The following is a 57671-nucleotide window of genomic DNA, read 5'->3' on the forward strand; positions in this document are numbered from 1 at the left end:
CGGCCGGTCGGTGCGCGAGTGGTTCACCGTCGACTGGCACCAGGAGGTGGTTCGCAAGTGGGCGGCGGCCGGGGTGCGGATGGAGGACGAGCGGGACGAGTCCGTTCCGCGCCACCTGGAGGGCCTGTCGATCGTGGTGACGGGAACGCTGCAGAACTACTCGCGCGACGAGGCGAAGGAAGCCATCATGGCGCGCGGCGGCCGGGCGGCGGGCTCGGTGTCGAAGAAGACCGCGTTCGTCGTCGTCGGTGATTCGCCCGGGTCGAAGTACGACAAGGCCGTGCAGCTGAAGATCCCGGTACTGGACGACGAGGGCTTCACCGTGCTGTTGCAGGAGGGCCCGGAGGCGGCCCGCAAGGTCGCCGAGATCGGCGGGGAGCCGGCCTGATGAGCGATCTTCTCGTACGGCCCGCCCGCCCCGAGGAGTACGAGCGGATCGGAGAGCTGCGGGTGCGCGCCTACATCGAAGGCGGCGTCATCGAGCCCGATCTGCCGTACGTGCAGCATCTGCGCGAGGTGGCCGAGCAGGCGAAGACGGCCGACGTCCTGGTGGCGACGGACGCCGAGGACAAGGTGGTGGGCACCGTGGTGGTGGCTCAGCCGCCGTCGCCGGAAGCGGAGATCGCCAAGCCGGGCGAGCTCGAGTTCCGCATGCTGGCCACCGACCCGGAGGCGAAAGGCCGGGGTGTCGGCCAGACGCTGGTCGACGCCGTGCTGGAGCAGGCCAGGGAGCGCGGCCTGAAGCGGGTGGTCCTCTCCGTGGCCGACCACAACGACCGGGCCATCCGGCTGTACCAGCGGCTGGGTTTCCGGCGGTTGCCGGAGCGCGACTGGAGCCCGCTGCCCGGTGTCGATCTGATCGGTTACGTGCTCGACATGACAGCTGAAGCGGCCGCGGGCGGCTCGCATGGGCAGTGACGGCCGTCGGCCGGAGAGCACTGCTGGGGCCGACCCGTCCGCTGGGGTCGCCGCCCAGGTCACCGTGCGCGTGGCCAGGCCGGAGGAGTACCGGCGCGCCGGCGAGCTGGTCTTCGAGGCGTACGACGCCGACGGGCATGTGGCCGCCGATCCGGATCCGGAGTTCGGCGCCGAGCTGCGCGATGCCGCGACTCGCGCCGAACACGGCGACCTTCTGGTGGCCGAGGGCCCCGGCGGGCGACTGCTCGGGACGGTCACGGTGGTGCTACCCGGCAGCCCGCTCGCCGAAGTGGCCCAGCCAGGGGAGGCGGAGCTGCGCATGCTGGCCACGGATCGAGCTGCGCGAGGCCGTGGGGTGGGTACGGCGTTGCTGGAAGCCGCCATCGCGCGTGCTCGCGCGGCGAACGCCCGCCGGATCGTGCTGTCCACGCTGCCCACGATGACCGCAGCGCATCGGATGTATGCCCGGCGCGGGTTCGTCCGGGCCCCGCACCGCGACTGGGAGCCGGCGCCGGACTATCCGCTGCTGGTGTTCGAGCTGGAGTTGTAGCTCCGTCGCTCGTCTGAAACGAGTTCTCCGGTTCGGCACGGCCGACGGTGGCGGGATGACGTTGCGGCCGGTGCCACCCGGCCGGGAGCGAACCCGGCACGCGCGGGATTGCTGTCCGGCGCTTGGGGGGGGGGGGGGGGGGTTCCCGGGCCGGCACCGGGCGCGCCGGGGTGGTCGGGGTGAGGTCGCCCGCGCCGCAGGGGCTACGTGGGCCACGCACCATTTGTCCGGCCACGGTCGCCAGGTTCCTTCGTGGGCCGCGGCCGCGCGATGCCCGCGCGCTGCGGCTGTGTCCCCGGTGGGCGGCTGTGGGCGCTGGGTGTCGTGTGTTTTCGTTCTGTGGCGGCTGCTGGATCCTGTGGCGGCTGCTGGATCGTGGGCGCTGGGAATGGTCGCGGTCACTGGAGCCCTTCGTGGGCCGCGGCTGCGTGATGCCCGCGCGCTGCGTGCCGTGTGTCCGCTGGACGGCTGCGGTGCTGGGTGTCGCGCGCTCTCTGTACGGCCTCGTTTTCTAGGCGTTTGCGCGTTCTCCGTCTTGCGTCGGCCGCCCGGTGTCGTGCGCTTTCGTACCGCGGCGGCCGCCAAGACTCGTGTGCTGTGTCCGGCCGCGGTCGCCGGATGGCTCCGTCCGGCCGCGGCCACTCGGTGCCGCGTGCCGCTCCTTTGTCAAACCCAGGCTGCGGCAGCTACCTGCCGTGCGCCTTGTCGTCGCCCTGGCCGCTACGACTTGGGCCGGTCGCATGCGGGAAGTCAGCAAGCACGTCCAGGGCCGCCCTGGTCGGGTTGCCGGCGTAGCGGCTGGGGAACACGTCCCGGGTGCGCCATCCGACCTGGCGGAGCACACGCTGCCGGTCGACATGTGCCGCCGGTCCGTCGGGGTGGACTCCGCAGATCAGCCCGACCGCATCGGCATCGTCGCCGAGGCAGATGTCGACCGTCCACCGGCCGACGGGATACCCGGTGCTGACCGTGGCGCCCGCGGCCGCCAGCTCGGCGGCGACGTCCTCCGCCCACTGGGGCACCGACGACGAGCGCGGTGGGGTGGGAGGGTGCTCGGCGTAGTCGAGGAAGTCCGCGATCAGCCCTGGTTCGCCCGCTTCGAGCGCGGTCACGACGTGCAGCTTCTGTCGCGCTCGGGTCAACAGCACGTTGAACAGGTTCTTGTCGGCCGCGAATCGCTGTCGTGATGGCGCGTCGTCTCGATGCACCCCGAGCGAGACGACCACGGTGTTCGCCTCGCTGCCCTGGAAGGAGTGCACCGTGCCGCATCGCAGCCGGTAGTCGATGATCTGGTCTGCGCTGTAGGCGGCGAGCAGTTCGGCTTCGATCCGGTCTGCCTGTGCGCGGAACGGTGTGATGACAGCCAGATCCCGCACCCCTTCGTCCAGCAGCTTGGCCACCAGCTCGACGGTCGCTTGCAGCTCGGCCTCGCTGATGCCGTCCACGGCGGGGCCACCGGAGACGTGATGAACGTCGATGGCGTCGACACCGTGATTGCGCGGATGCCGCGTGGCGGTGGAGACCCGGCCACGGTAGAAGCGCTCGCTGGAGAAACCGATCAGGTGCGGCACGCTGCGGTAATGCTCGTGCAGCATGGTCACCGGGGTGGCACCGGCAGCAAGATCGAATGCGCTGTTGCGCCGCACGTCGAGCCGGTCGGCGATGCCGCCGAGCCCGTGCTCGTCGATCACCGCGGTGACGTCGCGGTCGGCCACGAACGAGACGAACCGCAGCTGCTGGGGATCACCGGCGATCACCGCGCGGCGTCCGCGCGCCAGCACACCGGCGGCCCGGATTTGGTCGATGTGCGACGCCTCGTCCAGGATGACCAAGTCGAACATGCCCGCGTGCTGCGGCAAGAGGTCCTCGATGTCGGTGACCGTGCCGATCCACAGCGGCAATGCCCGCAACAGTGCCTCGGTGTCGATGTCCGCCAGCATCTGGCGTCGGCGGTTCCGGCCGGCCCGCAAGGCCGTGCCGAGCGCGGCCATGGCACGAACCGCGTCCCGGTCGCGCCGGCTTTTCGCGGTTGCGGCTTTGCGCAAGGCTTCCCCGCGTGCCGTGCGGGCGGACTCCTCGGCTCGCGCCAGACGCTCCCACAGCTGGTCGAGGTTGCACCCGCCCTGTGCTGACAAGCGGCCGGCGGCGCTCAGGTCCTTGGCCACCGGCAGCAGCAGCGCGATCTCGTCCACAGGCAGCGAGGAGCGGGCCATGTCGCGCAGGCGCCGTCCGGCGCGGCGGGCCCGCCAGCGGGCGAACCACCCACCGGCGGTGGATCGGGCCCGCTGCACCAGTTCTTCGGCTTGGCCAAGGTCACGGCCAGGTTCCAGCAGGCCGGGGGCGTCGTTGAGCACCGCCGCATCCGTCACCGCGGCGCGTGCCGCGGCCGCCTCCAGCTCCAGCTGCTCGGTGATCTCCCGCAGCAGCGCACGAACGGTGCGATCGGCAAGGTCGGCGGACGATTCGGCCGCGCGCACCTCCTCGGCCGGACTCCCGCTTTCCGCGCCCGAAGTGAGGTCGTCGATCAGTTGCCCGCGCTTGTCGGCATCGCCGAACAGGACCGGGCTCGGCCCCGGCTGCCTGGACAACAGCGTGTTGAGGACTTCGGCTGCGTGAACCGTTTGTGTCGCCATGAGCACGGTCCGGCCGTGGGCAACCGCGTCGAGCGCGATGGCCACCAGGGTGTGGCTCTTACCGCAGCCGGGTGCGCCTGACACCACGCTGATCGGGTCTCGCCGTGCTCGCAGCAGCGCCGTCCGCTGATCCGGGTCGAGCGGCAGCACGGACGAAACGTGCTCCTGCCGCTCCGCGGAGCCGTCGTGCTCGGCGACCTCGGCTGTCCCAGCGCCGTAGAGGTAGCGCAGCGAGCTCTCCGCAAGCCCCGGTCGCCGAGCCCACGAACGAAGGTGGTCGGCCACCGCAGGTGCGGAAGCGGCTTGCGTAGTGAACAACGCCGTTGCGGCCACGACCACAGTCTCGTCAGAGGCGGTGGGTTCGCCTTCGATGCGAGCGTCTGGGAAGCCGGCACTCGCCGCTGCCTCAGCCAGCCACGACCTGGCCTGCTCGTCGTTGCCGTCGAAAACCGGAGGCAGCGTCGATTCCAAACGTTCCGCAGCCGCCGAGTCCGCGATGGCTCCGGTCAGCTCGATGTCGCCAGCCGGCTGGATGCGGTACCCCCGCAGCGTGCGCTGCAACCTGACCGGCTGTGTCACCAGCGGCAGGCGAGCTCGCTTGCCATCCTCTCTGGCGAAGTGCACGATTCCCCACGCTCGGCGCAGGATCCGTTCGTCGCGGTGCAGGGCATCCAGGGCGGCGAGCCGGTCGGACTTGCCCCCTCTGGGCAGCTGTGCGTCCCACTCCGGCAAGAAGGTCAGCTGCGCGCTGCCGGGGACGAGCTCGTCGGACTGCCTGCGGGCAGGCGCGAGATCGGCGAGCGCGGAGAACACCCGGCCCATGAACTCGTCGTCCACGCTCCCACCGGCGCCACCCGGCGTGGCCGATCCGGGGTCCCAGGTCATGGCAGCAACCTACCGGCCGGGCGGGTTTGCACGCCCTACGGACTTCCACTCGGTTGCAACCGACCCGCGTCTTCGTCACTCCAACGTCCACCGAGCACCTGAGGTGATGTGCATCACATTCACGCAGCCGGTACAGCGACGCGCCGGTGAAGAGTGTCGAGAACTGGGAACTTTGCGATTTGCCCGGCTGACAATCGCACACGGAAGCAGTCCGATCATTGTGGAGTTCGCGCAAGGCAGGCTACCCGCCTCCGAGCCGACGAGCTCGGGCTACGCGATCCGAGGGCGAGAGAGCTACCCGTCCAGCACGACGGCCACGATCCCCGCGAGATGAGCCAGCCGGGCGACCTCGGCAGCGCGGAACGACGGCCCGCCCGGCCTGCCGAGCAGCAGCGCCCGGTCCGGCTTGCCGAGCGGGGTCGCGGCCAGCTCGGTGCCCAGCTCCCGCCACGGCGTGGGGATCCACTCGTCCTCCGCGTCGAGCACGGTCGCCCGCTCCAGCGGCAACCACGGCAGCGAAGCCAGCTCGCTCTCCGGGGCGGCGGTCGAGGCCGCCAGCCGCTGCACGCCCTCCGGCGTCTCGGCGAGCACGAGGGCCCAGCCAGCGCGGAAGATGCGCGGCACCCCGTCGGCGAGCTTGTCGAGGCCGTGGCGGGGGTCGCCGGCGATCTCCTCGACCAGCTCGAGCTCGCGGTGGGTGTTCAGCCCGCCCGCATACGGCCGCACGGCGTCGACTTCGACTCCCTCGACGCTTTCCGCCGCCGTGATCAGCACGTCCGGCAGGCTCCCGTTGGGCAGCTCGACGACCAGGTCGTCGACGGCCACCCCGTCGCCGCGCTCGACCACGTCGACACTGAGAATGTCGGCGTTGATCGCGCCCAGTGCGGACGCCACCGCGCCGAGGGAACCGGGGTTGTCCGGCAGTTGCACTCGAATCAGGAATGACACGGGTACCTCTTGCTATCGTGGCGGCCATCGCATCGCTACCCGCGCGGGCCGCCGTGGCTCGCGGCAAACGTGAGCGCGCGAAGGCGTCGTCTCGGCGTCCGTGTTCTGACGGTAGCGAATTCACCTCGCCGAACAGAACCCGGTATCGGCTGCTGGACCCGGTTGCCACCCCGCCGCCCCCGTCACCCGGCCGACGTCGGTCGTGGCCAGGGCCATAGACTCGACCTCGACCATCCGCCCGAGGACCATCGACCGGGGGTTGAGCGCGTGTCCACCATTTCCCGCGACGAAGTCGCACACCTGGCCAAGCTGGCCCGGTTGGCCGTCACCGAGGAGGAGCTGGACCTGTTCGCCGGCCAGCTGGACGTCATCCTGGACGCGGTCGCCAAGGTCAGCGAAGTGGCCACCGACGACGTGCCGCCGACCTCGCACGCCGTGCCGCTGACGAACGTGTTCCGCGAGGACGAGGTGCGGCCCGGGTTGACGCAGGACGAGGCGCTGTCGGGGGCCCCTGCGGCCGAGGACGGGCGCTTCCGGGTGCCGCGGATCCTGGGGGAGGAACAGTGACCGAGGTGACCAGGATGACCGCGGCCGAGCTGGCCGCGAAGATCCACGCCGGCGAGTTGAGTGCGGTCGAGGTGACGCAGGCGCACCTGGACCGCATCGCCAAGGTGGACGACCAGGTGCGGGCGTTCCTGCACGTCGACGCCGAAGGCGCGCTGGAGACCGCCCGCAAGGTGGACGAGGACATCGCCGCTGGGCGGCCCCCGGCCTCGCCGCTGGCCGGTGTTCCGCTGGCCCTCAAGGACGTGCTCACCACCAAGGGCGTGCCGACCACGTGCGGGTCGAAGACGCTCGAGGGATGGATCCCGCCGTACGACTCGACGGTGCGCCGCAAGCTGCGCGAGGCGGACGTCGTGGTGCTGGGCAAGACCAACATGGACGAGTTCGCCATGGGTTCGTCCACCGAGAACTCGGCGTTCGGCCCGACCCACAACCCGTGGGACACCACGCGCGTGCCGGGCGGTTCCGGCGGCGGCTCGGCCGCGTCGCTGGCCGCGTTCGAAGCGCCGCTGGCCATCGGTACCGACACCGGCGGGTCGATCCGCCAGCCCGCGGCGGTCACCGGCACGGTCGGCGTCAAGCCGACCTACGGCTCGGTGTCCCGCTACGGCCTGGTCGCCTTCTCCAGCAGTCTGGACCAGGCCGGGCCGTGCGCCCGCACGGTGCTGGACGCCGCGCTGCTGCACGAGATCATCGCCGGGCACGACCCGCTCGACTCCACGTCCATCGACGCCCCGGTGCCGCCCGTGGTGGCGGCCGCCAAGCAGGGCTTGGACGGCGACCTGTCCGGCGTGCGTGTCGGCGTGGTGAAGGAGTTCCAGGGTGAGGGCTACCAGCCCGGCGTGCTGCGCTCGTTCGAGGCCGCGGTGCAGCAACTGCGTGATCTCGGTGCGGAGATCGTGGAGGTCTCCTGCCCGCACTTCGTCTACGCGCTGCCCGCCTACTACCTGATCAATCCGAGCGAGTGCTCGTCCAACCTGGCCCGTTTCGACGCCATGCGCTACGGCCTGCGCGTCGGCGACGACGGCACCCGCAGCGCGGAAGAAGTCATGGCGCTGTCCCGCGAGGCGGGATTCGGCGCCGAGGTCAAGCGCCGCATCATGATCGGCACCTACGCGCTGTCCGCCGGGTACTACGACGCCTACTACGGCTCGGCGCAGAAGGTGCGCACGCTGATCATCCGCGACTTCGAGTCGGCCTACGAGAAGGTGGACGTGCTGGTGTCGCCGACGACGCCCACCACCGCGTTCAAGCTGGGCGAGCGGGTCGACGACCCGATGGCCATGTACCGGGCCGACCTGTGCACCATCCCGGCGAACCTCGCAGGCAACGCGGCGCTGAGCGTGCCGAGCGGCCTGTCCGACGACGACGGCCTGCCGGTCGGCCTGCAGGTGATGGCGCCCGCGTTGGCCGACGACCGGATGTACCGGGTCGCCGCCGCCTACGAGAAGGCGCGCGACGCCGCCACCGGCCGTGGAGTTCTCGACCAGATTCCGGAGCTGTGATGACCGCTGCGACTCTGCTGCCCTACGACGAGGTGCTGGAGCGGTTCGACCCGGTGCTCGGGCTCGAGGTGCACGTCGAACTGAACACCAGGACCAAGATGTTCTGCGGCTGCGTCAACGAGTTCGGGGGCGAGCCGAACACCCACGTGTGCCCGACGTGCCTCGGCCTGCCCGGTGCGCTGCCGGTGGTCAACGGCAAAGCGGTCGAGTCGGCGATCCGCATCGGCCTGGCGCTGAACTGCACGATCGCCGAGTGGTGCCGGTTCGCGCGGAAGAACTACTTCTACCCGGACATGCCGAAGAACTTCCAGACGTCCCAGTACGACGAGCCGATCGCCTACGACGGCTACCTGGACGTCATGCTGGACGACGGCGAGGTGTTCCGGGTCGGCATCGAGCGTGCCCACATGGAGGAGGACACCGGCAAGTCGGTGCACGTGGGCGGCGCTACCGGCCGGATCCACGGCGCCGAGCACTCGCTGCTGGACTACAACCGTGCGGGCGTGCCGCTGATCGAGATCGTCACCAAGCCGATCGAGGGCGCCGGGGCGAGGGCGCCCGAGGTGGCCCGTGCGTACGTCACCGCCCTGCGTGAGCTGATGCTTGCCCTGGGCGTCTCGGACGTGCGCATGGACCAGGGCTCCATGCGTTGCGACGCGAACGTGTCGCTGCGGCCGAAGGGGCAGCAGGAGTTCGGCACGCGCACCGAGACGAAGAACGTCAACTCGTTGCGCAGCGTCGAGCGTGCGGTGCGCTACGAGATGCAGCGCCAGGCGGCGGTGCTCGCCGGGGGCGGCACGGTCGTGCAGGAGACCCGGCACTTCCAGGAGGCGGACGGCACGACGTCGCCCGGCCGCCCGAAGGAGACGTCGGAGGACTACCGCTACTTCCCGGAGCCGGACCTGGTGCCGGTCGCGCCGAGCCGGGAATGGGTCGAGGAGTTGCGCAAGACGCTGCCGGAGCCGCCGTGGAAGCGCCGCAAGCGCATCCAGGAGGAGTGGCAGCTGACCGACGAGGAGCTGCGCGACCTGTTCAACACCGGCGCGGTGGACCTGGTCGCGGCCACCGTGGACGCGGGAGCCCCGGTCGACGAGGCGCGCAGCTGGTGGGTGCAGTTCCTCACCCAGCAGGCCAACGCCCGTGGCGTCGAGCTCGCCGACCTGGCCATCACGCCCAAGCAGGTGGCGAGGGTGATCGAGCTGATCGCCGAGGGCAAGCTGACCAACAAGCTGGGCCGCCAGGTCGTCGAGGCGGTGCTGGACGGCGAGGGCGAACCGGACGAGGTGATCGAGGCCCGCGGGCTGAAGGTCGTCTCCGACGACGCCGAGCTGAGCAGGATCGTGGACGAGGCGCTGGCCGCCCAGCCCGACGTGGTGGAGAAGATCCGCGGCGGCAAGGTGCAGGCCGCGGGCGCCATCGTCGGTGCGGTCATGAAGGCCACCCGTGGCCAGGCGGACGCCAAGCGGGTGCGCGAGCTGGTGCTGGAACGCTGCAAGTAGGGCACCCGGTCGCCGCAGGCACCCCGGAGCCGCTGAGCGGATCGAGCCTGCCGACCCGCGGTGCGCCGGTCCGCGCGGGCTCGCCCGGTGGGCGGCCGGATCAGTCCTTGTCGTTGCCGCCCGACGGGTTCAGCGGGAGCAGGACCACCCGGTCGTCGCTGGACACCGGCTTGCCGCCGTCCTTGTTCACGGTGCTGGCCACGGCCAGCCCTGCGGTGTAGACGTCCAGCCCGGACAACCGGCCGTAGCCGGAATTTCCGTCGAACGTCACGCTGGGTTTGCCGGTCGCCGTGCCGTTCGCGTCGATCTCCAGCCCGTGCAGGCCCGGGTCGGTGGACATGGCCACCACCACACCCTCCGTGGCCACCGCGCACCCGGCCACACCGGGCTTGTCCTTCCACCGCCACACCGGCGTGCCCAGCGGCTTGCCGGGGTCGACCAGGTGGATGGCGTCCGCCTCCGGCGCGCGATCGGTCACCCACACCTGGGAGCCGTCTCCCGACGCGCAGACACCGCCCGGTGTGTGCAGGCCGCTGGCGATCACCCGGGAGCCGGTCCTGGGGTTGCCCGCGGCGGGTTTGCCGCTGGTGTCGATCCGCAACACCTTCCCGGCCAGCGAGTCCGGGTTCCGCGCCGCCTTGGGATCGCCGGCGTCGCCCGTCGCCACCAGCAGCGCGCCCGAGGCGTCGACGGCCAGCGCCCCTCGGTTGCCGCGCGCACCCTTGGGGATCCCGGTCAGGATCGGACGCGGCTTCTGGCCAGCGGCGAACCGCACCACCCGGTTGTCCGTGCTGGTGGTGATGTAGGCGAAGACGAGCCCGTCCTCCTGGTAGCTCGGCGACAGCGCCAGCCCGGTCAGGCCGCCGTCACCCTCGGCGGCCACCGTCAACGTCGCGAACGGGGCGGGCTTGCGGCCCTTCACCACGCGCAGCACCCGTCCGGTGTCGCGCTCCGCGGCCAGTGCTGCGGGTTGCCCATGCACCGGCGGCAGCGCCGCGACGGCCACCAGGGTGTCCATGCACGTGCCGATCACCGCGGGGTCGTGATCGGTGCATCCTTCCGGCGGCGGGATCTCACCGTCTCGCTGCCCGGTTCCGCGGCCGCCCTGGCCTTGCGGGATCTCCGGCGAGCCAGGCGCTTCCGGCAGCTCGGGCTGAGGCGGCCGTTGCGGCGTCAGCTGCGGAGCGGGCTGGAAGTCCGCGTCGGCAGCCGAGTCGTCGAACCGCGCGCAGCCGGACAGCAGCAGCCCGCTCGCCGCGATGGCGGCGAGCACACGCATCGAGCGGCGGTGGACCACGGAATCCACGGTAGGTGGTTCGTCGTGAATGTGCGGTGAGCCTGCCCCGCCGCGGCCGCGGCGCGCGGTGGTGCACGATTCACCGGACACGCCCCGATCCCGGATACCCGGAAGGGGGAATTCGGGCTAGTCTGCCCCGCCATGAGCGCAAACGACGAGTTCTACTCCAGCGAAGCGACGCGGCGCCTCCCGTCGCCGGGAACCGGGCAGTCGGAGCCGCCACCACCGGTCCGCACCGACCGCATCGACCCGTCCACCGATTTCGGCGAGGACGAGGACTTCGTCGAGACCCGCTGGCACGGAGGGCTGGACCTGGGCCTGCTGATCCTGCGGATCGCCGTCGGCGGGGCCATGCTGCTCAAGGGCCTGTACAAGTTCGGCATGTTCGGCGGGCCCGGGCTGGAGTCGGTCGCCGACATGCTGGCCAGGAAGTACGACTTCACCAACGAGACCACGCTGGCCTGGGTGCTGGCGGTCACCGAGGTGGGCGCGGGCGGTGCGCTGATCCTCGGCCTGTTCACCCCGCTGGCCGCGGCGGCGATCCTCAGCATCACCTCGTGCGTGGTGTACCTGGATCGTGCGGTCGGCTACTTCCCGGAGACGATCGGTGCCAACCAGGGGCCCGGTTACGCCTACCCGTTGCTCATCGGGGCGGGCGCGCTGGCACTGCTGTTCACCGGCCCGGGACGGGCGTCCGGCGATGCCGGCTTCTCGTGGCGCAAACGCCCGGTCGGCTGGGGAGTGTTCGGCATCCTGCTGGCCGCGGCCGCGGTGCTCGTCGTCGTGCTGGTGTTCCGCTGATCAGCGTGCCGGGCCAGGCAGCTGGTCAGCCGGAGGAAGCCGCCGAGTCGTCCGCCGAATCGTCCTCGGCGCTCTGCTCGGCGGCTGTTTCGCTCGTGCCCGTGGGGGCCTTCGCGGTGTCGCCTGTGCCCGTGGGGGCCTTCGCGGTGTCTGCCGAGGCGTCCTTGCCGACGCCGTCCGCCGGGGCGTCTTCCTGCTTCGTGCCGGCGTCGTCCTGGTCTTCTCGCGGTTTCTCCGGCATCGGCGGGAAGGCCGGGATCCGCCCGCCGCTCAACACCGCGATGATCGGCAGGTGCCGCGCCCGCACCCCGGGCAGCCGCACCTGCTCCTTGTCCGCCAGCACCGCGAACACCTTGGCGTCGGACACCACGGACAACCCGGTGAGTTCACCCCATCCGATGAATCTCGAGCCGAAGACGGTGCGCGCGGTCAGCCCGGTGGCGTCGACCGTCGTTTGGGTGCGCAACACCCACACGGCGAACCCGATCGGCAGCAGGTAGACGGTGGCCAGCCACCACGACGACCAGGCGAACGGGGTGGCGCTGACCATGGCCAGGAAGGCCGCGACCACCGCAACGCGCGGCATCCGGAACGTCGCCTCCTTGACCGGCGGTCGCTCGGGCGTGGACGGCTGCGGTTCGGACTTCTCGCTCACCTGGTGAATGGTGCCTGGCGCCGTGCCAGGGCCCGTCGGCGGGGTGGCGGGGGCGCCGCGCCGTCTCGCCATGCGAGAGCTGCGTCTCGCAGAATTGACACTGCGCAGCGTGACCGGATAAGTTGGCGGCGTGCAGAAGCTGAGCAGCCTCGTAATTCGCCCGCGCGTCGACGCGTAGCGGGTGAAGCGAGCTGCGTCGACGCGCGGACCCTCGTCCGACCTGGTGGTCGGCGGGGGTTTTTTCATGCGACGACGACCCGAGCAGATACTCCGAGAAGACCACAAGACCCCGAGAAGACACCACGACCGTGAACACCACGTGTAAGAACGAGGCAGCACGATGACCAGCGCCACATCGCGAGCGCGTTCCCGTTCCGCGGGCAGCCCCGCAGGCGGGACCGCCAAACCAGCAGCCCCCAAGCCCGCTCCGCCCGCGGGGACCCCGATCCGGGTCACCGGAGCCCAGTCGCTGGTGCGGTCACTCGAGGCGGTAGGCGTCGAAGTCGTCTTCGGCATTCCCGGCGGGGCCATCCTGCCTGCCTACGATCCGCTGCTCGACTCCACCAAGCTCCGGCACGTGCTGGTCCGGCACGAGCAGGGCGCGGGGCATGCGGCGACCGGGTACGCGCAAGCGACCGGCAAGGTGGGCGTGTGCATGGCCACGTCCGGCCCCGGGGCGACCAACCTGGTCACCCCGCTGGCGGACGCGCACATGGACTCGGTCCCGGTGGTGGCGATCACCGGTCAGCAGACCCGTGCGCTGATCGGCACCGACGCCTTCCAGGAAGCCGACATCTGCGGCATCACGCTGCCCATCACCAAGCACAACTTCCTGGTGACCGATCCGGCGGAGATCCCGCGCACGATCGCCGAGGCGTTCCACCTGGCGTCCACCGGCCGTCCGGGGCCCGTGCTGGTGGACATCCCGAAGGACGTGCTGCAGGAGACGACGTCGTTCTCCTGGCCGCCGGAGACCCGGCTGCCCGGCTACCGGCCGACGCTGCGCCCGCACGGCAAGCAGGTCAGGGAGGCCGCCCGGCTGATGACCAGGGCCCGCCGCCCGGTGTTCTACGTCGGCGGTGGCGTGATCAAGGCCAAGGCGTCCGACGCGCTGCGCGAGCTGGCCGAGCTGACCGGGATCCCCGTGGTGACCACGCTGATGGCCCGCGGCGCCTTCCCGGACTCGCACCGGCAGCACCTGGGGATGCCCGGCATGCACGGTTCGGTCGCCGCGGTCGCGGCGATGCAGCGGGCCGACCTGCTGATCGCGCTCGGCGCCCGGTTCGACGACCGGGTCACCGGCAAGCTGGACAGCTTCGCGCCGGACGCCACCGTGGTGCACGCCGACATCGACCCGGCGGAGATCTCCAAGAACCGCAAGGCCGACGTGCCGATCGTGGGCGACTGCAAGGAGATCATCACCGAGCTGATCTCCGCGGTGAAGGCGGAGATCGCCGCGGGCCACACGGCGAAGCTGGACGACTGGTGGACGCAGATCGACGCGTGGCGCCGCACCTACCCGCAGGGCTACGACTGGCCGAAGGACGGGTCGCTGGCCCCGCAGTACGTCATCGAGCGCATCGGGCAGATCGTCGGGCCGGACGCCCTCTACGTGGCCGGGGTGGGGCAGCACCAGATGTGGGCGGCCCAGTTCATCTCCTACGAAAAGCCCGGCACCTGGATCAACTCCGGCGGCCTCGGCACCATGGGGTTCGCCGTGCCTGCGGCGATGGGCGCCAAGTTCGGCAGGCCGGACAAAGAGGTGTGGGCCATCGACGGCGACGGCTGCTTCCAGATGACCAACCAGGAGCTGGCCACGTGCGCCATCGAGGGCGCGCCGATCAAGGTCGCCGTGATCAACAACGGCAACCTGGGCATGGTCCGGCAGTGGCAGAACCTGTTCTACGAGGAGCGGTACTCCAACACCGACCTTGGCACGCACGCCCACCGCATCCCGGACTTCACGCTGCTGGCCGAGGCCATGGGCTGCGTCGGGCTGCGCTGCGAGACCAAGGAAGAGGTCGACGAGGTCATCGAGAAGGCCAGGGGCATCAACGACCGGCCGGTGGTGATCGATTTCGTGGTCGGCAAGGACGCCCAGGTGTGGCCGATGGTCGCGGCGGGAACCAGCAACGACGAGATCATGGCCGCGCGCGGCATCCGCCCGCTGTTCGACGACGACGACGTGTCGGAAAGGGAGCTGTGATGAGCGTCCACACCCTGAGCGTGCTGGTGGAGAACAAACCGGGTGTGCTGGCGCGCGTGTCCGGGCTGTTCTCCCGCCGCGGCTTCAACATCGAGTCGCTGGCCGTCGGCCCGACCGAGAACCCGGAGATCTCCCGGATGACCATCGTCGTCGCGGTGGAGGACCTGCCGCTGGAGCAGGTCACCAAGCAGCTGAACAAGCTGGTGAACGTGATCAAGATCGTGGAGCTGGAGCCGTCCAGTTCCGTGCAGCGCGAGCTGATGCTGATCAAGGTGCGCGCCGACGCCACGGTGCGCAGCCAGGTGCTGGAGACCGTGCAGTTGTTCCGCGCCAAAGTGGTCGACGTCTCGCCGGAAGCGCTCACCATCGAGGCGACCGGCACCGCGGACAAGACCTCCGCGCTGCTGCGCATGCTCGAGCCCTACGGCATCCGCGAGATCGTGCAGTCCGGGATGGTGGCCATCGGCCGTGGCGCCAAGTCCATCACCGCGTCGGCGATCCGCTGACAGCGCGCACAGTCAACCGAAAACACCCGCACCGGAAGGAAGCAATACCCCTCATGGCAGTTGAGATTTTCTACGACGACGACGCCGACCTCGGTCTGATCCAGCAGCGCAAGGTAGCGGTGATCGGCTACGGCAGTCAGGGCCACGCGCACGCGCTGAGCTTGCGCGACTCGGGCGTCGACGTGCGGGTGGGCCTGCCCGAGACGTCGAAGTCCCGGGCCAAGGCCGAGGAGGAAGGCCTGCGGGTGGTCACGCCCGCACTAGCCTCAGAAGAGGCCGACCTGATCATGGTGCTGGCGCCGGACACCGCGCAGCGCAAGATCTACGCCGAGGACATCGCGCCGCACCTGAAGTCCGGCGACGCGCTCTACTTCGGCCACGGGTTCAACATCCGCTACGGCCTGATCCAGCCGCCGTCGGACGTCGACGTCGCCATGGTCGCGCCGAAGGGCCCCGGTCACCTGGTGCGCAGGCAGTTCGTCGACGGCAAGGGCGTGCCGTGCCTGATCGCCGTGGAGCAGGACGCCTCCGGCAACGCGCAGGCGCTGGCGCTGTCCTACGCCAAGGCGATCGGCGGCACCCGCGCCGGCGTCATCAAGACCACGTTCGCCGAGGAGACCGAGACCGACCTGTTCGGTGAGCAGACGGTGCTCTGCGGCGGGGTGAGCGCGCTGATCCAGGCCGGCTTCGAGGTGCTCACCGAGGCCGGCTACGCCCCGGAGATCGCCTACTTCGAGGTGCTGCACGAGCTGAAGCTGATCGTGGACCTGATCTACGAGGGCGGTATCGCCGGCCAGCGCTACTCGGTGTCCGACACCGCCGAGTACGGCGACCTCACCCGCGGCCCGCGGGTGATCGGCCCGCAGGTGAAGGAGGAGATGCGCAAGATCCTGGCCGAGATCCAGGACGGCTCGTTCGCCCGCGAGTGGGTCGCCGAGGACGAGGCGGGCAGGCCGAACTTCACCAAGCTGCAGGCCGAAGGCGCCGCGCACCCGATCGAGGAGGTCGGCGCCCGGCTGCGCAAGATGATGGCCTGGGTCAAGCCCACCGTCTGAGCACGGATTTCCCGGTACGCGGCCCGGGTCGCCGGGGGAGCATCCCCGTGGTGGCCCGGGCCGTCGCCGGTGGTTGGCACGCGGTGCAAGTCTTCGGCACTCTGGCGCTCCGACTGTCCAGGTCGCTCGTCATCCCGTAGTGTTGGTGACAGGCAGCTGTGAAGGAATGACCCACCGCAAGGGGTGCCGCTCACGGTCGCTTTTTTCCAACCGGCGGGCAGCCGGATCGCCGACGAACAGGATCAACCACCGTGACCGCACCTCCCCAGGCGGCCGAGAGGCCGCGCCATCGCTCTGATTTCGCCCGGCTGTCGCGTCGCATCCGCGACGCGGGCCTGTTCGACCGTCGGCCGCTGTACTACACGCTCAAGATCGCGTTCAACCTGCTGATGCTCGCCGCGGCCTGCGTCGGCTTCGCGCTGATCGGGGATTCGTGGTGGCAGCTGCTGATCGCCGCCGGCCTGGCCGTCGTGTTCGCCCAGCTGGCCTTCATCGGCCACGACGCCGGGCACAAGCAGATCTTCCGCAGCAGCCGGGCCAACGACGTGGTGGGTTACCTGCACGGTGGCCTGATCGGCATGAGCTACGGCAGCTGGCTGCGGAACCACAACGCGCACCACGCCAACCCGAACCACGAGGAACACGACCCGGATCTGGACATCCCCGCGCTGTCGTTCACCGAAGAGCAAGCGGGCGCCAAGCGCGGTTTCCAGCGCTGGCTGACCAAATACCAGGCGTACTTGTTCTTCCCGCTGCTGCTGCTCGAGGGGCTGGCACTGCGCATCACCGCGGTGCGCGCCGTGATCAACGGCACGGTGAAACTGCGCAAGCTGGAAGCCGTTCTGCTGGCCGGCCACATCGGCGGGTACCTCGCCGTGGTGTTCCTGGTGCTCTCGCCGCCGATCGCGGTGCTGTTCATCGTGGTGCACCAGTGCCTGTGGGGCGTGTACCTGGGGTGCTCGTTCGCGCCGAACCACAAGGGCATGCCGACACTGAAACCGGGGGAGAAGATCGACTTCCTCCGCAAGCAGGTGCTGACCTCGCGCAACGTGCGCGGTGGCCCGATCGTCGACTGGGTGCTCGGCGGGCTGAACTACCAGATCGAGCACCACTTGTTCCCGACCATGCCGCGGCCGAACCTGCGCCGGGCCCAGCCGATCGTGCAGCAGTTCTGCCGGGAGATCGGCCTGTCCTACAGTCAGACGGGGTGGCTGCGCTCCTATCGGTACGTGCTGCAGTACCTGCATTCCCTGGGCGCGCCGCTGCGTGCACAGTCCGCATGACCGGCGGCGGGTAGCTCGCCGCGGGGTCAAGGCACGGTGAGGCGCATGGTGCGCCTTTGCCGAACGCCGGCGAGCTGCCGGGCCTGACCGGCCACGGTCACCCTGGTCGGCCGTCGCAGCGGGAAAGGCCGGGCCGCAGCCGACCTCCAGGACCAGCAACGGCGGCGCCCTACTCAGGGGCGAGCGCCTGCACCCAGCCCGGCGAGCAGCAGGACGACCAGTTCGTCGTCTGCCGAGCTCTCGGCACACGATCGACGGCCACGGTGTGCCCGTCGATCGTGATCTTCTCGGTGCCACTGGTCCTGGCGGCCTCCCGGTCGGCGGGTGCGGCGGTATCAACGACGCCGGCCTGCGACGTGCTGCAGCCGGAGGAGCGCGACCGCGGTCGCGACGCAGCCGAGGGCGACGATGCTGGCGGCCCTGGCGATGTGCAACTCGTTCGGCCCTTCTCGGGTGGATGGTTCCCCTGCGCGCATCCACTCGGCACAGTGGCTGGTCACCCACACGAACGATTGACGGTGTGCGGATCATCGCTGCTTTGGTGCGAGGCGGGTCGTTCACCGGATCGTGTTTCCCGCCGATGAGCAGCACTGCTCGCCCCGGGCCACTGCCCGATCGCCCGGCAGGGGCATGTTCCACCTGGGAGGTACGGCGTTCGAGGAAGCATCCGAGGTGTCAGGACGCGTATTCGACGGCCTGGCCGGAGCCTCCGGCACCGACGACGGCGATCGGGTCGCCCGCGGCCGCGGCGGATGTGGACGACCCGGTCACGACAGGGCGCACGTCGCCGGAAACGGTGAAATCGACGATTCCGGTGGGTGCTCGATCACAATTTCCGGCCGGCGTCCCAACATGTGGTCGCAATTCGCCGACGTGGCGTACATCATCCCAGCTCATGACGCCTGCCGGCGGGCCGCTCGATAGACTTCGGGCTCAGCCAAGACACGACGTTTCGGAGTCTGTTTCGTGACCACGCCTGATCGTCCTGTAGTTCTTCTCGCCGAAAAGCTGGCCCCGTCCGTCCACGAGATCCTCGGTGACGAGGTCGAGATCCGTCAGGTCGACGGCACCGACCGTCCGGCCCTGCTGGAAGCCGTGCGTTCCGCGGACGCCCTGCTGGTGCGATCGGCCACCAGGGTCGACGCCGAGGTGCTGGCCGCGGCCCCGAAGCTGAAGGTCGTCGCGCGCGCCGGTGTCGGTCTGGACAACGTCGAGGTCCCGGCCGCCACCGAGCGCGGTGTGCTGGTGGTCAACGCCCCCACCTCCAACATCGTGTCGGCCGCCGAGCACGCCGTCGGCCTGCTGCTGTCCGTGCTGCGCCGGATCCCCGCCGCCCACCAGAGCCTGCAGCAGGGCGAGTGGAAGCGCAGCGCGTTCACCGGTGTCGAACTGAACGGCAAGACGGTCGGTGTCATCGGCCTCGGCAAGATCGGTCAGCTGTTCGCGCAGCGGGTGGCCGCCTTCGGCGTCGAGCTGATCGCCTACGACCCGTACGTGTCGCCGGCGCGCGCCGCGCAGCTGGGCATCGAGCTGGTGGAGCTGGACGAACTGCTCCGCCGCGCGGACGTCATCTCGATCCACCTGCCCAAGACGCCGGAGACCGTCGGCCTGATCGACGCCGAGGCGCTGGCCAAGACCAAGCGCGGCGTCATCCTGATCAACGCCGCGCGCGGCGGCCTGGTGGACGAGGAGGCGCTGGCCAAGGCGGTCGCCGACGGGCACGTCGGCGGTGCCGGGGTGGACGTGTTCGCCGAGGAGCCCGCGACCACCAGCCCGCTGTTCGGCCTGCCCAACGTCGTCGTCACGCCGCACCTGGGTGCGTCGACCCGCGAGGCACAGGACAGGGCGGGCACCGACGTGGCCAAGTCGGTCCTGCTGGCGCTGCGCGGCGACTTCGTGCCGGATGCGGTGAACGTGGCCAGCGGCAAGGTCAGCGACGAGCTGCGGCCGTACCTGCCGCTGACCCAGAAGCTGGGTGTGGTGCTGGCCGCCTTCTCCAGCCAGCCGCCCGCGTCGGTGACCGTCGAGGTGCGCGGCGAGCTCGCTGCGGAGGACCCGAGCGTGCTGTCCCTGGCCGCGCTGCGCGGTGTGTTCGACGCCGTGGTGGAGGACCAGGTGACGTTCGTCAACGCGCAGCGGCTGGCGGACGACCTGGGCGTGCAGGTCGACGTGGTCACCGAGCCGGAAAGCCGGATCTACCGCAGCGAGGTGACGGTGCGCGCGGTGCACGCGGACGGGACGTCGTTGTCGGTGTCCGGGGCGATCACCGGCTTGGACGAAGTGGAGAAGATCGTCGAGGTCAACGGCAGGCACTTCGACATCCGCGCGGAAGGCCACATGCTGTTGCTCGAGTACCCGGACCGCCCGGGCGTGATGGGCAGCGTCGGCACGCTGCTCGGCGAGGCGGGGGTCAACATCGAGGCTGCGCAGATCAGCCAGACCACCGACGGGGCGGACGCCGTCATGTTGCTGCGGGTGGACCGGCCGGTGAACCAGGACGTGCTCGGCCCGATCGGCAGCAGCGTCGGCGCGCGCACGGTGCGGGCGGTGACGTTCCCCCGATAGGCCATCATCCGGCTCGATGCGGTGATCAAGTCCGGCGCCGCACGGCCGATGGGGGTGGCGAGATCACTGAGTGTGGTGCCTGCCGGTAACCTGCCCCGTGGCGGGACATTGCCCGGCAGTACCCGGAGTAAACCGGCGTACGTGCGAAGACGGAGGTATCGGATGCGGCTCGCGGTGATCCCCGGTGACGGGATCGGACCCGAGGTCGTGGCAGAGGCCCTCAAGGTGCTGACGGAAGTCGCGCCGAACACCGAGATCACCAACTACGACTTGGGCGCCGCGCGGTGGCACTCGACCGGAGAACTGCTCCCCGAGTCCGTGCTGAACGAGCTGCGGGAGCAGGACGCCATTCTGCTGGGCGCGGTCGGTGACCCGTCGGTGCCGAGCGGGATCCTCGAGCGTGGCCTGCTGCTGCGGCTGCGGTTCGAGTTGGATCACCACGTGAACCTGCGTCCGGCGCGGCTGTACCCGGGGGTGCAGGGGCCGCTGGCCAACCCCGGAGAGGTCGACATGGTGGTGGTGCGGGAAGGCACCGAGGGTCCGTACGTGGGCAACGGCGGCATCCTGCGCAAGGACACCGAGCACGAGGTCGCCACCGAGGTCTCGCTGAACACCGCGTTCGGCATCAAGCGGGTGGTCGACGACGCCTTCAAGCGGGCGTCCCAGCGGCCGCGCAGGCGGCTGACGTTGGTGCACAAGACCAACGTGCTCACCCACGCCGGCTCGCTGTGGTCGCGGGTGGTGGAGGAGGTGTCGCTGCAGTACCCGGACGTGTCCGTCGACTACATGCACGTCGACGCGGCCACGATCCACCTGGTCAACGACCCTTCGCGGTTCGACGTGATCGTCACCGACAACCTGTTCGGCGACATCATCACCGACCTGGCGGCGGCCATCACCGGCGGCATCGGCCTGGCCGCGAGCGGGAACCTGGACGTCACCAGGCAGAACCCGAGCATGTTCGAGCCGGTGCACGGTTCCGCCCCGGACATCGCCGGGCAGGGCATCGCCGACCCGACCGCCGCGGTGCTGTCGGTGGCGATGCTGCTCGACCACCTCGGCGAGCGCGAGGCGGCCCGCCGCATCGAAGCGTCCGTGGCGTTCGACCTGGCCACCCGGGACCACGCCAACCCCGGATCCACCAGGGCGATCGGCGACCGGCTCGCCGCGCTCGTCTCGTCCAGCAACAGGGCGGCCAGCTGACCGATCCGTTCAGGCAGGCTTGCAACGGCGCCCCGCTCCCAGCCTGGAGCGGGGCGCCTTGTTCTGACCGACTCGTCGCCTCGGACGGCCAAGGGAAGCAGGTCGTGGTCGCCATCGGCTCGTGGTGTCGGCGCCGGCGGACCGGACAGGTCGCCGACACTGCGTTCCTCCCCGGGACGGGCGCAGTCCCGCCTCGTCGGTGGTTGGTGATCGTGTGGCCGCACCCCGGCGGTCCCGGGGTGAGCGGCGCACCTGGAGTTCGAGAGCCGGGCGATCCGGCCGCACCCCGGCGGTCCCGAGGCGAGCGGCGCACTCCGATCGGTTCTCATACTCTGAGAACTGGGCCCGATTTCTGAGAACGCCGGGTGATGTGGCATGATGTCGGACATGGCATCCGCCGTGATCATTATTGGCAGGCGCGCCGAGTAGCGCTCGACACCGAGCTACCCGGCGCGCAGACCTCTCGCATCCACGCGAGGGGTTTTTTGTTTTTCCGGCAACGCACAACTTCATCCGACACGGCTCGTCCATACGGGAGTGACCACAGTGAACCGCACAGTCCCCGCAGGAACACCACTCGGCGACGCATTCCACGTCTACGACACGACGCTGCGCGACGGGGCTCAGCGGGAGGGCATTTCCTACTCGATCGCCGACAAGATGGCGGTCGCCCGGTTGCTGGACGAGCTCGGGGTCGGCTTCATCGAAGGCGGATGGCCCGGCGCCCTGCCGAAGGACACCGAGTTCTTCGCCCGCGCGGCACGCGGGGAGCTGACCCTCAAGCACGCCGTGCTGGTGGCGTTCGGCTCCACCCGCAAGGCAGGCACCACGGCCGCCCGTGACCCGCAGGTGCGCGCGCTGCTCGATTCGCAGGCGCCGGTCGTCACACTGGTGGCGAAGTCCGACCGCAGGCACATCGAGCGCGCGCTGAAGGTCGACGTGCCGGAAGCCTGCGCCATGGTCCGGGACACGGTCTCGTTCCTCGTCGGCGAAGGGCGACGGGTGTTCCTGGACGCCGAGCACTTCTTCGACGGCTACGCCTTCGACCCCGACACCGCGTTGCGGGTGCTGGAAGCCGCGGGGGAGGCGGGCGCCGACGTCGTGGTGTTGTGCGACACGAACGGCGGCCAGCTTCCGCTCGGCATCGCCGAGACGGTGGCCGCGGTGAAGGAGCGGACCGGGCTGCGCCTCGGCATCCACTGCCAGGACGACACCAGCTGCGCGGTGGCCAACACGGTGGCCGCGGTGCAGGCGGGCGCCACGCACGCGCAGTGCACGGCGAACGGGTACGGCGAGCGGGCTGGCAACGCCGATCTGTTCGCCGTGCTGGGCAACTTGGTGACCAAGCTCGGCATGGAGGTGCTGCCCAGCGGATGCGCCGCGGAGATGACCCGGGTTTCGCACGCCATCGCGGAGATCGCCAACATCGCCCCGGACACCCACCAGGCCTACGTCGGGGCGTCGGCGTTCGCGCACAAGGCGGGGCTGCACGCCAGCGCGATCAAGGTCGACCCGCTGCTGTACAACCACATCGACCCCGAGGTGGTCGGCAACGACATGCGGGTGCTGGTCACCGAGATGGCGGGCAGGGCCAGCCTGGAGCTCAAGGGCCGCGAGCTGGGTGTCGACCTGGCCAGCAGGCCGGCCGCGCTGAGCGGGGTGGTGGAGCAGGTGAAGGCGCTGGAGGCCAAGGGATGGTCGTTCGAGGCCGCCGACGCCTCGCTCGAGCTGCTGCTGCGCCGGGCGATGGACGCCGACGCGGACCCGGGCGAGGAGCGGATGGCGCCGGAGGCGCCGTTCGAGCTGGAGTCGTACCGGGTCGTGCTGGACCACCGCAGCGACGGCCAGGTGATCTCGGAGGCCACCGTCAAGGTGCACGTGGCGGGGGAGCGGGTGATCGCGACCGCGGAGGGCAACGGACCGGTGCACGCGCTGGACGCCGCGCTCCGCAAGGCCCTGACGCCGTACCTGCCCTGGCTGGACGAGGTCGACCTGGCCGACTACAAGGTGCGCATCCTGAGCGGAACGCACGGCACCAACGCGGTCACCCGGGTGCTGATCGACAGCACCGACGGCGAACGGGAATGGACCACGGTGGGGGTGCACGAGAACATCGTGGAGGCCAGCTGGCTGGCGCTGTGCGACGCGCTGGTGCACAAGTCCATGCGGGTGTGATGTGGCGAACGACACTGCGACGGACCTCGGCGCGCTCGGGGCGGGCGCGGGTTCGCGGCCCGTCCGGGTGCGCCGGACCTGGTCAGGTGGTGATCGGAACGTCTCGGCCGCCCCGGTAGTGTGCGGGTATGCGTCTGGCTCGAATCGCACATCCGTCCGGTGTCGCCTTCGTCGTCATCGAGGGCGACGAGGTCGCCGAGATCGCCGACCACCCGTTCGGCCAGCCCCAGTTCACCGGCAAGCGGTGGCCGTTGGCCGATGTGCGGCTGCTGGCGCCCATCCTGCCGACCAAGATCATCGGGGTCGGCAAGAACTACGCCGCGCACGCGGCCGAGATGGGCGGGGAGCCGCCGTCCACCCCGCTGCTGTTCCTCAAGCCGTCCACCGCCGTGATCGGGCCCAACGCGCCGATCAAGCGTCCGCCGAGTTCGGCGCGCGTGGACTACGAGGGGGAGCTGGCCGTGGTGATCGGGCAGCCGGTGCGCAACGTGCCTGCGTCCAGGGCCAAGGACGTCATCCGCGGCTACACCATCGCCAACGACGTGACCGCGCGTGACCAGCAGCAGGCCGATGTGCAGTTCACCAGGGCGAAGAGCTACGACACGTTCTGCCCGCTCGGCCCGTGGATCGAGACCGACCTGGATCCGTCCGACCTGCGGGTGCGCACCACGCTGGACGGCGAGGTGAAGCAGGACGTCAGCACGGCGCAGATGATCCACTCGGTGGCCGACCTGGTGGCGTTCGTCTCCGAGATCATGACGCTGTTGCCGGGCGACGTGATCCTCACCGGCACCCCGGAGGGCGTGGGGCCGATGGTGGCCGGGCAGGAGGTGTCGGTCACCATCGACGGGATCGGCACCTTGACCAACCCGGTGGTCGACGCCTGACACCGCACCGGTGTCCGCGTGCGCCGGTGATCGTCCGGCGCCGCGCCGCGGGAGATCAGCGCCGGGCGAACGCCGGAGCGTGCTCGGGGCGGATGCCGATCCCGATCAACCGGGCCGGGAAGTACGACAGCCACGGCATCCGGCGCATGAGCGCCATCATCGCGGTCGGCGGCTCGGCCACCTTCCCGCGGAGCACCGGATCCACCAGCTGCCGGTGCATGGTGCGCTGCATGGCTTGCACGGCGACCGTGGGCAGCCACCGCCTGCGCCTGACCTTGGCCAGGTCGTCCGTGGTGACCTGGCCCTTGCGCAGCGGCTCGGCCAGCAGCGTCCCGGCGGCCACGGCGTCCTGCACCGCCAGGTTGATGCCGACGCCGCCGACCGGGCTCATGGCGTGCGCCGCGTCGCCGATGCACAGCAGGCCGGGCAGGTGCCACTGCTTGACCCGGTTCAGCCGGACGTCGAGGTGCTTGACGTCGTCCATCGAGCCGATCTCCCCGGTGCGTTCCGCCGCCCACGGGAAGACTTTGCCGATGCGTTCCCGGAAAGCGTCGATGCCTGCGGCGCGCAGCTGGTCGTCGGTGCCCTTCCGGCCGATGAGGGCCATCTGGTAGTAGCCCTCGCGCGGCACGGCCAGGGCCAGCTCGCCGTCCTGCAGCGCCGGACGCAGCGTGGTCGGCGGGTCGTTCGGGTAGCGCGGCAGCCGGAACCACCACACGTCGAACGGCACCGGGAACTCCACCACCGGCAGCTCGACCGCCTTCCGGACGATCGACCACCGGCCGTCGGCCGCGACCGTCAGCTTCGCGTGCAGCTCGCGTTCCTCGCCGGTGACCCGGTCGGTGAACCGGACCCCGGTGACCGCGCCGCCGCGCGATCGCAGCACGTCGGTCACCTCGGCGTTGTGCAGCAGCGTGAAGCCAGGTTCCTCCGCCGCGGCCTCGGCGAGCAGGTCGAGCAGCTCCCACTGCGGGACCATCGCGATGTAGGGGTGGGGCACCCGCAGCCGTTTCAGGTCCACCACCACGACCTGCTCGCCGTCCGGGGTGGGAAAGCTCACCTCGGTGATCTTGCTGTGCGGCCGTTCGGCGAACCGGTCGGCCAGGCCGAGCTCGTCCAGCAGGGTCAGCGTCGACGGGTGCACGGTGTCACCGCGGAAGTCCCGCAGGAAGTCCGCGTGCTTCTCCAGCACGGTGACCTCGATGCCTGCCCGGGCGAGCAGCAGGCTCAGCACCATGCCCGCCGGTCCGCCGCCGGACACGGCGACCGTCGTGGTGAGCTTCATGGCCGCCCCCTTTTTCATCGCCTGTTGAATAACTCCACGATGCCGCGGCCGACGCCGTCGCGTCAAGCGAATTGCCGCCGGATACCCTGATGAGCGCTATGACTGAGCTCTCACGTCCGGTTCGCGTTCGGTTCTGTCCGTCCCCGACGGGTACCCCGCACGTCGGCCTCATCCGCACCGCGTTGTTCAACTGGGCCTTCGCCCGGCACCACGGCGGCAAGCTGGTGTTCCGCATCGAGGACACCGACGCCGCGCGCGATTCCGAGGAGTCCTATCAGGCGTTGCTCGAGGCGCTGCGCTGGCTCGGGCTGGACTGGGACGAGGGGCCCGAGGTCGGCGGCGACTACGGGCCGTACCGGCAGAGCGAGCGGCGGGAGATCTACGCCGACGTGGCCAAGCGGCTACTGGAGGCGGGCGAGCTGTACGAGTCCTTCTCCACCCCGGAGGAGGTCGAGCAGCGCCGCCGGGAAGCGGGCGAGGACCCGAAGAAGGGCTACGACAACTACGACCGCACGCTCACCGAGGAGCAGAAGGCGGCGTTCCGCGCCGAGGGGCGCAAGCCGGTGCTGCGGCTGCGCATGCCGGAGGGCGAGATCTCCTGGACCGACCTGGTGCGCGGCAAGATCACGTTCCAGGCGGAGACGATTCCGGACCCGGTGCTGGTGCGGGCGAACGGGGACCCGCTGTACACGCTCACCAACCCGGTGGACGACGCGCTGATGGGCATCACCCACGTGCTGCGCGGGGAGGACCTGCTGCCGTCCACGCCGCGGCAGATCGCGCTGTACCAGGCGATGCAGCGGGCCGGTATCACCGATTTCGTCCCCGAGTTCGGCCACCTGCCGTACGTGATGGGGGAGGGCAACAAGAAGCTGTCCAAGCGGGACCCGCAGTCGAACCTGTTCAACTACCGCGAGCGCGGGTTCATCCGCGAGGGCCTGCTCAACTACCTGGCGCTGCTCGGCTGGTCGATCGCGCCGGACCGGGACATCTTCACCGTCGACGAGCTCGTCGAGGCGTTCGACATCGCCGACGTCAGCGCCAACCCCGCCCGGTTCGACCAGAAGAAGGCCGAAGCGATCAACGGCACCCACATCCGGGCGCTGGCGGTGGAGGACTTCACTCAGCGCGTCCTGCCGTACCTGATCGACGCGGGCGTGCTGCCCAAGGAGCCGAGCGAGGACCAGCTGAAGACGCTGTCCGCCATCGCGCCGCTGGTGCAGGAACGCGTCACGGTGCTGGGCGACGCCGTGCCCATGGTCAGGTTCTTGTTCGCCGAGGACGACTTCGTGGTCGAGGAGGACTCGGCGGCCAAGGCGTTCAAGGGCGATGCGGCCGAGGTGCTCCGGGCCGCGCTGTCCGCGCTGCAGGAGCTCCGGACGTGGGACGCGGCGGGCATCGAGGCCGCGCTGCACAAAGCGCTCATCGAGGGCATGGGCCTCAAACCGCGCAAGGCGTTCCAGCCGGTGCGGGTCGCTGTGACCGGGCGCACAGTGTCACCGCCGCTGTACGAATCGATGGAACTGCTCGGCCGGGAGAAGTCGCTGGCGCGGCTGACGGACGCGCTCAGCCGCCTCGAAGGGTGAACGAAACCGCCAACTGGCGGTACCGCATTCACACCGTTGGCAGAGTCGCCGGGCGGGGCGGAACCTTTAACCTCGCGTGGTGGAGTTCGCGCTTGCCCCGACCAGGCCGCGAAACGGAGCGAACCCCCCGGAAATCCGGGACGGTTCCGTCGTGCGCGCGGTGTTTCTCGACATCGACGACACGCTCGTTGATTTCACGACCGCCAGCCGAGCCGCGTTGACGGCGATGATCGGCCGCTCGGACATGTGGTCGCTGTGGGAGCGGATCACCGACGAGTACGTCGCCCGCGTGGTGACCGGGGAGCTGGACTACCCGACCATGCACCGGCGCCGCACGGCGGCCTTTCTGGAAGCAATCGGGGTGGCCGTGGACGAAGCGGACGCGGCGCGCTTCGAGCGCAGGCGGGCGGCGGGCATGCGGGCCCGCTTCCGGCTGTTCGACGACGTGCTGCCCTGCCTGACCAGATTGCGCGCCAACGGTCTGCGGATCGCCGCGGTGACCAATGCCTCGGGCACCCACCAGCGGGCCAAGCTGGAGGAGCTCGGGCTGAGCCCGTACATCGACCACGTGGCCATCGCGGGCGAGGTGGGTGCGGCCAAACCGGATCCGTTGATCTTTTACTCGGCCTGCGCCGCGGTGGACTGCGAGCCGCACGAGGCGATGCACGTGGGGGATCGGCTCCGCACCGACGCGGTAGGTGCCCGCAAGGCCGGCCTGCGCGGCGTCTGGTTGAACCGGTCGGGTGCCCGGGCCACGGTGCCCGAGGGGGTCACGGAGATCGGGTCGCTGGCCGAGCTGGCCGACCAGGTGGAGTACGCCATCGCGGGCACCGTGGTGCCCACACCCCGCTGACCTGGCACGACGGCGGAGGCGACCCCCGGCGACGGCGCTTGCAGCCGATCGGCTAGCATCTTGTGTGCACGAAAGAGATCGTGCCCTTGGGGTATGGTGTAATTGGCAGCACGACGGATTCTGGTTCCGTTAGTTCAGGTTCGAGTCCTGGTACCCCAGCTGCGATCGACGAAACGGCATCCGTTAGGATTCCAGTCAGTCGCAAACAGCTAGCCCCCGTCGTCTAGCGGCCTAGGACGCCGGCCTCTCACGCCGGTAGCGTGGGTTCGAATCCCATCGGGGGTACATTCCGAAAAGGCGAAATCGCCGTCGGCCGACGAGGCCGGCGGCGATTTCGTTTTCCGGCATTCCCGCTCGGTGACCGTCGGCACCGCGCCGGCCGGCGGAACTTCGGTCCGGGAAGCCGGGGAAGCGGATCCGCCTGCACCGGACCGATGACCGGGCAGGCGGCCGGCGGCCGGGAGCAGCGCGGACCGCCGGAGGGAGGGAAACCCGGGAGCGCTCGGGCGAGCCTCAGGCGGCGGTCAGCAGCTCCGTGCACTGGGCGCGGACGGCCGAGGTCAGGTCGTCGGCGACCGACACGTCCGGCACGGGCGCGGCCAGCGCCACGGTGTCGTGCTGCCAGATCCCCAGCAGGAAGGGCAGGTCCTGCGGGTCGACCTTGCCCAGCCGCTCCGGCCAGATGCCGCTCGGCTGCTCGGCGAACCACTCGACGTGCGTGGTCACCCCTTCGACGGTCTCCTCGATGCCCAGCACGCCGACCGGCGACGTCGGCGCGCCGTACATGGGGGAGTGCTGGTACAGCACCCACAGTTCGCGGTTCACCACGGTGATCACCCCACTGGTGGAAGGGCCGGCTTGTTCACTGTGGGCACGGATCCGATCACCGTGCCGGTTCACCTGCTCAGCCGACAGACACGCCACGGGCGCGCAGCCACGGGATCGGGTCGACCGGCGTGCCGCCGACGTGCACCTCGAAGTGCAGGTGCGGGCCGGTGGAGTGGCCGTTGGAGCCGATGGTGGCGATCTGCTGTCCGGCGCGCACCCGTTGCCCGGCGTGCACCGAGAACTCGTACATGTGCCCGTAGACGGTGATCGTGCCGTCGTCGTGCCGGATGCGGACCCACAGGCCGAAGCCGCTGGCCGGCCCGGCTTCGATCACTGTCCCGTCGGCGACCGAGACGATCGGTGTGCCGAGCGCGTTGGCGATGTCGATGCCTCGGTGCATCGTGCCCCAGCGGGGCCCGAAACCGGACGTCAGCGTGCCGTGGGTGGGGGCGACGAACTTCGGCCGGTAGGCCTGCCGCATGGCGCCGGTGGCGCCACCACGGAGCGCGGTGACGCGGGCTTCCAGGTCGTTGCTGAGCACGATCTCGGGTGCCTTCCCGATGGGCCGGTCGTCCGCGCCGGTCACGGCGGGAGGCCGCCTGGTCCGGAGCGCATCGTCCTGCACCGGCACTGCGGCCGCCGACGCGAGCTGTGTCCCCGCCGCCCCGATCGGCCGGTCGGCGGAGACGGTGGCCAGCGCGCTGGCACCGACCGCGGTGAAGTCGGTCGTGCCGAACGAGGCGGGGCGGGCGGCACCATGGGCCGGTTCCGGCGGCTGGTCCTGGGCGTCGTCGGTGTCGTCGCCAAACACCAACGGGGAACACATCACCGCTGCCCCGAGGACCGTTTTCACCACTTTGTCGCGAAGCGGAGAAATGACGGCGCTCCTTTCCGTGACACCGGGAACGGAATGCGCTGGGCTGTCGCGCGTTCGGTACGTGAGTCGTAGGCAGCGACGGCCCGCTGTGTCCGCGATCACTTCACGAGAAGCGTTCATGTCCCGGTTCATTTGGCGGCGCCGGCAACCGGTGTGCGACGGGTGGTGATTTTCCGACTGTGTCCGGCGATGGTCCGAAGCGGTGGACCGGGCGCGGCCGGGCGACGCCCGGCCGGCCGCGGTGCGCGGATTCGGCTGCCGTCCGGCCGGAAAACGAAAACCCACTGCAGGCGGGGTCGGGATCGCCTGCAGTGGGCAATTGCGGAGTGCGCCTGCGAGTGCAGACCCGCTGGCGGTGGCCGTCCGGTTCAGGCCGCCTGGCTGCTGGGCACCGCCATCGCCGCGCGCAGATTGTTCAGCGCGTTGTGAATGCGGCTTTTCACCGTGCCCGCCGGAATGCCGAGCATGGACGCGGCGGTGGCGGTGGTGCGGTCTTCGAAGTAGATCTTCTTGACGGTGGTGCGGTGCGACGGGGACAGCTTCTCCAGCGCCTCGTCCAGGTCGATCCTGGTGTTGATCAGATCGGTCGGGTCGGCGACGGTCGCCGCGTTGTGCAGCATCGGGTCGGACAGGTTGACCTCGGTCGGCCGGGCCTTACGGCTGCGGTGCAGGTCGATGGCCACGTTGTGGGCGATCCGGCGCAGCCAGCCGCGGATGGAGCCCAGGTCCTCGGTCAGCCGGTCGGCGTTCTTCCAGGCCCGCAACCAGGTCTCCTGCAGCACGTCCTCGGCGAGGTGGCGGTCGCCGCCGGTGAGCCGGGTGGCATATGCCAGCAGCGCGGGGCCGTGTTCCTTGATCACCTGGTTGATGTCGGTGCCGGTCATCGCGGGAGCCTTTCGGATGTCGTCGCAGGGGGAACGTTTCCTTGAAGCTGAAAGCGATGATGGTTCTTTTTCCGGCGGCCGTCGTGCGGTCTGTCCCTCTATTTCTTGGGTGGCGTCCCGCGATGTTTCAGGGGTGTCCCGAACCGATTGGTAGGGATAACCCCCACCTCCGGCAAAACCGCAGGTGGCGGCGTCCGGGTGAGGCATACGGAACGGTTGTGATTGCCCGGGAGGACGCGCGCACTTGCCCGACAGGGAAATACGTGAACAGGTTTCAAGAAAAGGACGACGGCGGAGCAAGTCGTGACCGACTTGACTCCACCGTGGGATCGCAGAATGTCCGGCGGAACGCAGAATATCCGCCGGAACGAGGCACGAATTGTGACCCGATCGGGACGATATCCGGGGTGGTCAGTCTCTGTCGCCGATTCTCCAGGTGCTGAACAAGGAATTGCCTGGTCGATGATCGGCGGCGCACCACCGGGTGAGCGGGTGTGCCGGGTCCGAGGGAGTGGCGGCGTGAGAGCGACTTCGCCAAGCCTGCAGTCGCGGTGAACGGTCGTCCCAGCGCGCGGCCAGCTCGTCCGGCACCGTGGTCGGGACGGCCCGGCGGGATGATCGGCCGAGTGGCCGCAGCGGTACGGTCGGGGAGAACGGCGAGTGGGGCCGCTTCCGCTCAGATCATGCCCGCGCGCAGCGCGTAGGCCACCGCGTGCGGACGGTTCCGCAGGTTCAACCGCTGCGTCACGCCCTGGATGATGTGTTTCACGCTCCGCTCGGAGTAGCACATCTTCTCGGCGATCTCGGCCGTGTCGTAGCCGTCTGCCAGCAGCCGGAGCACCTCGATCTCGCGCGTGGTCAGCTTCGCGCTGTTGGCGCCGATCGGGTCCAGCACCTCGCGCTGCAGGCGCTCCAGATGCTTGAGCAGGTCTCCCACCATGTGCGGTGGCAGCACGCCGCCGCCGGACGCCGCCGTGCGCACCGCGTGCGCGAGCCGCTCGCCGGTGGTGGCCACCCGTGGCAGCACGGCGACCACCCGGCAGGAGATCGCCGACATCAGGTCCTTCTCGTCGATCTTGTCGATCACCAGCACGACCGGCTTGCTGACCTCGGACGCCAGCCGCCGCAACGTCAGGATGCCGCGGTTGGCGGCCAGGTCGCCGGCGCAGAACACCAGCACGTCGGCGCCTGCGCGGCCGGACCACGGAACCAGCTGCAAGTGGGCCTGGCTGCTGATCTGGTTGGTCAGGCCGGCTTCCGTCACCGGGTCGGGCGCGCACACCGCCACCCGGATCGGAGCCTCCAGTTTCGCGTCGCTCACATGCCCTCCGCGTCACAAGCTTGGTGTCAACGCTGCTCACCGTGCGGGGGTGAGCACACAGGGTGGAACGCCAGCAGAATGGGCGGGCCCGCTTCAGCAAATCTCAACGTGCGCTCCCGCGTGGTCCCCACGCGATGTCGCCGGTACCGTCTTCGCCGTTGTTTTTGCTGGTAGACGGGTGGGGGCCGGCTCAAGACGGGAACCGAAATGGTCTCGACCAATTCTCAGCTTTGTGGTGCCGGGCGAGCTCGGCCCGGTTCGCAGCGTGTGCGGGGCCGCCCGGTCAGGCGGAACCGGACCCGGGGCATGCTCGATTCGTCGGTGCCGCCTCGGTGGCCGGTGACGTGGTGGCGACGAGCCGCAGCGCCGCGGCGAACTTGGCCAGTTCGTCGAGCAGGTGGGCCAGCCTGCCCGGCTGGGCCATCTCCGAGATGTACAGATCGATGACCTGCTGGTCGAGCCGGCCCTCGGTGAACCCGCTCGGCCCGTTCTCGCGTGCCTGATGCAGGTCGTGGAGGTAGCTGTGCACGGTGGCCAGCGTGTGCTCGATACTGGTGAGCGCCTTGGCTGCCGCCTCGGCGGACAGCACGAGCCTGCCGTCGGAGGCCATGCGATGCAATGCCTCGCCAGTCCACACGTGCGTTGCCTCTTCCACAGCGGTCTCCGAGTGCGATTCGCCGGCTAGGAGCCTCAGTCAACCAGCGACCCCACGGTCGCGCTACGCCACGCCGCGCGGGTTGCCCGAGCATGCGGTGGCACTGCCCATAAGTCGTGCGCCGGTATCGGACCGCGTAGTAAACCAACGCTAACCCACGTGATTCCCACAAAGACGGGTTGAGTCCCACACTGATTCGGGCATATCCTAGGGCGGCGCCGTGAACGCCCGGCCGCACCGAGGCCGTGACGGTTCTGGTAGCGCTCAACGCAGGGACGACTGGGACGGATCCCATGGTCAGCGACCAGTACCAGGTGCGACTCGTCGGGGTGCCGCGCATTCAACTGCCCGGATCCGACGTTGCGATCGGGCCTGCCCAGCGCCGGGCGGTCTTCGCCGCGCTGGCCCTTCGTCCTGGCCAGGTCGTCCCCCGTGACGAGCTCGTCGCGGCTGTCTGGGGCGACGACGCGCCGGCAAAGGTGACCGGCAGCGTGTACACGCACATTTCCGCGTTGCGGCGCGTTCTTGACAAGATCCCCGCGCCGTCCGGTCAGCCGGTGCTGACCGCGAGCAGGGCGGGCTACTGCTTGACCGTTCCGGCGGAGCGGATCGACGTCTTCCAGTTCACCCGGCTGCTCGAGGACGCCAGGCGATGCGGGAGCCTGCGCGACACCGACGGCGAACGCAAGGCGCTGGGCGAGGCGTTGGCGATCTGGCAGGACGAGCCGCTGGCCGGGGTCCCCGGTCCGGCCGCCGCCACCCAGCGCGCGCGGCTGACCGAACTGTGGCTGAGCGCTGTCGAACGGCACGCCGAGCTGCGGCTGGCGGACGGCCGACACGAGGAGGTCGTCGCCGAGCTGGCGGAGCTGGTGTGCGACCACCCGCTGCGGGAGAACATGCACCGCCTGCTGATGCTCGCCATGTGGCAGGGCGGGCACGCGGACGACGCGTTGGCGGTGTACCGGCAGGCGAAGCAGTTGATCGCCGACGCGGCGGGAATCGAACCCGGGCGTGCCTTGACGGAGGTGTACGAGCGCATCAAGGCGGGGGAACGGCCGTCGCCGCGGACGTGCGGCCCCGGTGCACGTCGACAGGTGCAGCTGCCGCCCAGGGCGCAGCCCTTCGTCGGGCGGGCCGCCGAACGTGAGCGGATCGGGCAGGCTCTGGCCGCGGTGGGCCGGGGACGGGGCGGCAGCCTCCTGGTCGAGGGTGGTCCGGGAACGGGCAAGACCGCCCTGCTGCTGGAGACGGTCGCCGCGGCACGCGCGGCAGGGCACACCGTCCTGTGGTCGGCCACCGACGAACTCGCCGCGATGACGTCGGTCGACCTGGTGTGCACGGCCGCCGAAGCCAACGCCACGGCGGGGGTGGTCGACGGTCTCCACCAGCTCGACCGGTGCAAGTCCGCCGTGCTGGCGCTGGCCGCGCAGGCGCCCACGGTGATCGTGGCCGACGACTGCCACTGGGCGCGCGACCGGATCGTCCGGGACCTGCGCGACGTGCTGGACGCCGCGGCCGGCCTGCCCTTGCTGGTGATCCTCGGCGCCCGTCCGTACCCGCGCGGCGCGGAGCTCCAGCGCGTGGTCCGGCGGATCCGCGCCGGCGGTGGCTGCATCGAACTCGGTCCGCTGTCCCCCGGCGAACTGCACGAGCTGGGCAGCGCGATGCTCGGCCGCGCGCTGACGCCCGACGCGGTGGCCACGGCGCACCGGCTCACCGGCGGGATCCCGGGTTACGCCCGCAGCTTCCTGGCCGTCGACGGACACGCCCGGCTCGGCGGCCGAGACCACGAGACCGGGCCCGTCTCTGCCCCGGGGTGCCAGGCGCTGGTGGAACTGATCACCGCCCAGTACTCCGTGCTGTCCGCACCGACCATGCGAATGCTGGCGACGGCCGCGCTGCTGGGCGGTTCGGTGCCGCGCGCGGCGCTGGCGGTGGCGCTGGACGCGGCCCCCGGTGTGCTGACCGAGGCGATCGACGAGGCGACGACGGCCGGGGTGATCGATGCCGACGGCGACGTGGTGCGGTTCCGGATCCCGGTGGTCCGCGAGGCGTTCGCGAGCAGGACACCGCAGAGCGTCCGGTCCGTGCTCCACGAGGAACTGGCCGCGCGGCTGGCCAGGGCGGGCATGGCCGCCGAGCTGGTTGGGAAGCTGCTGCTGAAGGCGCCGGGTGCGCTGGTCAAGGACTGGGTGCCCGATTGGCTGCTGGCGTCGGTCGCCGAACTCGGTGCGTCCGCTCCGTCGCTGGCCACCGAGCTGCTCACCAGGACGATCCGGCAGCCGTTCGCCACCGAGGCGCAGCGCGCGGCGATGCTGGCCGCGCTGACCAGGATCCTGTTGCCCTCCCGCGGGCTCGCTGGCGTCGGCGCCTTGCCGAGTGCGCGCCTGCAGGCCGCAGGGGGCGTCGTCCACCCTGTCCGGAAGATTCCGGTCGGCACGCAATGAACCAATTCCGGCGCGCATCCGTGCACTTGCTGACAGGCAGGTGGCCGCGAAGGTGCGGCAGGGAGAGCGCCGGGAAACGCGTGAGGGCGTCCTGACGTGACGACGGGGAGTGCTCGCACCGCGGGATGGTGTGCCGACTGCGGTCCCGTCAGGCCGGGACGTCGGCGACCGGTGCCTGCCCGGAAGGTAAGCGCCGGGAGCGCGGCTGAGCCGTGCGGGCAGTCTCGGAGGTTTGTCGACGTGCCCAAGGACGTCTCCGGCCTACGGGTGCAGCTGCTCGGCCAGCCACGGGCGTGGCTGGACGGGGTCGAGGTCGCACTCGGGCAGGCGCGGCAGGTGGCGGTGTTCGCCATCCTGGCCGGCCGTGGGGTGGGCCGGTCCGGCAGCTGGGTCACCGTGGCGGAGCTGCTCGACGGGGTGTGGGGAGGTGCGCCGCCGGCCAGCGCGCGTGGCAGCCTGCACACCTACGTCAGCGGGCTGCGTCGCGCGTTGCGCTCGACCGGGGCTCCGGTGGACCCGACGGAAGTGCTCGCGTCCCAGCAGGGCAGGTATCGCCTCGTCGTGGACAGGGACGCGGTCGACGTGGCCCGGTTCGAGCAGGCTGTCGCGCAGGCCCGCACCGTGGCCCGCGGCCGTCCCGAGATGGCATTGTCGTTGGTCGACGAGGCGCTGGCCGATTGGTCGGGGGACGCACTGCTCGGCGTGCCCGGCCCGTTCGCCGAGCGGGAGCGCGCCCGGCTGGAAGAGCTGCGGCTGAGTGCGCTCGAGCTGCGCGCCGAGCTGATGCTGACGCTCGGTGGGCACCGTGAGCTGATCCCCGAGCTGACCGAGCTGACCGAGCGACATCCGTTGCGGGAATCGCTGTACGCGGCGCTGATGCAGGCACTGCATCGGGACGGCCGCACCGGGGAAGCGCTCGAGGTGTACTACACCGCGCACCGTGTCCTGCGCGCCGAACTCGGGGTCGAACCTTCCGACACACTGCACGCCCTGCACCGGAAACTGCTCACCGGTTCCGGTGCGCACCCCGTCGCGCGGCACACCGGCTGGCTCTGCGTGACGCCCCCGGCCCGGTGCAAAGCCGCAGGCCACGGCGTTCGCCTGCGCGGTAGGGACGACGAGCTGGCCCACTTCGACGAGCTGATCACCGATCTGCTGGCCGGCCGCGGCGGGGTGCTGTTCGTCGAAGGAGAGCCCGGGGCGGGCAAGTCCGCCCTGCTGGGTGCTGCGCTGGCCGCAGCCGGTCGCGGGGGCTTCCAGCTGGCGTGGGCGGTGGCCGATCCGGCGCACCGGAATCAGCCGCTGCGGACCATCACCGCGTGCTTCGGCCCCGATGCGGGGGTGCTCGACGTTCCCGCTGACGTCGACGACGACGTGCTGGAGACCGCCGCCGATCACCTCGTCGACTTCGTCCGCGAAGCGTGCTCGCGAGGGCCGCTGGCGGTGGTGGTCGACGACATGCACTGGTCGGACGAGGCCAGCGTGGTCGTGTGGCAGCGCCTGGCTTCGAGCACCCGCCAGTTGCCGCTGCTGCTCGTCGCGGCGGCATCCTCGGGCCACGGCAGGTCCGATCTGGCCACGGTGAAGCGCTGTCTGCGGGCTCGCGGTGCCGACGTCGTCGAGCTGTCCCGGCTCTGCGACGACGACGTGGTCGGGCTCGTCGAGGACATGCTGGACGCGCGGGCCGGCGCCACCTTGCGTTCGGTGCTGCGGCGGGCCGTCGGCAACCCGCTGTTCGCCACCGCGATGGCCGAAGATCTGCTCCGGCGCGGCGTCCTGCACATTTCCGACGGCGTGGCCGACGTGGACGCCGAGGAGCCAGGTCTGTCGCGGAGGATGCAGGCGATCGTCGACCGGACGTTGCAGTTCGTCGTGCCGGAGACGCTCCGACTGCTGTCGACGGCGGCCCTGCTCGGGCAGGAATTCGCGGTGAGCCACCTGCTCGCGGTGGCCGACGCCGCGCCGCTCGAGGTCGCCGAGCACGTGGCGGCCGCCATCGCCGCAGGAATCCTGGAACCGGCCGAGGACGCGGTCACCTTCCGGCATCCGCTGCAGCGGGAAGCGCTGTACCAGCGGTGGTCCGAGGCGGCGCGCACGGTGGCGCACCGCCGGGCGGCCGAAGCGCTGTCCGGCAGCGGATGCCCGATCGAGGTGGTCGCGCACCAGCTGGCCGCGGTGACCGCGCCCGCGGACGCGTGGACGGTGGCCTGGCTGGTCGATCATCGCAAGGAGCTGTCCGGCCGTGAGCCGTTGCTCGCCGCGGACCTGGTGCAACGGGCCCTGGACAGCGAGGCGGCGACCCCGGAGCAGCGTGCCGTGCTGCTTCCCGAGCTGGTGCGGGTGCTGACCAGGCTGGGCAGGAATCCGTTGAAGCTGGCCGAGCAGGCCGTCGACGTGGCGACCGATCCGGTGGACGAGGCCGACATGCGGAAGCTGCTCGGGATGCTGCGCCGGTCGGCGGGCATCGAGGCGGCTTGAGCCGCCGGGCCGCGGCCCCTTGGGCACCGACCGGTGACGGCCGGCCTGGTTACGATCGGTCGGTGCGATGCAGGGACAGGTACGCGACCGAGGCGCTGGCCGCCTACTTGTCGCGCCTGTCGGGGGCGCCGAACCCGGAGGAGCTGGCAGCCGTCGTCGGCACGGCGGTCGAGGCGACCGGGTGCGTGGTCAGCGTCGCCGGCCAGCACTTCCGGTGGGGCCTCGGTGCCGGGCAGTGGGCGCGTTACGACGTGGAGTTCGGGGGAGTGCCGCAGGGGGCGATCTCCCTGTCGCCGGACGACATCGGTCCGCTGTCGACGCTGATCGAAGCGCTCGGCGCGCCCATGCTGGCAGTCCGGCTCGCGGTGGAGACCGAACACTATCGCCGGGCCGGTGACCTCGCGGCCCGCGAACTGCTCGACCACCGCTGGCGAGTCACGGTGGAGATGGAGCAGGAACGCCGCGCGCTGGAGCGCGACCTGCACGACGGCGCCCAGCACCATCTGGTGTCGCTGCGCATGATGATGGCGCTGGCCGAGCATTCCGCCGACGCCATCCACGAGCGGTTGCCCAACCTGCTGACCCGGCTGGACACCGCGGAGCGGGTGCTGATCGACACCGCGGCAGGGGTGCTGCCGCTGGCGCTGGCCTCCGGCGGCCTGGCCGCGGGCCTGGAGGCGGAGCTGGCCGAGCACTCGGACGTGTCGCTGGACATCAGCCAGTTGCGCCGCACGTACTCGTCCGCGGTCGAGGCCGCGGTGTACTTCGCCTGCTTGGAGGCGGTGAACAACGCACACAAGCACGCGCCGGGGGCCACCATCCGGGTCACCGTGCGCGACGGCGCACACGGGCTGGAATTCGCCGTCGCCGACAACGGCCCCGGGTTCACCGACGCGGCACTGAAGTCCGGCCTGCTCAATCTGCGCTCGCGGATCGCCGCGGTCGGTGGGCAGGTGCGCATCGATTCGTCGTCGAACGGGACCACCATCTCCGGCATCGTCCCGTACGGACAGGGCGCGGCGCAGTCCGGATCGGCCTGACCGGGACCGGTCCGTCCGGTGCCTGGACGTGCGGTCCGGGTGACCCGGTTCGTGGTCGTTCGATCGGGCGAGCGCGGACGCCGCCCGTCTGCGGCGCGTCGCAGGGCGACCCGGGTCGGGGTGACGCTGTCCTAGCGGACGCCGCCCGCCCGCGGCGCGTCGTCCGGGTTTCGATCACTGTCGCCTTCCGCGTGGCGTGCTCCACAGCGACCACGGTCACCCGGACGGTTTGTGAACCGTGTGCGTGTCGTGCCCCGTGTGGCCAGGTGAAAGGAGGCGGCGGGTGGACGAGACGAACGGCTCCACGGGGAGTGCTGCGCAAGCCGCTGCTGGTCCTGTCGAGCCCGATGCGCAGCACCCGGCCGAGGCACCAGGGGTGCGGCCGGTGATCCCGGAGAACCTGGCCGTCCCCGGGGCGCACATCCAGCGCATCCCGTGTGGTGTGTGGGTGCGCCGCCCGGGCGGCCGTGACCTGTCCGCCGACGAGCTGCACAGCGAGCCACCGCAGGACGACAGGGTGTTCGTCGTCGTCGGGGCTCCCGCCGAACAGCACCCGTCGCCTCGGGTGGTGGCGAACGTCGTCCGGGCCCTGCCGAAGCAGGTCCGCGAAGTGACCGTGCTGTCGTGGTACGGCGGTCCCGTCCAGGCGGCCGAGGTGGCTCAGGAGCTGAACTCCCCGGTGCGGGCGGTGCACGGTGTGCCGTCCGGCGGATCGATGATCTTCGTCGACGAGCGCGGTGCCGAGCGTTGGCAGCCGTGGGTGGAGGAGAGCCTTTTCGAGCCCGGCAAGTCGCCGAAGGCGCAACGCTGGGTCGCCCCGCCGGGGCTGACGAAGATCGAGATGGCGGCGTACCGGCTGGCCGACGGCTGGCGGCTGGATGTCGTGCCACGCGGGCTGCTGGTGCGGCCGGACTCCGTGCCCGCGCGCGCGGAGTGGCAGGGCGAGACGGGATCGTTCTTCGACGTCCTGGTGGTGTCCGCGCCTGGTACGGACCTGCCTACGGATGTCGTGAAATCTCTGGACGACGTCCTGGACATCGTTCCGCCGGAGGACGTGCCCTGCCTGCGCATCCTGCCGGTCGGTCCCACCGCGGGGCGAGCGCTTGCCTTGAGCAGGCACGCCGTAGTCGTCGGTGAGCCGTTGCCGTGGCCGGAAGGGCTCACCGCGTCCGCGCCGAAGCCGGGCCTGCCGATCGTCTCCGCATCGTCGGAAGGCGAAAGCTCTGCCGATGCCGACGATTCGGCAACCGCTGCCCAAGCCGATGAGCCCGGCGGCCAGGCGTCCGCCGGGCAGGAGCACGAGCCCGCGCCGGACATGCCGGGGTTGCAGGAGGACGAGGCCGGCCAGCCGACGGACCTGGCGGCCGCCGACGACCCGGTGGTGGTCGAGGACGTCGAGGAGTTCGACGAGCAGGACGTCGTGGTCGACCCGGCGGACGAGCATGCCACCGGAGAAGCCCTCGCCGACGAACCAGGGGCCAGCCAGCCCGGCGAACTCGAGAACGCCGACACGGACGACCGCGACGAGTACGACCGCGACGTCCTCGGCCAGGACGACAGCCACGATTCCGGCGAGGGCGACGTCCCCGACGACGAGGAGGCGGAAGCTGCGGACGTCGTGGACGACTCGGCGAACCACCACCCGAAGGACGAGCCGGAGCAGGCGGACGATGCGAAAGGCCAGGCTCGGCCACCGGCCCCGGTCTTCGTGGGTTCCGTGCCGACGGCGTGGAAGCCCCCGTCGGCAACCACGTACGGAGCGATGGCGAAGACCGCCGAGGCGGCGAAGACCCCGAGGGCAGCGATCGTGGCCGAACCGGGACAGCAGGTGAAAGCCGCCGAGGCGGCGAGTGCCCCGGAGGTGGCGATCGTGGCCGAACCCGGACAGCAGGCGAAAGCCGCCGAGGCGGCCACGGCCGGAACGACACCGGCGGGCCGGTCTTCGAGCGCGGCCGCCACAAGCACACCGAAGCAGCCGCAGCAGCCGGTCGGCGGAGCGCAACCACCGCGACCGCTGCCGAAGTGGGACGCCAAGCACCCCGGCGTCATCCTCCCGTCACGGCCGGCTCAGTCGCAGTCGCCTCGGTCAGGTGGTAGCCCGGCGGGGTCACCCGCCCGGCCGCCTGGGTCAGGTGACGGCCCGGCCGAATCACTCGCGACCACCGGCCCGACGCCGGGCGGGAGCTGGGCTGCTCGGGATCCGGACGGCGGAGAGCAGGACAGGCGGGACGAAGCGCAGGAGCAGGCGAAAGAACGCTCCCCGGCCGCAGCGGACCACCTGCCCTCGGGCCGGGTCGCCGTGACCCAGGACGGCCGGGTGATACCGGCACGGCCGATCCTGGTCCGGGTGTCCTTCCGGCCGGCGCCTGCCCCGTTGCCGCCGCCGCCGAAGTCGCGATCCACGGATGGGACCAAAGCCAAGGCGGAATCGTGGTGGCGGAAACGGCTGTTCGCCAAGCGTCGTGGCGACGAGAAGGGGTCACGTCCGGGGAGGGCCACCGGCAAGGCGTCGCCGGTCGCCGTGGCAGCCGGCCTCCACCAGCCATCCGGGCCGGTCACCGGTTCCTTCCCCGTGCCGGCCGGTCCGCCCGGGCCGCCACCCGATGCGTCTCCGATGCCTGCAACCGATGCACCCCTGGCTGCGTCAGGGGCGACTCCGCAAGTACCCGGTCCGTACGCCGGGCAGCTCGGTCCGGGCCTGGCAGCGCAAGCTCCGTGTCCTTCGGGGCAGGTACCGCAGGGGGCAGCGGACCTGAAATCAGGATCGATAGACGGCACGCCGAACGGGCACGGAACGGCCACGACGAATCAACCACCCACGAAACCACCTTCGCCTTCGGCGGCGTCGCAAGCATTCCCTCAGGTGCCGGCACACCCGGAAGCGTCCGGTGCGCCTGAGCCGGGCACTCCGCCGGCCAGCCTGGTGGTGCCGCCGAAGCGGCTCGGCCGTGGCCCCGCGGCCACCGGCCCGCATGGGGCGACGACCACGGACACGCCCGGATCCGCGCGGGCCCGCATGCCAGGGCCGCAGCCCCGGCTCCCCGGCCAGCTGCACCCGCACGCGCCTTCGTCGCTCCGGTCGGTGCAGCGCACGACGAAGGCGCCGGGCCAGCCCGTTCGACCGTGACGGCGCCGGCGACACCGGAACGAACAGACGACGACACGAAAAGCAGGCATTGAGATCGAACCGAGCGAGACACACCGGCACGATGACGATGGCGATGGATGCCCACCACGAATTGCTCGGGCTGGCCGGGCGGGCGCCGGACGGCTGGCTCGCGGTGGCGCGCGACGCGCTGGCGGCGGGGGACATGGCACGGCTCGACGAACTGCGTCAGGCGCTCGACGGACAGCCACAGCAGTCTTCCGCCCACCACTTCATTCCGCAGCTGCGCGGCCACGAGCAAGCCGACCGCGCCGTCGTCGGCGTGGTCAGCGGCATCCCGGGCACCCAGGCCTGCTGGGCGACGATGCGCAACGGCAGGCAACGGCTGTACCTGGTGCAAGCCGACGGACAAGCCGATCTCCCGGCCATCGCCCAGGCGGCGCAGCAGGTGCTGGTCAGCCCGATGGACTCGCCGCGAGTGGAGGTGTTCGCCCCGGACAGTGCGCTGCCGCCGTATCACGAGTCCGCCCTGCGCGCCTCGGACCTGCTGTGGTCGCGCGAGCCGCCACCCCCGATTCGGGTGGCGCGGACGTTCGACGGCTCGCAGCCGTCCGGCCCGTGGTTCAACCCGCACCGCGAGCTGGTCGTCGACCCCGCCCAGCATGCCGCGATGGTGCAGTTCCTGGAGTCCGGCGACGTCGTGCTGCTGGCGGAGAACCGGTTGCCGGACGTGATCGCCGGGCACCGTGACGCCGTCCCGGCCGACCTGTACAGCGACGGCCGGTGGGTGTGGTCGGCCGCGACCACCTACTACTTGAAGCGCTACCAGCTGGCTCCGGAACCCGACCTGGCCGCGCATGCCTTGGCGAACCCGCCGCGCGGGCCGCTGTCACCGCTCGATCGTTTCCACGTCTACTCCGCGCTGTCCCGGCACGACCATCGCCCGCCCGATCCTGGGCGGAACGGCGAAAGCCCCAGCGGCAACTCGGCGCGCGCGGCTTCGCCGCCTGCGAAAGGCAAGTCATCTCGGTGGTGACCACGGCGCATCGCGCTGAGATCAGCAGAATTCGACAGAACGATCCATTTTCCGGACATTGGATCTGTTTGTCGAAAAGGTGTGGTGGAATGAAGGGTCAGGGCGGCCACGACAAGCCTGTGCCCTTCGTCGCACCGGAAAGCCTGCGTCCAGGCGATGCCCTCTGACCTGCTGTGATGTCATCGCTCGGGCAATCGGCCGAGGCGTGGCCGCCGACCCCTCGGCCGATCGGCCGAGGGGTTCCTGGCGCGCTCGAGCTGTTCGACCGAAGTGCCGGCGACGCGATTTCCATACCGTCATCGGCATGACGGAAGCGCAGCTGATCGCACTCGTTTACGGATGTATCGGATTTGTCGTCGTGGCGGCGGTGATGTTGCCCTCGTATGCGCTGGTCGATTACGTCCGGCGCGGCGCAGTCGACCTTCGCCGGATGATTGCGGTCGGTGCCTTCCTCCTGTATTGCTGTCTCGCGGTCGCGGTCGTCGTGTTCCCGCTGCCGGGCCCGACGACGCCGCCGCTGGAACAGACCGTTCAGCTCGTTCCGCTGCAGTGGATCGAGGACGTGGGCACGGAGATGCGCAAGTACGGCTTGGCGCCGACCCTGCTCAATGCGGTGAGCACGCAGACGTTCCAGCAGGCGATGCTGAACGTGGCGCTGTTCGTCCCGCTCGGCATGTTCCTGCGCCTCGTGTGGCGCAAGGGTCTGCGCAGCACCGTGAAGACGGGTGCCCTGGTGTCGTTCACCGTCGAGATCACCCAGCTGACGGCGAACTTCGGTACCGCGCCGATGGTGTACCGCGTCTTCGACGTGGACGACCTGCTGACCAACACGGCTGGAGCGTTCCTCGGGTGGCTCCTGGCCGCGGCGGTGCTTCGCCGGAACCGCAAGGACGCCTTGGCCGACACGCGCCGGATGCTGGTCCCGGCGGCCACCGCTGCGCGTTGACACCTGCGGGAACCGCCGTGTCAGGCGAGGTCGACCAGGCGCTCGGCGGTGGCGGCGAGCGTCTCGTACACCTCCCGATCCTTGCCGCCCGTGGTCGGCAACTGCGCACGGGAACGCCAATAGCGCGCAGAATGCTGCGCCGTCGCACGGACCACTGCCTTGTCCGCGTTCGGGCTCAAGCCCAGCCGCATCCACGGCTCGGGCCCTTCCGCACCGAGCAGCCGCGCCGCCGCGGCCCGCACCTTTTCGCCTGCGGTCCGCAGCAGCGGGGTGTCCTGGGCGGTGAGTTCGACGAGCAAGTCGAGCTCGGCGAACTCGTGCCGCTCGGCACTGACCTGATCCAACGCCCGGCGCAGCTCGTGGTCCGCGGGCAGGCCCTGCACCAGTTCCCGTATCGACACCAAAGCGCGCCGGGCCGCGATGGTCGGCGCTTGGGCTTGCAGCTGCTTGGCTACGTCGGCGACGACGGCCACGTCGTCGGCTTCGATCAGCATCACGCGATGCCGTCCGTACCGAAGCGCCGTCCGGAAGTCCGTGTCCGGCGGCACGAGACAGACGACGGCGTCGACGCGCCCGCGCGGGCCGTCGTCGGCCAGGAACTCCTCGGCCAGGGAGGCGTTCGGCGCCTGGTGGACCTGAATGACGTTGACGTACGGCACCGACGGCAGGGTCGGGTCCTCGCGGGCGGTGCCGAGCACCACCGCGATGCGCGGCAGCTTCGACATGCGTTCGGCCACCGCGAGCCACGCGGCCCGTTCCGGGCCGTAACCGACGTAACGGCGTCCTTGCCTGGCAAGCTCCCACACCTGCCGGAACACCGCGCTAGTCGCGTACTGCGACGGCACGGTGTCCAGGTCGGGGGGCAGGACCTGCTTCGCCAGCGTGATGTCCACGGTGGCGCGGTTACCGGTCATGGCGAACCGCATCGCGCCGCCGAGCACCGCCAGGCGCGCTGCGTCGTGAGCCAGTGCGGAGCGCAGGTCCGCCAGTGACATGTCGTCCATCTCTGCGGTGATGCGCACCTGCAGCGCCTCGTCGCGGCCGAAGACCACGGTGATCGGCGAGGAGCGCGCGGCCGACCGCTCACCCGCGCCGTCGTGGGTCCCCGCGTAGAGGTTCAACACCGCCGCGACGGCGTGATACAGCCCCGACTCGATCTGCCACTCGACGCGCCTGCCGAGGTCGCCGTCGAACCGCACCGGCCGGGGCAGCGTGGCGGCCAGCTCCTCCAGCGCCGCACGCGGCCCGCGGTCCGGCAGCATGGCCGGGTACACGCCGCGCACCGTGGTGCGGAAGCTGTCGATCATCTCGTCCAGCGCGGTGCGGATCTTCGCCAGCTCCTGCATGGCAGGCTCCGGCGGCAGGCCTTCGGCCAGCAAGTCGCGCAAGCGCCACAAGCGCGAGCGGACCTGGTCGAGATCGCGCAACGTGGTCGCGGTGACGGCCTGCACCAGCCGCCGGCGTTCCAGCGCCCGGACCTCCGCGTGGTTGGCGTGCGCGGCGGCCAGCTCGGCCTGCAGCGATTTGGCCCTGGCCGCGGCGCGCTGATGCTGCTCCTGCAGTTGATGCAGGATGCGTGCCGCTCCCGGCCACGACTCCGGCAGCCGCCTGGACTTCCGCATGGCGTGGTCAGCTGCCGTCGATCTTGGATGCGCGCAGGTAGGTCAGCACCGCCAGCACCCGCCGGTGGTGCATCGTCTGGTCGTTGGGCAAGCCGAGCTTGGTGAACACCGACGCGATGTGCTTCTCCACCACCTTGACCGACACGTACAGCTCCTTGGCGATGGCGGTGTTGGACCGGCCCTCGGCCATCAGCCGCAGCACGTCCAGCTCCCGGTCGGTCAGCTTGGCCAGCGGGCTGTCGGTGCGTTCGGACGGGTTCTGCACCAGGCGCTTGGCGAGCACCGGTTCGATGACGATCTCGCCTGCGGCGATCCGGTCCAGGGTGTCGGCCAGCACCTGAACGCCAGCGACGCGTTCCTTGAGCCGGTAGCCGATCCGCTCCGCGCCGATCTCCAGCGCCTTCATCAGATAGTGCGTCTCGGCGTAGTGGGACAACAGCAGCAGCCCGACGTCCGGCTTCGCGGCGCGGATCCGTGCCGCGGTGGTCAGCCCGCCGTCCGGCTCCGGCGGCATGCGGATGTCCAGGATGGCCACGTCGACGTCGGTGGTCGACACGATCCCGTACAGTGCGTCGCCGTCCCCGACGCAGCCGACGACCTCGTGCCCGGCGGCTTCCAGCAGCAGCACCAGGCCCTCGCGGAACAGGGCGCCGTCCTCGGCGATGGCGACCTTCATGGCCGAGCCGCCCCCCACCAGCGCTTGCGCGAACGGCGACATTGCGGGTTCTCGGTGATGCTCACCCGTACCAACCTCCTGCCCCGGACTCGCACCCTGACCACGGTGCCCGGACTGAGCGTATTCAGATGATCACTGACCAAAAGACCCACCCGGGCGCGTGTCTGCGCGGTCAACTCGTACGGCGGCAGATCGAGCTGCAGTTTCAGATCGCGATGGTCGGCGACGGCGCGCAGTGCTGCGCCGAAGTCGGCGCCGCCGAGGACGGGTGGATAGATGCTCTTGCCGACGTCGCGGACGAAGTCCACGACGCGGCACAAGGTGGCACGCAGGGTGCCGATCCTGGCGTGCAGATCGGGGTCGCTCGCGGTGACCGCGACCAGGTCGAGCTGCGCGGCCATCGCGGACATGCCGATCGCGACCTCGTCGTGCAGCCGGCGCTCGAGGTCGTACCGGAAGGCTGCGCTGGCGAGGGTCGGCATGCGCAGCAGCCGTGGCAGACGCCCGGCCTTCGCGGAGAACACCAGTGCGTAACCCGTCACCGGTCAAGCGTGGCGAGAACGGCAAGCGGGCTCAAGGGGGTCATCCCTGCTTTCCTGGGGGATAACCCGACGCTTTGTGCAATCCCGCGATCCGGGTGTGTTGCGCTGGTGGGCCAGGTCTGTGCCCGACCGGACTACCTCTCGCCGGTGTGGTGGATTCGGCCCGGTGCGAAGGCTACATTGTTGTTTGCTTGCGATTGCCTGCACTTTCGTGCGCTTCGAAAGGGTGCGCCATGTGGTTCAGCGTGGGAATCGATCTCGGGACCTCGTTTGCCTGTGCAGCCGTGGGGGGTCCTGGCGGCACCCGGATGATCCCTTTGTCGCCGAACGTGGTGGTTCCCTCCGTGGCGTGCCCTGGGCCGGACGGCACCCTGCTGACCGGGCTGGAAGCGCTCACCGCGGCGCGCGACCCGAGCATGCTGGCCCGCGGGTTCAAGCGGCGCCTCGGTGACCCGTCCCGGCTGGTGCTCGGCGGTTCCTCCTACACCCCGACCGCATTGATGGCCGCGCAGCTGCGCGACGCGCTGCGCACCGTGCACAGGGTGCAGGGCGGCCTGCCGTCGTCGGTGGTGCTGACCTACCCGGCGATCTGGGGCCCGTACCGGCGCGAGCAGTTCGCCGAAGTGCCCAGGATGGCGGGGGTGACCAACTACCGGCTGGCCACCGAGCCGGAAGCGGCCGCGACCCACTACTCCAACGAACGGCGGCTCGGCGAAGGCGCCGTGGTCGCGGTCTACGACCTGGGCGGCGGCACCTTCGACACCACGGTGCTGCGGGTCAGGGGCGGACGGATGGAGATCCTCGGCACGCCCGAGGGCATCGAGCACATGGGCGGCGTCGACTTCGACGAGACGCTGCTGGCCAACGTCGACGAGCGGCTGGACGGTGCGATCAGCGCGCTGGACCTGGAGGACCCGGAGCAGGCGTCCGCGCTGGCCAGGATCCGTGCGATGTGCATCAAGGCCAAGGAGGACCTGTCCATCGAGCCGGACGTGACGCTGTCGGTGCCGCTGCCGTCCGGGCCGCGAGAGGTGACGATCTCCCGGCTGGAGTTCAACGAGATGATCCGGCCGTCGGTGCAGATGACCGCGGACACCCTGCGCCGCACGGTGGCAGGTGCCGGCCTGCAACCGAACGACCTGGCCGCGATCCTGCTCGCCGGCGGCTCGTCCCGGATCCCGCTGGTGTCCCAGCTGATCTCGAAGGAGTTCGGCAGGCCGGTGCGGCTGAGCCTGCACCCGAAGTTCACCGTGGCGCTCGGCGCCGCGGCGATCGCGGCCCAGCAGCAGGTGGAGCCGCAGCCGCCGGTGAGCTCCGGACCGATACCGGTGCTTCCTTCGCCGGCTCCGGCCCCGCAGGCACCGGCGCAACCGCTGGCCACCGGCACGTATCCGGCGCTCGGCGTTGCCGCGCTTCACCAGGCAGGCAAGTCCCCGAAGGCGAGGTTCGCCCGCAACAGGAAGACACGGATGGCGTTGGCCGCGGCAGCCGTCGCCGCGGTCGTCGGCGTCGGCTCCGCCGTGCTGGTGGCGGTGACGCGCTCGCAGGAGCCGGGCTACGCCGCGGCAGGTGCCTACGGCACGGCACTGTCGGTTGGCGCGTCCAGCGTCACTCCCAGCACGGAAACGCCGATGAGCGGCGCGTCCCAGGCACCGTCGAGCGGTCCTTCGAAGGCCTCGGAGGCTCCGGGCACCGCCGAGGCGCAGGTCCCGCAGGCCAAGGCGACGTCGAAGGCCAAGCCGCCCGCGACCAACGGCAGCGCACCGCGGCCCATGGCGGTGTTCGACGGCACCGCGGTGGCGCCGTGGGAGGGCTACATCGGTTCGGCCGACTCGAGCTGGAGCGGCACCGACCTGGTGTCCGGGACGGTCCGGGACGGCGCGATCACCGCGCGCATCGACCAGCACGGCGTGCGGGCCACCTGGAACGGCCGCGGCGCGGCGCAGGTGTATTTCCAGAGCTCGCCGGACCTGAGCAAGGCGCGGGATCTGACCCGGTTCTTCGACTCCGACGGGGCGATCGTGTTCGACGTGGTGGTGCACCGGCCGCCGACCCGGGAGACCACGCTGGAGGTGCACTGCGGCTACCCCTGCCGGACCATGGTGTCCATCGACGGCGTGCTCAAGCGGCTCGAGCAGGGCAGGCAGACCAGGTTGACCGTCCCGTTGGCGTGCTTCAACCGCAACAAGGCGTACCAGCTGAACCAGGAGCGGGTGAACACCGCGTGGCTGGTCTACACCGAAGGGGAGTTGTCGGCCACGTTCTCCAACATCCGCTGGGTGGCCAAGGCAGGCGCGGGCAAGGACGCGATTTCCTGCGACGAGCTCGGCTGATCGGCCGGGCTCGGGCAAGCGGCACCGGTCGCCGGGGTGGGTCCTGCGACCGGGCGGCCGGCGTGCCGTGCGTGCCGTGCGTTCCGGTGAGCACGGTGACGGTTCGGCGGTTCTGTGACCGATCATGAGGAAAGGGGGCCCGGCGGATGCCGGGCCCCCTTTCCGGTGGCTGGTTCGGGCGGGTGGGTCAGAAGGCCGAGAAGCCGAACACCGTGGTCGAGCGGAACTCCTCGCCCGGCCGCAACACCGTGGACGGGAAGTTCGGCTGGTTCGGCGAGTCCGGGAAGTGCTGGGTCTCCAGGCAGAACGCGTCGCCCTGCCGGTAGGAACGGTTGCCGATCCCGGTGAACGTGCCGTCCAGGAAGTTGCCCTGATAGAGCTGGATGCCCGGCTGGTCGGTGGTGACCGTCAGCTTGCGCCCGCTGCGCGGGTCCCACGCCTTGGCCGCCACGCGCATGCCCGAGCCGCGCAGCACGAAGTTGTGGTCGTAGCCCCGTCCGAAGAGCAGCTGCTGGTGGTCGTCCCGGTTGCGTTCCCCGAACCGATGCGGCTTGGTGAAGTCGAACGGCGTCCCCGCGACCGGCACGATCTCCCCGGTGGGGATCAGCGTCTCGTCGACCGGGGTGAACCGATCGGCGTTCAGGTACAGGTACTGGTCGTCGACCGTGCCGCTGCCTTCGCCCGCCAGGTTGAAGTAGGTGTGGTTGGTCAGGTTCAGCACCGTCGCCTTGCCGGACACCGTGGCGTGGTAGTCGACGCGCAACCGGTCCCGCCGGTCGAGCAGGTAGGTGGCCGTCGTGGTCAGCTCACCCGGGAAGCCCATCTCGCCGTCCGGGCTGACGTAGGTGAACTCGACCCCGACCGCGTCCGGCCGCTTGATCACCTTCGCCGACCAGATCCGCTTCTCGAACCCTTCCGGCCCGCCGTGCAGCGCGTTGTCGCCGTCGTTGGTGGGGATCTGGTAGGTCTCGCCGTCGAGGGTGAACCTGCCGCCCGCGATCCGGTTGGCGTATCGGCCGATGGTCGACCCGAAGCTCGGGCTCAGCTCGAGGTAGTCGTCGATGTTGTCGAAGCCGAGGCTGACGTTGGCGAGCCGGCCGCGGCGGTCGGGCACCTCGATGCGCTGCACGGTGGCGCCCCAGTTCAGCATCGACACGGTCATCCGGCCGTTGCCGAAGATGTAGACGTCGACCTGCTCGCCGTCCGGCGTCCTGCCGAACTTCTCCTTGCGGATGGTGAGCTTGCCGTGGCTGGGCTTGGCGCTGGCGCTGCCGCTCATCGCGGACGCCACCGGGACCGTGACGCCGAGCGCGCCCGCCGCGCGCAGCACGTTCCTCCGGTCGACACCTGACATCGTCGCCTCACTTCCTTGTGTCGGGGGATCAGGTTTCCGGCACGGTCACGAAGCCCTTGCTGACCAACCAGTCCAACGCCACCTTCCCGGGGTCCTCACCGTCGATGTCCACGCGCTTGCACAGCTCGATCATCTGATCGTTGGTCATGGCGAGCGCGATCGGCTCGAGCACGTCGCGGATCTGCGGGTGCGCCCGCAGGAACGAGGTGCGCACCGTGACCGCGGCGTTGTACTGCGGGAAGGCGTTCTTGTCGTCCTCCAGCACGCGCAGCCCCAGCCCGGCGATCCGGCCGTCGGTGGTGAAGATCTCGCCGATGGTGCACGTTCCGCCGGCCACCGCGGCGTAGATCGCCCCCGTGCCGAACTGCTTGATCACCGGGTCGCTGAACCCGTACTTCTTCACCGCCGCCGGGAATCCGTCCCGCCGGCTGATGAACTCCGTCTCCAGGCAGAAGACGGCTTCGTCCGGGTTCTTCTTCAGAAACGCGGCCAGGTCGGAGATGGTGCGCAGGTTGTGCTTGCGTCCGTATTCCTCGGTGACGGCGAATCCGTACTGGTCGTTCAGCGGGGAGTACCGCAACCACGTGATGCCGTTCTTCCTGGCGTCCAGCTCGGCGCTGGCCTTGTACTGGGCTTCCTCGCCGCCGGGCACCGGAAGCTCGTGGCCCTCGTAGTTGATCCAGAGCGTGCCGGTGTACTCCCACGAGATGTCAATCTGCCCAGACAGCAACGCCTGCCGGGAGGTGTTGGACCCCTTGATGTCCGAAAGGTCGCGCACGTCTGCCCCCGCGGCCGACAGTGCCAGTTCGGCCAGGTAGGCGAGCAGGATCTGCTCGGTGAAGTCCTTCGAGCCGACGGTGATGGTGACGCCTTCCAGCTCGGGGATGTGCGGGATCTTGCCGGGGGCGACCTCGAACGGCAGTGCGGCGTTGGTGGTCAGGCCGCAGCCGGCCAGCGTCAGCGCCGCCGACACGGCGGCCAGCAGTGCGGTCAGTGCCCTGCGCACGCGCCTCATCGCAGCCCCTTCGGTCCGAGATACCGCTCGGCCACCGCGCCGAGCCAGTCCACCATCAGCGCCAGCGCCACCGCCAGCACCGCGCCGGTGAGCAGCACCGGCAGCCGGTTGAGCTTGTAGCCGGTGTCGATCAGCACGCCGAATCCGCCCGCGTCGACGAACGCGGCGAACGTCGCGGTGCCCACCGCCAGCACCAGCGACGTGCGCAGGCCCGCCAGGATCATCGGCACCGCCAGCGGCAGCTCGATGCGCGCCAGCACCGCGCCCGCCGACATGCCGATGCCGCGCCCGGCGTCGATCAGCGCCGGGTCGACCTCCTGCAGGCCGACCATGGTGTTGCGCAGCACGGGCAGCAACGAGTAGAACGCCAGCGGCAGCACGACCACCCACAGTCCGCCCTCGGCGCCGGTGGCCAAGAAGAACAGCACCAGCACGCCGAGCGCGGGCGCCGCCTGGCCGATGTTGGCGATGCCGATGAAGAGCGGCGCCAGCCGCCGCCATCCCGGCCGGGTGAGCAGGACGCCCAGCGGCACGGCGATCACCACCACCAGCGCGGACACCAGCACCGTGATGAGCATGTGCTCGTAGAGCATCTGCAGCAGCGACGGGCCGTTGAGCGTTTCCCGGTCGGTGGCGTCCAAGTCCTGGCTGAACGCCCACACCAGCACACCGGCGACCAGGATCAGCACCACCGCAGGCTGGGCCAGCAGCCGGATCCGTTCGGCGCGCCGCGAGCTGGACTCGGTGGACAGCTCGAGCGTGGTGGTCATCGCGCCTCCTGCTGCGTCCCGCCGTCCGCACCGGTGCTGTCGCCGCCGTTGTGTTCTTCGCGCAACGTCTGGATGGTCTCGATGACGGTCTCCAGGTGGATCGTGCCCGCGTACTGGCCTTGCGGGCCGGTCACCGGGACCGCTCCGCCCTCGGCGAGCATCGCCTCCAGCGCGTCCTGCAGCGTCGACTGCGTGCTGACCACGTCGCGCAGCGGCTTGCCCGCGGTCGCCAGCGAGGTCGCCCGGGGGAGATCACGGGCGTGCACCCACCGGCACGGCCGCCTTCGCCGGTCCAGCACCAGCGCATACGGGTTGTGCGACCTGGACAGCTTCTCGCGCACCGCTGCCGGGGACTCGTCGATGTCCACGGTCACCGCTTCCTGGCGCAGTTCGACGTCCCGGACGCGCAGCAGCGTGAGCTGCTTGAGCGAGGCGCCCGCACCGACGAAACCGGCGACGGTGTCGTCGGCCGGGTTGGCCAAAATGGCCTCCGGGGTGTCGTACTGCAGGATCTTCGACGCCTCGCCCAGCACCGCGATCTTGTCGCCGAGCTTGACCGCCTCGTCGAAGTCGTGCGTGACGAACACGATCGTCTTGTGCAGCTCGGACTGCAGGCGGAGCAGCTCGTCCTGCAGGTTGCCCCTGGTGATCGGGTCGACCGCGCCGAACGGCTCGTCCATCAGCAGCACCGGCGGGTCGGCCGCCAACGCGCGCGCCACCCCGACTCGCTGCTGCTGGCCGCCGGAGAGCTGCCGTGGGTAGCGGTCGCGGAACGTGCCGACGTCCAGCCCGACCATGTCGAGCAGCTCGTCCACCCGGTCGTCGATCCTCTTCTTGTCCCAGCCGAGCAGCTTCGGTACCACGGCGATGTTCTGCGCCACGGTGAAGTGCGGGAACAGGCCGGCTTGCTGGATGGCGTAGCCGATCTTGCGGCGCAGCCGGTCCGGGTTGAGCGACTGGGTGTCCTCGCCACCGATGCGGATGGTGCCCGACGTGGGCTCGATCAGCCGGTTGATCATCCGCATGGTGGTGGTCTTGCCGCAGCCGGACGGGCCGACCAGGATGACGATCTTGCCCGCCGGGATGGTCATGGTCACGTCGTCCACCGCGGGTGTCTTGCTGCCCGGGTAGCGCTTGGTGACGTTGGTCAAGGTGATCTCCGCGCCGGTCGTGGTGCCGTCGCTTGCCGTGCCGGCGGCGTCGCGCGGCAGCTCCTCCCCGGTGGAAGCGGATGCGGTCACGTCAGTCACGGATGCCCCTCGGTGTGGTGTAGCGGTTGATGAGCAGGTAGATCCCGTCCAGGACGAGCGCGAGGACGACCACGCCGAGCGTGCCCGCCAGCGCCTGGTTGGTGGCGTTGGCGCTGCCGGCGCGGGTCAGCCCGGAGAACACCTCGGAGCCGAGGCCCGGACCCTTGGCGTAGGCGACCACGACGGCGATGCCCATCAGCATCTGCGTGGCCACCCGCATGCCGGCCAGGATGGCCGGCCAGGCCAGCGCGAGTTCGATCTTGGTGAGCACGCTGAACCGGCTCATGCCGATCCCGCGCGCGGCGTCGACGACGGCCGGGTTGACGCCGGACAGCCCGACGATGGTGTTGCGCACGATGGGCAGCAGGCCGTACAGCACCAGGACGGTCATCGACGGCGCCACGCCGAGCCCGAGCACCGGGATCAGCAGGCCGAGCAGCGCGAACGACGGGATCGTCAGCACCGCGCTGGCCAGCGCGGTGGCGACGGCGGACCCGGCGGGGGAGCGGTACACCGCGATGCCGATGCCGACCCCGATCACGGTCGCCAGCAGCGTCGCCTGGACGACCTCGCTGGTGTGCAGCCAAGCCTGCAACGACAGTTTGTCCCAGCGATCGACGACGTATTCCCACAGGTTCACAAACGGCGCCACCTTTCTCCTGCCGTTGGGTGGTCGACAAGTCTAGCCATCCGGTCAATGGATTCCGGGTATTTGCACTGCATGGGCGAGGTAGTGTGGATTGTCCGCTTCTGTACGAAATGAGCGAACCGCAGATGTGATCTTCAGACGGGCTCTGACCAGGGCAAATGTCGTCGTTGATGCCCGTACTCGGGGGTCACTCCGTCGGATGAAATGACGGTGATCGAGCGATCGATTTGATCATTTCTGCCCCCTGAATGTGATCAAACTGTCGCTGATTGCTGGCGGAGGGCACCGGGATATGAGAGGCTGTTTTGTTTGGCCGCCTGGCGGACCGTGCGCGGCGTGCCTTGGTGGTCGGCGCCGGGAATGCGGGGGCGCCAGGCCCGCCGCGGCGGCCGCGGAGGGGATATTCGCCTGCATGCCGGGACGGCGGCCGGATAGGCTGGGTGGCCGATGTCCACCACCTCCGCCGGCAGTGCCGTCACCCCTTCGTCGCTGCGTCGCAGGATCGACCAGCTCGTGCTGCGCGACCGGTACCGGCTGCGCAGGCGCCTGACCAAGGCCAGGGACAAGGCAGCGGGCAAGCGGATACCCGAGGACGTGCTGCTGGAGCTCGCCGCCGACGTCGAAGAGGCGGAACGGCGCCTGGAAGCCCGGCGGGCGGCCGTGCCGAAGGTGACGTATCCGCCGCAGCTGCCGGTCAGCAAGCGGGTGGACGACCTGGCCAAGGCCATCGCGGAGCACCAGGTCGTGGTGGTCGCCGGCGAAACCGGTTCGGGCAAGACCACCCAGCTGCCCAAGATCTGCCTGGACATCGGCCGCGGGGTGCACGGCATGATCGGCCACACCCAGCCGCGGCGGATCGCCGCGCGCACGGTCGCCGAGCGGATCGCCGACGAGCTGGACACCGAGCTGGGCACCACGGTCGGCTGGCAGGTCAGGTTCACCGACCAGGTCAGCGACCAGACGCTGGTCAAGGTGATGACCGACGGCATCCTGCTGGCCGAGATCCAGCGGGACCGGATGCTGCGCGCCTACGACACGATCATCATCGACGAGGCGCACGAGCGCAGCCTCAACATCGACTTCCTGCTCGGCTACCTCAAGCGGCTGCTGCCCAAGCGGCCGGACCTGAAGCTGATCATCACCTCCGCCACCATCGACCCGGAGCGGTTCGCGCAGCACTTCGCCAGTGACGGCAAGCCCGCGCCGATCGTGGAGGTGTCCGGGCGCACGTACCCGGTCGAGGTGCGCTACCGCCCAGTGGTGGACCCCGAGGACCCGGCCACCAAGGACCGCGACCAGATCCAGGCCATCTGCGACGCGGTCCAGGAGCTGCAGGCCGAAGGGCCGGGCGACATCCTGGTCTTCCTGTCCGGTGAGCGGGAGATCCGGGACACCGCGGACGCGCTGCAGGCGATGGACTTGCCCGGCACCGAGATCCTGCCGCTGTACTCCCGGCTGGCCGCAGCCGAGCAGCACCGCGTGTTCCAGCCGCACCGTGGCAGGCGCATCGTGCTGGCCACCAACGTCGCCGAGACGTCGCTGACCGTGCCCGGCATCAAGTACGTGATCGACCCGGGTACGGCGCGCATCTCCCGGTACAGCCACCGGCTCAAGGTCCAGCGGCTGCCCATCGAGCCGATCTCGCAGGCATCGGCCAACCAGCGCAAGGGCCGGTGCGGCCGGACGTCGGACGGCATCTGCATCCGGCTGTACTCGGAGGAGGACTTCGCGTCCCGGCCGGAGTTCACCGACCCGGAGATCCTGCGCACCAACCTGGCGTCGGTGCTGCTCCAGATGGCCGCCGCCGAGCTGGGCGACATCGCCGACTTCCCGTTCATCGACCCGCCGGACCGGCGCCAGGTGGCCGACGGCCTGACCCTGCTGCGGGAACTGGGCGCGCTGGACGGCAACCGGCTCACCCCGATCGGCCGGAAGCTGGCCCGGCTGCCGGTGGACCCGCGGATGGCCAGGATGGTGGTGGAGGCGCACCGCAACGGCTGCCTGCACGAGGTGCTGGTGATCGCCTCGGCGCTGTCCATCCAGGACCCGCGGGAGCGGCCGGCCGAGCACCAGCAGGCGGCGGACGCGCTGCACGCCCGGTTCGCCGACGAGACCTCGGACTTCCTCAGCTACCTCAATCTGTGGGACTACCTGCGCCAGAAGCAGCGTGAGCTGTCGTCGAGCAAGTTCCGCAAGCTGTGCAAGCAGGAGTACCTCAACTACGTGCGGGTGCGCGAGTGGCAGGACCTGTACGCGCAGCTGAAGGAGACCGCCAAGCAGGTCGGCATCACCGCGGGCAAGCGGACCGGCCGGGCGGACTATCAGAGCATCCACACCAGCCTGCTGGCCGGGCTGCTGTCGCACATCGGGCTGAAGGACCCGGAGACGCGCGACTTCCTGGGCGCCCGCAACGCCCGGTTCGCGGTGTTCCCCGGATCGGCGCTGTTCCGCAAGACGCCGCGCTGGGTGGTGGCCGCCGAGCTGGTGGAGACCTCCCGGCTGTGGGGCCGGATCTGCGCCAGGATCGAGCCGGAATGGGTCGAGTCGTTGGCCGGTCACCTGGTCAAACGCCGCTACGCGGAGCCGCACTGGGAGCGCAAACGCGGCGCGGTGATGGCGCTGGAGACGGTGACGCTGTACGGCGTCCCGCTGGTGTCCGGCCGCAAGGTCAACTACGCCAGGATCGATCCCGGGCTGTGCCGCGAGCTGTTCATCCGGCACGCCCTGGTGGAGGGCGACTGGGACACCCACCACGAGTTCTTCCACGCCAACCGCAAGCGGCTGGAGGAAGCCGAGGAGCTCGAGCACCGGGCGCGGCGGCGCGACATCCTGGTCGACGACCAGGCGCTGTTCGAGTTCTACGACGCGCGCATCCCGGACCACGTGGTCTCGGCTCAGCACTTCGACTCGTGGTGGAAGAAGGAGCGCAAGCGGCGGCCGCGGCTGCTGGACTTCGACCCGGAGATGCTGGTCACCGACGCCGCAGCCGACATCAGTGACGACGACTATCCCGAGCAGTGGCGGCAGGGCGAGCTGGAGCTGCCGCTGACGTACCAGTTCGAGCCGGGCTCCGACGCCGACGGGGTGACCGTGCATCTGCCGCTCGAGGCGCTCAACCAGGTCGACGAGCGCGGCTTCGAGTGGCTGGTGCCCGGAATGCGGCACGAGTTGATCACCGCATTGATCAAGACGTTGCCCAAGCAGCTGCGGCGGCAGCTGGTACCCGCCCCGGACACCGCCATGGCCGTGCAGGAGCTGTTGCAGGAGCGACAGGACCAACCGCTGCTGAAGGCGCTCAGCGACGCGTTGTGGAAGCTCAGGGGCGTCGACGTCCCGGTCGATGCGTGGGATCTCACCGCGTTGCCCGACCACCTGCGGATGACCTTCCGCGTGGTGGACGGCAAGGGGCGCACCCTCGGCGAAAGCAAGGACCTCGGCCAGCTGCGGCAGCGCCTGGCCCCCAAGGTGAAGTCGGCCATTGCGCGGGCGGCCGAGAAGATCGAACGGCGCGGCGTGACGTCGTGGGATTTCGGCGATCTGCCGCAGGAGTTCACCGCCAACGCCGGCGGCTCGACCGTGCAGGGGTACCCGGCGCTGACCGACGCCGGGGATGCCGTCGACGTGCGGGTCTACCCGACGGTCGGCGAGCAGCGCGCGGCCATGCGGCGGGGCACCCGGAAGCTGGTGTTGCTGTCGGTGCCGTCGCCGAAGAAGATGCTCCGCCACGCGCTGACCACCCGGGAGAAGCTGCAGCTGGCGCAGAATCCGCACGGCAGCGTGGCCGGGCTGCTCGACGACTGCATCGCGTGTGCCGCCGACCACCTGATCGCCGGCGCGGGCGGGCCGGCGTGGGACGCGGACGGTTTCGCCGCGCTCGTCCAGGCGGTCCGCGCCGGGCTGGGGCCGACGCTTGTCGAAACCGTCGAACGGGTACGGCGTGTGCTCGTCGCCTGGCACGACGTCCGGTCGGCGCGCGAAGCCAT

Annotated in this window: 43 protein-coding genes and 2 tRNA genes (2 of these 45 running past the window's edge); 27 read left to right on the forward strand and 18 right to left on the reverse strand. The window is 70.4% G+C overall.

Features of this window, described 5'->3' with window-relative positions; genetic code table 11:
- The 3 genes in view from ligA to CXP56_RS04825 are tightly spaced (each overlapping or abutting the next) and all read left to right on the forward strand, a layout consistent with a single transcriptional unit that may run on beyond the window.
- On the forward strand, positions 1–388 hold the 3' portion of the coding sequence (gene ligA / locus CXP56_RS04815; RefSeq protein WP_286900032.1) for an NAD-dependent DNA ligase LigA. 1745 nt of this gene lie to the left of the window's left edge; the window shows 388 of its 2133 coding nt (coding positions 1746–2133); its start codon lies off the left edge, out of view; it ends in the stop codon at positions 386–388.
- Entirely contained in the window at positions 388–918 is a 531-nt protein-coding gene (locus tag CXP56_RS04820; protein WP_028846653.1) for a GNAT family N-acetyltransferase, read from the forward strand. The genes ligA and CXP56_RS04820 overlap by 1 nt, the downstream gene beginning before the upstream one ends.
- Entirely contained in the window at positions 908–1468 is a 561-nt protein-coding gene (locus tag CXP56_RS04825; RefSeq protein WP_286900034.1) for a GNAT family N-acetyltransferase, read from the forward strand. Before CXP56_RS04820 ends, CXP56_RS04825 begins: the two co-directional genes overlap by 11 nt.
- A 686-nt stretch (positions 1469–2154) precedes the next feature.
- Here CXP56_RS04825 and CXP56_RS04830 read toward each other — a convergent pair.
- Both CXP56_RS04830 and CXP56_RS04835 read right to left on the reverse strand, forming a co-directional pair.
- Positions 2155–4986, reverse strand: coding sequence for a DEAD/DEAH box helicase (locus CXP56_RS04830; protein ID WP_286900035.1), 2832 nt, complete (start codon positions 4984–4986; stop codon positions 2155–2157).
- Positions 4987–5280: 294 nt separating this feature from the next.
- Positions 5281–5934, reverse strand: coding sequence for an ACT domain-containing protein (locus CXP56_RS04835; RefSeq protein WP_028846651.1), 654 nt, complete (start codon positions 5932–5934; stop codon positions 5281–5283).
- A gap of 267 nt (positions 5935–6201) precedes the next feature.
- Between CXP56_RS04835 and gatC the strand changes: the two genes are divergently transcribed.
- The 3 genes from gatC to gatB are packed head-to-tail and all read left to right on the forward strand — an operon-like array spanning position 6202 to position 9502.
- Positions 6202–6501, forward strand: a complete 300-nt coding sequence (gene gatC / locus CXP56_RS04840; RefSeq protein WP_028846650.1) for an Asp-tRNA(Asn)/Glu-tRNA(Gln) amidotransferase subunit GatC — start codon at positions 6202–6204, stop codon at positions 6499–6501.
- Positions 6498–8003 (forward strand): Asp-tRNA(Asn)/Glu-tRNA(Gln) amidotransferase subunit GatA, encoded by a 1506-nt coding sequence (gene gatA, locus CXP56_RS04845; protein ID WP_028846649.1) that lies wholly within the window; start codon positions 6498–6500, stop codon positions 8001–8003. The genes gatC and gatA overlap by 4 nt, the downstream gene beginning before the upstream one ends.
- Entirely contained in the window at positions 8003–9502 is a 1500-nt protein-coding gene (gene gatB / locus CXP56_RS04850) for an Asp-tRNA(Asn)/Glu-tRNA(Gln) amidotransferase subunit GatB (protein ID WP_028846648.1), read from the forward strand. The genes gatA and gatB overlap by 1 nt, the downstream gene beginning before the upstream one ends.
- A gap of 100 nt (positions 9503–9602) precedes the next feature.
- Here gatB and CXP56_RS04855 read toward each other — a convergent pair whose 3' ends face one another.
- Positions 9603–10781, reverse strand: coding sequence for a PQQ-dependent sugar dehydrogenase (locus tag CXP56_RS04855; protein WP_286900122.1), 1179 nt, complete (start codon positions 10779–10781; stop codon positions 9603–9605).
- A 159-nt stretch (positions 10782–10940) separates the two neighbouring features.
- Between CXP56_RS04855 and CXP56_RS04860 the strand changes: the two genes are divergently transcribed.
- On the forward strand, positions 10941–11600 hold the full coding sequence (locus tag CXP56_RS04860) for a DoxX family protein (RefSeq protein ID WP_051309744.1): 660 nt from the start codon (positions 10941–10943) through the stop codon (positions 11598–11600).
- Positions 11601–11625: 25 nt separating this feature from the next.
- On the opposite strand, the gene CXP56_RS04865 is transcribed toward CXP56_RS04860, so the two are convergent.
- On the reverse strand, positions 11626–12255 hold the full coding sequence (locus CXP56_RS04865) for a PH domain-containing protein (protein ID WP_051309742.1): 630 nt from the start codon (positions 12253–12255) through the stop codon (positions 11626–11628).
- A 445-nt stretch (positions 12256–12700) separates the two neighbouring features.
- On the opposite strand from CXP56_RS04865, the gene CXP56_RS04870 reads away from it, so the two are divergent.
- The 8 genes from CXP56_RS04870 (at position 12701) to CXP56_RS04905 (ending at position 24135) form a co-directional block, all read left to right on the forward strand.
- A complete protein-coding gene (locus CXP56_RS04870) occupies positions 12701–14461 on the forward strand; it encodes an acetolactate synthase large subunit (RefSeq protein WP_479267525.1) in 1761 nt (586 codons plus the stop codon).
- Positions 14461–14967, forward strand: coding sequence for an acetolactate synthase small subunit (ilvN, locus tag CXP56_RS04875; protein ID WP_028846645.1), 507 nt, complete (start codon positions 14461–14463; stop codon positions 14965–14967). The genes CXP56_RS04870 and ilvN overlap by 1 nt, the downstream gene beginning before the upstream one ends.
- A gap of 53 nt (positions 14968–15020) precedes the next feature.
- Positions 15021–16022: a ketol-acid reductoisomerase gene (ilvC, locus tag CXP56_RS04880; protein ID WP_286900045.1), complete on the forward strand. Its 1002-nt coding sequence runs from the start codon at positions 15021–15023 to the stop codon at positions 16020–16022.
- A gap of 251 nt (positions 16023–16273) precedes the next feature.
- Entirely contained in the window at positions 16274–17305 is a 1032-nt protein-coding gene (locus tag CXP56_RS04885) for a fatty acid desaturase family protein (RefSeq protein WP_286900048.1), read from the forward strand.
- Between the two features lie 966 nt (positions 17306–18271).
- Positions 18272–19870 carry a phosphoglycerate dehydrogenase gene (serA, locus tag CXP56_RS04890; protein WP_028846643.1) on the forward strand — a complete coding sequence of 533 codons (1599 nt, stop codon included), beginning with the start codon at positions 18272–18274 and terminating at the stop codon, positions 19868–19870.
- Positions 19871–20032: 162 nt separating this feature from the next.
- Positions 20033–21073, forward strand: a complete 1041-nt coding sequence (locus CXP56_RS04895) for a 3-isopropylmalate dehydrogenase (protein WP_286900049.1) — start codon at positions 20033–20035, stop codon at positions 21071–21073.
- Between the two features lie 546 nt (positions 21074–21619).
- Positions 21620–23248, forward strand: a complete 1629-nt coding sequence (gene cimA / locus CXP56_RS04900; RefSeq protein ID WP_286900052.1) for a citramalate synthase — start codon at positions 21620–21622, stop codon at positions 23246–23248.
- Between the two features lie 128 nt (positions 23249–23376).
- Positions 23377–24135 (forward strand): fumarylacetoacetate hydrolase family protein, encoded by a 759-nt coding sequence (locus CXP56_RS04905; RefSeq protein WP_028846640.1) that lies wholly within the window; start codon positions 23377–23379, stop codon positions 24133–24135.
- A 55-nt stretch (positions 24136–24190) separates the two neighbouring features.
- On the opposite strand, the gene CXP56_RS04910 is transcribed toward CXP56_RS04905, so the two are convergent.
- A complete protein-coding gene (locus tag CXP56_RS04910; protein WP_286900054.1) occupies positions 24191–25420 on the reverse strand; it encodes an FAD-dependent oxidoreductase in 1230 nt (409 codons plus the stop codon).
- A gap of 98 nt (positions 25421–25518) precedes the next feature.
- Here CXP56_RS04910 and gltX point away from each other — a divergent pair, with 98 nt between their 5' ends.
- The 4 genes from gltX to CXP56_RS04930 all read left to right on the forward strand — a co-directional run bounded on the left by gltX (position 25519) and on the right by CXP56_RS04930 (position 28144).
- On the forward strand, positions 25519–27006 hold the full coding sequence (gltX, locus tag CXP56_RS04915) for a glutamate--tRNA ligase (RefSeq protein WP_028846638.1): 1488 nt from the start codon (positions 25519–25521) through the stop codon (positions 27004–27006).
- A gap of 160 nt (positions 27007–27166) precedes the next feature.
- Positions 27167–27859, forward strand: a complete 693-nt coding sequence (locus CXP56_RS04920; protein ID WP_028846637.1) for an HAD family hydrolase — start codon at positions 27167–27169, stop codon at positions 27857–27859.
- Between the two features lie 87 nt (positions 27860–27946).
- Positions 27947–28018 (forward strand) — tRNA-Gln (locus tag CXP56_RS04925).
- Between the two features lie 53 nt (positions 28019–28071).
- Positions 28072–28144, forward strand: a tRNA-Glu gene (locus tag CXP56_RS04930).
- Positions 28145–28372: 228 nt separating this feature from the next.
- Here CXP56_RS04930 and CXP56_RS04935 read toward each other — a convergent pair.
- The 5 genes from CXP56_RS04935 to CXP56_RS04955 all read right to left on the reverse strand — a co-directional run bounded on the left by CXP56_RS04935 (position 28373) and on the right by CXP56_RS04955 (position 32424).
- Positions 28373–28687, reverse strand: coding sequence for a hypothetical protein (locus tag CXP56_RS04935; protein WP_156899108.1), 315 nt, complete (start codon positions 28685–28687; stop codon positions 28373–28375).
- Between the two features lie 76 nt (positions 28688–28763).
- Positions 28764–29513 carry a M23 family metallopeptidase gene (locus tag CXP56_RS04940; protein WP_084609025.1) on the reverse strand — a complete coding sequence of 250 codons (750 nt, stop codon included), beginning with the start codon at positions 29511–29513 and terminating at the stop codon, positions 28764–28766.
- A 419-nt stretch (positions 29514–29932) separates the two neighbouring features.
- Complete coding sequence (locus CXP56_RS04945; protein ID WP_286900058.1) at positions 29933–30448, reverse strand: sigma-70 family RNA polymerase sigma factor; 516 nt, start codon at positions 30446–30448, stop codon at positions 29933–29935.
- Positions 30449–31124: 676 nt separating this feature from the next.
- Positions 31125–31769, reverse strand: a complete 645-nt coding sequence (locus CXP56_RS04950) for a helix-turn-helix transcriptional regulator (protein ID WP_245566553.1) — start codon at positions 31767–31769, stop codon at positions 31125–31127.
- A gap of 283 nt (positions 31770–32052) precedes the next feature.
- A complete protein-coding gene (locus CXP56_RS04955) occupies positions 32053–32424 on the reverse strand; it encodes a hypothetical protein (protein WP_156899107.1) in 372 nt (123 codons plus the stop codon).
- Positions 32425–32669: 245 nt separating this feature from the next.
- On the opposite strand from CXP56_RS04955, the gene CXP56_RS04960 reads away from it, so the two are divergent.
- The 6 genes from CXP56_RS04960 to CXP56_RS04985 all read left to right on the forward strand — a co-directional run bounded on the left by CXP56_RS04960 (position 32670) and on the right by CXP56_RS04985 (position 43477).
- Positions 32670–34871 carry an ATP-binding protein gene (locus tag CXP56_RS04960; protein ID WP_286900062.1) on the forward strand — a complete coding sequence of 734 codons (2202 nt, stop codon included), beginning with the start codon at positions 32670–32672 and terminating at the stop codon, positions 34869–34871.
- 240 nt (positions 34872–35111) lie between these two features.
- Positions 35112–37349 carry an ATP-binding protein gene (locus CXP56_RS04965; protein WP_051309738.1) on the forward strand — a complete coding sequence of 746 codons (2238 nt, stop codon included), beginning with the start codon at positions 35112–35114 and terminating at the stop codon, positions 37347–37349.
- Positions 37350–37411: 62 nt separating this feature from the next.
- Positions 37412–38389, forward strand: coding sequence for a sensor histidine kinase (locus tag CXP56_RS04970; RefSeq protein ID WP_051309736.1), 978 nt, complete (start codon positions 37412–37414; stop codon positions 38387–38389).
- Positions 38390–38672: 283 nt separating this feature from the next.
- Positions 38673–41516 carry a hypothetical protein gene (locus CXP56_RS04975; RefSeq protein ID WP_286900064.1) on the forward strand — a complete coding sequence of 948 codons (2844 nt, stop codon included), beginning with the start codon at positions 38673–38675 and terminating at the stop codon, positions 41514–41516.
- An 82-nt stretch (positions 41517–41598) separates the two neighbouring features.
- The gene (locus CXP56_RS04980; protein ID WP_051309734.1) at positions 41599–42531 is read left to right on the forward strand and encodes a hypothetical protein; all 933 of its coding nucleotides are present in this window, start codon (positions 41599–41601) and stop codon (positions 42529–42531) included.
- A 304-nt stretch (positions 42532–42835) separates the two neighbouring features.
- A complete protein-coding gene (locus CXP56_RS04985; protein ID WP_051309732.1) occupies positions 42836–43477 on the forward strand; it encodes a VanZ family protein in 642 nt (213 codons plus the stop codon).
- A gap of 20 nt (positions 43478–43497) precedes the next feature.
- Here the strand turns inward: CXP56_RS04985 and CXP56_RS04990 are convergent, their stop codons facing one another.
- From CXP56_RS04990 to CXP56_RS05000, 3 genes are read right to left on the reverse strand one after another with little or no spacing between them, the layout of a single operon-like run.
- Entirely contained in the window at positions 43498–45099 is a 1602-nt protein-coding gene (locus CXP56_RS04990) for a hypothetical protein (RefSeq protein WP_028846631.1), read from the reverse strand.
- A gap of 7 nt (positions 45100–45106) precedes the next feature.
- Positions 45107–45817, reverse strand: a complete 711-nt coding sequence (locus tag CXP56_RS04995) for a response regulator transcription factor (protein ID WP_245566552.1) — start codon at positions 45815–45817, stop codon at positions 45107–45109.
- Positions 45772–46317, reverse strand: coding sequence for a histidine kinase (locus CXP56_RS05000; RefSeq protein WP_286900068.1), 546 nt, complete (start codon positions 46315–46317; stop codon positions 45772–45774). The genes CXP56_RS04995 and CXP56_RS05000 overlap by 46 nt, the downstream gene beginning before the upstream one ends.
- 329 nt (positions 46318–46646) lie before the next feature.
- Here CXP56_RS05000 and CXP56_RS05005 point away from each other — a divergent pair, with 329 nt between their 5' ends.
- Positions 46647–48650 carry an Hsp70 family protein gene (locus CXP56_RS05005; RefSeq protein WP_286900071.1) on the forward strand — a complete coding sequence of 668 codons (2004 nt, stop codon included), beginning with the start codon at positions 46647–46649 and terminating at the stop codon, positions 48648–48650.
- Between the two features lie 187 nt (positions 48651–48837).
- Here CXP56_RS05005 and CXP56_RS05010 read toward each other — a convergent pair whose 3' ends face one another.
- Genes CXP56_RS05010 through CXP56_RS05030 form a run of 5 tightly spaced genes read right to left on the reverse strand, consistent with a single transcriptional unit; the run spans position 48838 to position 53679 of the window.
- A complete protein-coding gene (locus CXP56_RS05010; RefSeq protein ID WP_028846628.1) occupies positions 48838–50004 on the reverse strand; it encodes an aldose epimerase family protein in 1167 nt (388 codons plus the stop codon).
- A 28-nt stretch (positions 50005–50032) separates the two neighbouring features.
- Entirely contained in the window at positions 50033–51019 is a 987-nt protein-coding gene (locus CXP56_RS05015) for a glycine betaine ABC transporter substrate-binding protein (protein ID WP_051309728.1), read from the reverse strand.
- Entirely contained in the window at positions 51016–51789 is a 774-nt protein-coding gene (locus CXP56_RS05020) for an ABC transporter permease (protein WP_028846626.1), read from the reverse strand. The genes CXP56_RS05015 and CXP56_RS05020 overlap by 4 nt, the downstream gene beginning before the upstream one ends.
- Positions 51786–53000 carry an ABC transporter ATP-binding protein gene (locus tag CXP56_RS05025; RefSeq protein ID WP_286900123.1) on the reverse strand — a complete coding sequence of 405 codons (1215 nt, stop codon included), beginning with the start codon at positions 52998–53000 and terminating at the stop codon, positions 51786–51788. Before CXP56_RS05025 ends, CXP56_RS05020 begins: the two co-directional genes overlap by 4 nt.
- 31 nt (positions 53001–53031) lie before the next feature.
- A complete protein-coding gene (locus CXP56_RS05030; protein WP_286900078.1) occupies positions 53032–53679 on the reverse strand; it encodes an ABC transporter permease in 648 nt (215 codons plus the stop codon).
- Between the two features lie 456 nt (positions 53680–54135).
- Here CXP56_RS05030 and hrpA point away from each other — a divergent pair, with 456 nt between their 5' ends.
- Positions 54136–57671, forward strand: the 5' portion of a protein-coding gene (hrpA, locus tag CXP56_RS05035) for an ATP-dependent RNA helicase HrpA (protein ID WP_028846624.1). Its footprint extends 379 nt past the window's final position; 3536 of the gene's 3915 nt are visible here — the first part of the coding sequence; the start codon lies at positions 54136–54138; its stop codon lies beyond the right edge, outside the window.

This window comes from Thermocrispum sp. (genome assembly GCF_002919275.1).
Taxonomy (GTDB): Bacteria; Actinomycetota; Actinomycetes; order Mycobacteriales; family Pseudonocardiaceae; genus Thermocrispum; species Thermocrispum agreste.

Coding starts and splice junctions, on each gene's coding strand:
- CXP56_RS04860 (WP_051309744.1), top strand. CDS start 10,941: ATGAGCGCAAACGACGAGTTCTACTCCAGCGAAGCGACGCGGCGCCTC.
- CXP56_RS04825 (WP_286900034.1), top strand. CDS start 908: ATGGGCAGTGACGGCCGTCGGCCGGAGAGCACTGCTGGGGCCGACCCG.
- CXP56_RS04905 (WP_028846640.1), top strand. CDS start 23,377: ATGCGTCTGGCTCGAATCGCACATCCGTCCGGTGTCGCCTTCGTCGTC.
- CXP56_RS04995 (WP_245566552.1), bottom strand. CDS start 45,817: ATGTCGCCGTTCGCGCAAGCGCTGGTGGGGGGCGGCTCGGCCATGAAG.
- ilvN (WP_028846645.1), top strand. CDS start 14,461: ATGAGCGTCCACACCCTGAGCGTGCTGGTGGAGAACAAACCGGGTGTG.
- CXP56_RS04830 (WP_286900035.1), bottom strand. CDS start 4,986: ATGACCTGGGACCCCGGATCGGCCACGCCGGGTGGCGCCGGTGGGAGC.
- CXP56_RS05015 (WP_051309728.1), bottom strand. CDS start 51,019: ATGAGGCGCGTGCGCAGGGCACTGACCGCACTGCTGGCCGCCGTGTCG.
- CXP56_RS04985 (WP_051309732.1), top strand. CDS start 42,836: ATGACGGAAGCGCAGCTGATCGCACTCGTTTACGGATGTATCGGATTT.
- CXP56_RS04940 (WP_084609025.1), bottom strand. CDS start 29,513: ATGTGTTCCCCGTTGGTGTTTGGCGACGACACCGACGACGCCCAGGAC.
- CXP56_RS05010 (WP_028846628.1), bottom strand. CDS start 50,004: ATGTCAGGTGTCGACCGGAGGAACGTGCTGCGCGCGGCGGGCGCGCTC.
- CXP56_RS05020 (WP_028846626.1), bottom strand. CDS start 51,789: ATGACCACCACGCTCGAGCTGTCCACCGAGTCCAGCTCGCGGCGCGCC.
- ilvC (WP_286900045.1), top strand. CDS start 15,021: ATGGCAGTTGAGATTTTCTACGACGACGACGCCGACCTCGGTCTGATC.
- CXP56_RS04855 (WP_286900122.1), bottom strand. CDS start 10,781: ATGCGTGTGCTCGCCGCCATCGCGGCGAGCGGGCTGCTGCTGTCCGGC.
- CXP56_RS04945 (WP_286900058.1), bottom strand. CDS start 30,448: ATGACCGGCACCGACATCAACCAGGTGATCAAGGAACACGGCCCCGCG.
- gatB (WP_028846648.1), top strand. CDS start 8,003: ATGACCGCTGCGACTCTGCTGCCCTACGACGAGGTGCTGGAGCGGTTC.
- gltX (WP_028846638.1), top strand. CDS start 25,519: ATGACTGAGCTCTCACGTCCGGTTCGCGTTCGGTTCTGTCCGTCCCCG.
- CXP56_RS04895 (WP_286900049.1), top strand. CDS start 20,033: ATGCGGCTCGCGGTGATCCCCGGTGACGGGATCGGACCCGAGGTCGTG.
- CXP56_RS04980 (WP_051309734.1), top strand. CDS start 41,599: ATGACGATGGCGATGGATGCCCACCACGAATTGCTCGGGCTGGCCGGG.
- CXP56_RS04910 (WP_286900054.1), bottom strand. CDS start 25,420: ATGAAGCTCACCACGACGGTCGCCGTGTCCGGCGGCGGACCGGCGGGC.
- CXP56_RS04990 (WP_028846631.1), bottom strand. CDS start 45,099: ATGCGGAAGTCCAGGCGGCTGCCGGAGTCGTGGCCGGGAGCGGCACGC.
- CXP56_RS04820 (WP_028846653.1), top strand. CDS start 388: ATGAGCGATCTTCTCGTACGGCCCGCCCGCCCCGAGGAGTACGAGCGG.